53 protein-coding genes and 1 pseudogene (1 of these 54 cut by a window edge) are annotated in these 55945 nt (G+C 61.1%); 17 read left to right on the top strand and 37 right to left on the bottom strand.

Translation table 11 applies throughout. The annotated features are described in order from the left end of the window. From ppa to exaC, 7 genes are all read right to left on the bottom strand, one after another. Window positions 1–254, bottom strand: partial view of an inorganic diphosphatase gene (gene ppa, locus ABJ99_RS01645; protein ID WP_054084339.1) — the 5' end (the start) only. 274 nt of this gene lie to the left of the window's left edge; 254 of the gene's 528 nt are visible here — the first part of the coding sequence; the start codon lies at window positions 252–254; its stop codon lies beyond the left edge, outside the window. Window positions 255–363: 109 nt separating this feature from the next. Next, the gene (locus ABJ99_RS01640; protein WP_054084338.1) at window positions 364–1173 is read right to left on the bottom strand and encodes a M90 family metallopeptidase; all 810 of its coding nucleotides are present in this window, start codon (window positions 1171–1173) and stop codon (window positions 364–366) included. Between the two features lie 3 nt (window positions 1174–1176). After that, window positions 1177–1824 (bottom strand): DedA family protein, encoded by a 648-nt coding sequence (locus ABJ99_RS01635; RefSeq protein ID WP_054084337.1) that lies wholly within the window; start codon window positions 1822–1824, stop codon window positions 1177–1179. Between the two features lie 161 nt (window positions 1825–1985). Beyond that, on the bottom strand, window positions 1986–2444 hold the full coding sequence (locus tag ABJ99_RS01630) for a GNAT family N-acetyltransferase (protein WP_054084336.1): 459 nt from the start codon (window positions 2442–2444) through the stop codon (window positions 1986–1988). A gap of 84 nt (window positions 2445–2528) precedes the next feature. Further along, on the bottom strand, window positions 2529–3392 hold the full coding sequence (eutC, locus tag ABJ99_RS01625) for an ethanolamine ammonia-lyase subunit EutC (RefSeq protein ID WP_054084335.1): 864 nt from the start codon (window positions 3390–3392) through the stop codon (window positions 2529–2531). Next, window positions 3389–4783: an ethanolamine ammonia-lyase subunit EutB gene (locus tag ABJ99_RS01620; protein ID WP_054084334.1), complete on the bottom strand. Its 1395-nt coding sequence runs from the start codon at window positions 4781–4783 to the stop codon at window positions 3389–3391. The genes eutC and ABJ99_RS01620 overlap by 4 nt, the downstream gene beginning before the upstream one ends. Before the next feature lie 428 nt (window positions 4784–5211). Next, complete coding sequence (exaC, locus tag ABJ99_RS01615) at window positions 5212–6732, bottom strand: acetaldehyde dehydrogenase ExaC (protein WP_054084333.1); 1521 nt, start codon at window positions 6730–6732, stop codon at window positions 5212–5214. 223 nt (window positions 6733–6955) lie between these two features. Here exaC and mpl point away from each other — a divergent pair, with 223 nt between their 5' ends. The 3 genes from mpl to ABJ99_RS01600 are packed head-to-tail and all read left to right on the top strand — an operon-like array spanning window position 6956 to window position 9208. Continuing rightward, window positions 6956–8305, top strand: coding sequence for a UDP-N-acetylmuramate:L-alanyl-gamma-D-glutamyl-meso-diaminopimelate ligase (mpl, locus tag ABJ99_RS01610; RefSeq protein WP_054084672.1), 1350 nt, complete (start codon window positions 6956–6958; stop codon window positions 8303–8305). Next, window positions 8302–8931 (top strand): flavin prenyltransferase UbiX, encoded by a 630-nt coding sequence (gene ubiX, locus ABJ99_RS01605; RefSeq protein WP_054084332.1) that lies wholly within the window; start codon window positions 8302–8304, stop codon window positions 8929–8931. Before mpl ends, ubiX begins: the two co-directional genes overlap by 4 nt. Then, window positions 8924–9208 (top strand): YceK/YidQ family lipoprotein, encoded by a 285-nt coding sequence (locus tag ABJ99_RS01600; RefSeq protein WP_054080204.1) that lies wholly within the window; start codon window positions 8924–8926, stop codon window positions 9206–9208. Before ubiX ends, ABJ99_RS01600 begins: the two co-directional genes overlap by 8 nt. Window positions 9209–9495: 287 nt before the next feature. Here ABJ99_RS01600 and ABJ99_RS01595 read toward each other — a convergent pair whose 3' ends face one another. The 3 genes from ABJ99_RS01595 to ABJ99_RS01585 form a co-directional block, all read right to left on the bottom strand. Beyond that, a complete protein-coding gene (locus ABJ99_RS01595) occupies window positions 9496–10137 on the bottom strand; it encodes an oxidoreductase (RefSeq protein ID WP_054084331.1) in 642 nt (213 codons plus the stop codon). A 27-nt stretch (window positions 10138–10164) separates the two neighbouring features. Further along, window positions 10165–11892 (bottom strand): C13 family peptidase, encoded by a 1728-nt coding sequence (locus ABJ99_RS01590; RefSeq protein WP_054084330.1) that lies wholly within the window; start codon window positions 11890–11892, stop codon window positions 10165–10167. A gap of 139 nt (window positions 11893–12031) precedes the next feature. Next, a complete protein-coding gene (locus tag ABJ99_RS01585) occupies window positions 12032–12487 on the bottom strand; it encodes a MaoC family dehydratase (protein ID WP_054084329.1) in 456 nt (151 codons plus the stop codon). Between the two features lie 215 nt (window positions 12488–12702). Between ABJ99_RS01585 and ABJ99_RS01580 the strand changes: the two genes are divergently transcribed. Genes ABJ99_RS01580 through ABJ99_RS01570 form a run of 3 tightly spaced genes read left to right on the top strand, consistent with a single transcriptional unit; the run spans window position 12703 to window position 14384 of the window. Continuing rightward, the gene (locus tag ABJ99_RS01580) at window positions 12703–13065 is read left to right on the top strand and encodes a CidA/LrgA family protein (RefSeq protein ID WP_007250835.1); all 363 of its coding nucleotides are present in this window, start codon (window positions 12703–12705) and stop codon (window positions 13063–13065) included. Further along, window positions 13062–13778, top strand: coding sequence for an LrgB family protein (locus tag ABJ99_RS01575; RefSeq protein ID WP_007250834.1), 717 nt, complete (start codon window positions 13062–13064; stop codon window positions 13776–13778). The genes ABJ99_RS01580 and ABJ99_RS01575 overlap by 4 nt, the downstream gene beginning before the upstream one ends. A gap of 15 nt (window positions 13779–13793) precedes the next feature. Further along, complete coding sequence (locus tag ABJ99_RS01570; protein ID WP_054084328.1) at window positions 13794–14384, top strand: LON peptidase substrate-binding domain-containing protein; 591 nt, start codon at window positions 13794–13796, stop codon at window positions 14382–14384. 185 nt (window positions 14385–14569) lie between these two features. On the opposite strand, the gene ABJ99_RS01565 is transcribed toward ABJ99_RS01570, so the two are convergent. The 6 genes and pseudogenes from ABJ99_RS01565 to ABJ99_RS01540 form a co-directional block, all read right to left on the bottom strand. After that, the gene (locus ABJ99_RS01565) at window positions 14570–15136 is read right to left on the bottom strand and encodes a DUF4136 domain-containing protein (protein WP_054084327.1); all 567 of its coding nucleotides are present in this window, start codon (window positions 15134–15136) and stop codon (window positions 14570–14572) included. Between the two features lie 18 nt (window positions 15137–15154). Then, window positions 15155–15777, bottom strand: a pseudogene (locus ABJ99_RS01560) (DUF4136 domain-containing protein). Between the two features lie 19 nt (window positions 15778–15796). After that, window positions 15797–16546 carry a methyltransferase domain-containing protein gene (locus ABJ99_RS01555; RefSeq protein ID WP_054084326.1) on the bottom strand — a complete coding sequence of 250 codons (750 nt, stop codon included), beginning with the start codon at window positions 16544–16546 and terminating at the stop codon, window positions 15797–15799. Continuing rightward, window positions 16539–16847: a MazG-like family protein gene (locus ABJ99_RS01550; protein WP_054084325.1), complete on the bottom strand. Its 309-nt coding sequence runs from the start codon at window positions 16845–16847 to the stop codon at window positions 16539–16541. Before ABJ99_RS01550 ends, ABJ99_RS01555 begins: the two co-directional genes overlap by 8 nt. A gap of 145 nt (window positions 16848–16992) precedes the next feature. Further along, on the bottom strand, window positions 16993–17853 hold the full coding sequence (locus ABJ99_RS01545; protein WP_054084324.1) for a MaoC family dehydratase: 861 nt from the start codon (window positions 17851–17853) through the stop codon (window positions 16993–16995). Between the two features lie 30 nt (window positions 17854–17883). Then, a complete protein-coding gene (locus ABJ99_RS01540; RefSeq protein WP_054084323.1) occupies window positions 17884–19239 on the bottom strand; it encodes a 3-oxoacyl-ACP reductase in 1356 nt (451 codons plus the stop codon). A gap of 108 nt (window positions 19240–19347) precedes the next feature. On the opposite strand from ABJ99_RS01540, the gene ABJ99_RS01535 reads away from it, so the two are divergent. The 3 genes from ABJ99_RS01535 (at window position 19348) to ABJ99_RS01525 (ending at window position 22575) form a co-directional block, all read left to right on the top strand. Beyond that, on the top strand, window positions 19348–20625 hold the full coding sequence (locus tag ABJ99_RS01535) for an acetyl-CoA C-acetyltransferase (protein ID WP_054084322.1): 1278 nt from the start codon (window positions 19348–19350) through the stop codon (window positions 20623–20625). A 224-nt stretch (window positions 20626–20849) separates the two neighbouring features. Further along, the gene (locus ABJ99_RS01530; RefSeq protein ID WP_054084321.1) at window positions 20850–21128 is read left to right on the top strand and encodes a hypothetical protein; all 279 of its coding nucleotides are present in this window, start codon (window positions 20850–20852) and stop codon (window positions 21126–21128) included. Window positions 21129–21159: 31 nt separating this feature from the next. Then, the gene (locus tag ABJ99_RS01525) at window positions 21160–22575 is read left to right on the top strand and encodes a DUF726 domain-containing protein (protein ID WP_054084320.1); all 1416 of its coding nucleotides are present in this window, start codon (window positions 21160–21162) and stop codon (window positions 22573–22575) included. A gap of 6 nt (window positions 22576–22581) precedes the next feature. On the opposite strand, the gene ABJ99_RS01520 is transcribed toward ABJ99_RS01525, so the two are convergent. Continuing rightward, on the bottom strand, window positions 22582–23610 hold the full coding sequence (locus ABJ99_RS01520; RefSeq protein ID WP_054084671.1) for a bile acid:sodium symporter family protein: 1029 nt from the start codon (window positions 23608–23610) through the stop codon (window positions 22582–22584). Between the two features lie 425 nt (window positions 23611–24035). Between ABJ99_RS01520 and ABJ99_RS01515 the strand changes: the two genes are divergently transcribed. Further along, a complete protein-coding gene (locus ABJ99_RS01515) occupies window positions 24036–24932 on the top strand; it encodes a PA4780 family RIO1-like protein kinase (RefSeq protein WP_024673563.1) in 897 nt (298 codons plus the stop codon). A 300-nt stretch (window positions 24933–25232) separates the two neighbouring features. Here the strand turns inward: ABJ99_RS01515 and cueR are convergent, their stop codons facing one another. From cueR to ABJ99_RS01500, 3 genes are all read right to left on the bottom strand, one after another. Then, complete coding sequence (cueR, locus tag ABJ99_RS01510; protein WP_054084319.1) at window positions 25233–25646, bottom strand: Cu(I)-responsive transcriptional regulator; 414 nt, start codon at window positions 25644–25646, stop codon at window positions 25233–25235. Beyond that, on the bottom strand, window positions 25643–27841 hold the full coding sequence (locus ABJ99_RS01505) for a heavy metal translocating P-type ATPase (protein WP_054084318.1): 2199 nt from the start codon (window positions 27839–27841) through the stop codon (window positions 25643–25645). The genes cueR and ABJ99_RS01505 overlap by 4 nt, the downstream gene beginning before the upstream one ends. A gap of 68 nt (window positions 27842–27909) precedes the next feature. Further along, window positions 27910–28290, bottom strand: coding sequence for a hypothetical protein (locus tag ABJ99_RS01500; protein WP_054084317.1), 381 nt, complete (start codon window positions 28288–28290; stop codon window positions 27910–27912). A 160-nt stretch (window positions 28291–28450) separates the two neighbouring features. Here ABJ99_RS01500 and ABJ99_RS01495 point away from each other — a divergent pair, with 160 nt between their 5' ends. Both ABJ99_RS01495 and ABJ99_RS01490 read left to right on the top strand, forming a co-directional pair. Further along, complete coding sequence (locus tag ABJ99_RS01495) at window positions 28451–28648, top strand: heavy-metal-associated domain-containing protein (RefSeq protein ID WP_054084316.1); 198 nt, start codon at window positions 28451–28453, stop codon at window positions 28646–28648. A gap of 145 nt (window positions 28649–28793) precedes the next feature. Next, window positions 28794–29990, top strand: coding sequence for a multidrug effflux MFS transporter (locus ABJ99_RS01490; RefSeq protein ID WP_054084315.1), 1197 nt, complete (start codon window positions 28794–28796; stop codon window positions 29988–29990). Window positions 29991–30043: 53 nt separating this feature from the next. Here the strand turns inward: ABJ99_RS01490 and ABJ99_RS01485 are convergent, their stop codons facing one another. Then, entirely contained in the window at window positions 30044–31057 is a 1014-nt protein-coding gene (locus tag ABJ99_RS01485; RefSeq protein ID WP_054084314.1) for a zinc-binding alcohol dehydrogenase family protein, read from the bottom strand. A 114-nt stretch (window positions 31058–31171) separates the two neighbouring features. Between ABJ99_RS01485 and ABJ99_RS01480 the strand changes: the two genes are divergently transcribed. Together ABJ99_RS01480 and ABJ99_RS01475 are read left to right on the top strand one after the other, a co-directional pair. Then, window positions 31172–32095, top strand: coding sequence for a LysR family transcriptional regulator (locus ABJ99_RS01480; RefSeq protein WP_054084313.1), 924 nt, complete (start codon window positions 31172–31174; stop codon window positions 32093–32095). Between the two features lie 435 nt (window positions 32096–32530). Then, window positions 32531–33223, top strand: a complete 693-nt coding sequence (locus tag ABJ99_RS01475; protein WP_054084312.1) for an ArsR/SmtB family transcription factor — start codon at window positions 32531–32533, stop codon at window positions 33221–33223. Between the two features lie 167 nt (window positions 33224–33390). Here the strand turns inward: ABJ99_RS01475 and ABJ99_RS01470 are convergent, their stop codons facing one another. The 7 genes from ABJ99_RS01470 to ABJ99_RS01440 form a co-directional block, all read right to left on the bottom strand. After that, window positions 33391–34344: an adenosine deaminase gene (locus tag ABJ99_RS01470; RefSeq protein ID WP_054084311.1), complete on the bottom strand. Its 954-nt coding sequence runs from the start codon at window positions 34342–34344 to the stop codon at window positions 33391–33393. 78 nt (window positions 34345–34422) lie between these two features. Beyond that, a complete protein-coding gene (locus ABJ99_RS01465; RefSeq protein WP_054084310.1) occupies window positions 34423–35388 on the bottom strand; it encodes a 2-oxoglutarate and iron-dependent oxygenase domain-containing protein in 966 nt (321 codons plus the stop codon). A 76-nt stretch (window positions 35389–35464) separates the two neighbouring features. Beyond that, the gene (locus ABJ99_RS01460) at window positions 35465–36559 is read right to left on the bottom strand and encodes a BMP family ABC transporter substrate-binding protein (protein ID WP_054084309.1); all 1095 of its coding nucleotides are present in this window, start codon (window positions 36557–36559) and stop codon (window positions 35465–35467) included. 323 nt (window positions 36560–36882) lie between these two features. Continuing rightward, on the bottom strand, window positions 36883–37674 hold the full coding sequence (gene fecE, locus ABJ99_RS01455) for a Fe(3+) dicitrate ABC transporter ATP-binding protein FecE (RefSeq protein ID WP_054084308.1): 792 nt from the start codon (window positions 37672–37674) through the stop codon (window positions 36883–36885). A gap of 4 nt (window positions 37675–37678) precedes the next feature. Then, complete coding sequence (locus ABJ99_RS01450; RefSeq protein ID WP_054084307.1) at window positions 37679–38647, bottom strand: iron chelate uptake ABC transporter family permease subunit; 969 nt, start codon at window positions 38645–38647, stop codon at window positions 37679–37681. Further along, the gene (fecC, locus tag ABJ99_RS01445) at window positions 38644–39633 is read right to left on the bottom strand and encodes an iron-dicitrate ABC transporter permease FecC (protein WP_054084306.1); all 990 of its coding nucleotides are present in this window, start codon (window positions 39631–39633) and stop codon (window positions 38644–38646) included. Before fecC ends, ABJ99_RS01450 begins: the two co-directional genes overlap by 4 nt. Continuing rightward, on the bottom strand, window positions 39634–40554 hold the full coding sequence (locus ABJ99_RS01440; RefSeq protein ID WP_054084670.1) for a Fe(3+) dicitrate ABC transporter substrate-binding protein FecB: 921 nt from the start codon (window positions 40552–40554) through the stop codon (window positions 39634–39636). It abuts the gene before it with no gap. 244 nt (window positions 40555–40798) lie between these two features. Between ABJ99_RS01440 and ABJ99_RS01435 the strand changes: the two genes are divergently transcribed. Next, window positions 40799–41887 carry a calcium:cation antiporter gene (locus ABJ99_RS01435; RefSeq protein ID WP_054084305.1) on the top strand — a complete coding sequence of 363 codons (1089 nt, stop codon included), beginning with the start codon at window positions 40799–40801 and terminating at the stop codon, window positions 41885–41887. Between the two features lie 415 nt (window positions 41888–42302). On the opposite strand, the gene ABJ99_RS01430 is transcribed toward ABJ99_RS01435, so the two are convergent. The 9 genes from ABJ99_RS01430 to ABJ99_RS01390 form a co-directional block, all read right to left on the bottom strand. Then, window positions 42303–43658 carry an 8-oxoguanine deaminase gene (locus tag ABJ99_RS01430; protein WP_054084304.1) on the bottom strand — a complete coding sequence of 452 codons (1356 nt, stop codon included), beginning with the start codon at window positions 43656–43658 and terminating at the stop codon, window positions 42303–42305. A gap of 122 nt (window positions 43659–43780) precedes the next feature. Then, the gene (locus tag ABJ99_RS01425; RefSeq protein ID WP_054084303.1) at window positions 43781–44470 is read right to left on the bottom strand and encodes an SDR family oxidoreductase; all 690 of its coding nucleotides are present in this window, start codon (window positions 44468–44470) and stop codon (window positions 43781–43783) included. A 182-nt stretch (window positions 44471–44652) separates the two neighbouring features. Then, window positions 44653–45579 (bottom strand): ABC transporter permease, encoded by a 927-nt coding sequence (locus ABJ99_RS01420; protein WP_024672244.1) that lies wholly within the window; start codon window positions 45577–45579, stop codon window positions 44653–44655. After that, a complete protein-coding gene (locus tag ABJ99_RS01415; RefSeq protein ID WP_054084302.1) occupies window positions 45579–46679 on the bottom strand; it encodes an ABC transporter permease in 1101 nt (366 codons plus the stop codon). The genes ABJ99_RS01420 and ABJ99_RS01415 overlap by 1 nt, the downstream gene beginning before the upstream one ends. A gap of 11 nt (window positions 46680–46690) precedes the next feature. Further along, the gene (locus tag ABJ99_RS01410; protein ID WP_054084301.1) at window positions 46691–48244 is read right to left on the bottom strand and encodes an ABC transporter ATP-binding protein; all 1554 of its coding nucleotides are present in this window, start codon (window positions 48242–48244) and stop codon (window positions 46691–46693) included. Window positions 48245–48758: 514 nt separating this feature from the next. Next, window positions 48759–49352, bottom strand: coding sequence for an IMPACT family protein (locus ABJ99_RS01405; protein ID WP_054084300.1), 594 nt, complete (start codon window positions 49350–49352; stop codon window positions 48759–48761). Window positions 49353–49385: 33 nt separating this feature from the next. Beyond that, complete coding sequence (locus ABJ99_RS01400) at window positions 49386–50048, bottom strand: TetR/AcrR family transcriptional regulator (protein ID WP_054084299.1); 663 nt, start codon at window positions 50046–50048, stop codon at window positions 49386–49388. A 90-nt stretch (window positions 50049–50138) separates the two neighbouring features. Next, complete coding sequence (locus tag ABJ99_RS01395) at window positions 50139–51554, bottom strand: uracil-xanthine permease family protein (protein WP_054084298.1); 1416 nt, start codon at window positions 51552–51554, stop codon at window positions 50139–50141. Between the two features lie 187 nt (window positions 51555–51741). Beyond that, window positions 51742–52662: a LysR family transcriptional regulator gene (locus tag ABJ99_RS01390; RefSeq protein WP_054084297.1), complete on the bottom strand. Its 921-nt coding sequence runs from the start codon at window positions 52660–52662 to the stop codon at window positions 51742–51744. Between the two features lie 117 nt (window positions 52663–52779). On the opposite strand from ABJ99_RS01390, the gene aptA reads away from it, so the two are divergent. Continuing rightward, on the top strand, window positions 52780–54120 hold the full coding sequence (gene aptA / locus ABJ99_RS01385; RefSeq protein WP_162491524.1) for an omega-aminotransferase AptA: 1341 nt from the start codon (window positions 52780–52782) through the stop codon (window positions 54118–54120). Window positions 54121–54226: 106 nt separating this feature from the next. Then, window positions 54227–55720, top strand: coding sequence for a CoA-acylating methylmalonate-semialdehyde dehydrogenase (locus ABJ99_RS01380; protein ID WP_054084295.1), 1494 nt, complete (start codon window positions 54227–54229; stop codon window positions 55718–55720). The last annotated feature ends 225 nt before the right edge of the window (window positions 55721–55945 follow it).

Raw genomic sequence — 55945 nt, 5'->3', positions numbered from 1 at the left:
ACCGAACCCGGGGTGACCGGGTAAGGGGTGACTACCAGCACGTCCAGCGGGTCACCGTCGTCCGCCAGGGTGTTGGGGATGAAACCGTAATTGGCCGGGTAGAACATCGGGGTGGCCATGAAACGGTCAACGAACAGGCAATCGGTGTCTTTGTCGATTTCGTACTTGATCGGCGCGTGGTTGGCCGGGATTTCGATTGCGACGTAGATGTCGTTCGGCAGGTCTTTACCTGCTGGAATCTTGCTGTAGCTCATGGGTCATTGTCCCCTGGTTAACCAGACAGATTGTGGCGCAAACCGCCATAAAGTGGTCCGGATTATAGGCATATTCTGTTTTGGTTGCTACGCATGGCCTCGGCAGCGGTCAGGTGTCCTGACAAGCCGGGTTTTGTTGGCGTAACTGATTCAGCCGCGCCAGGGTGTCCTGCCGGTAGAACGCTTTGAGCTGTTCGTAGACTGCCGGGTAACTGTCGTGCAGCAGGTCCGGGGCGCTGAAAAAGTACTCGCTGGTCACCGCGAAGAACTCGGCCGGGTCTTGTGCGGCGTAGGGATCGATGGCGGTTTCTGCGTCCGGGTCCTGATCCAGTTGCCGGTTGAGATCATCGAACGCGCTCTGCATGACAGCGGCCCATTCGGTCACCCGCATGTCGCTGTGCAGCGGCGGCAGGCCGTTGGCGTCGCCGTTGAGCATGTCGAGTTTGTGCGCCAGTTCGTGGATCACCAGGTTGTAGCCGTCCCAGTCGCCGCTGCTCAGCACGCCTGGCCAGGCTAGAATCACCGGGCCTTGCAGCCACGCTTCGCCACTGTGTTCGCCGTCCCACTCGTGCTCGACGCCGCTGGCATCGCGATGGCGTTGCGGGCTGACGAAGTCGTCGGGGTACAGCACGATTTCATGAAACCCCTGATACCAGTTCAGTTCGCCGAGGCTCAGCAGCGGCAGTTGTGCCTGAGCGGCGAGAAACAGCCGTTGCTCGTCATCCAGCTCGACGCCCGGTAGCGCACTGAGGTATTTGTCGTTCAGAAACAGCACGCAGGCGTCGCGCAATTGCGCGTCCTGCTCGGTGTTCAGGCCGTCAAGGATGGGCAGGCGCTCGCGCACTTTCTGCCATAGCTCGGCAGCAACCGGGTGTCGGGCGAGGGTTCGCCGCCTGCGCCAGTTGCTGAGTGACCACATGGCTTAGCGAGCGTCGACCGGCGGCGCGCTGCGGCTGCGCACCACGCCAATGATCATCGGCACCAGCGAGAGCAGGATGATGGCCAGCACCAGCAGCGTCAGGTTTTGCTTGATGAACGGCACGTTGCCGAAGAAGAAGCCCAGGGTCACCAGGCTGCCGACCCACAGCACCGAGCCCAGCACACTGAAGCCGACGAAACGCGGATAGGACATTCTGCCGACTCCGGCCACGAACGGCGCGAAGGTGCGGATGATCGGTAGAAAGCGCGCCAGTGTCACGGTTTTGCCGCCATGGCGAGCGTAGAAATCCTGAGTGCGCAACAGGTAGTCGCGGCGGAAGATGCGCGATTTGGGATTACTGAACAGTTTTTCGCCAACTGTGCGGCCGATCACGTAATTGGTGCTGTCACCGATGATCGCCGCGAGCATCAGCAGCCCGGCCAGTAAAACCGGGTCCATGCCGCCTCCGGCAGCCACAGCGCCAGCGATGAACAGCAGCGAATCGCCCGGCAGGAACGGCATCACCACCAGCCCGGTTTCGCAGAAAATCACCAGAAACAGGATCGCGTAGACCCAAGGGCCGTAGTTGGTTACCAGCAGGTCGAGGTAGACGTCGAGATGCAGGATAAGGTCGAGCGGGTTGAATTCCATTGAAATACCTGAGGCGAGCACCCTGTCCGGGGTCGCGTGCGGAAGAAGCGACTGCGCGGCATTATAGAAGCAGAATGCCTGAAAGAGGTTCCGTAATAATTCGCGAGGGAGTTTGCGGCATGGCCGGACCTTCCGACAGTGCCGCGGAGTGAGCAGTGTGGTCAGTCTGAACTGATGGGCAACACATAGTTCTTGAACTGAGTGTCTTCCTTGAAACCGATGGACTCATAGACCTTTTGCGCCACCTCGTTGTTGCTGCTGGTGGACACGCGCAGCCGGACGGCGTGGGTTCCCTTGGCCATCTTTTTCGCCTGTTTCATCAGGTGATCGGCGACCAGTTGGCGGCGGGCATCTTCGGCTACGTAAATATCGTTGAGAATCCACACCCGTTTCAGCGACAGCGACGAGTAGCTCGGATAAAGCTGGCAGAAACCCAGCAGCCTGCCTTCATCATCATTGGCCAGCGCCAGATAGATGACCGACTCGTCGCGACGCAAGCGCTTTTCGAGGAACTCTCGTGAAGAGTCCGGGAACGGGGATTCGCCGTAGAACTCCCGATATTTGATGAACAGCGGGCAGAGCAGGTCCAGGTGTTCAAGAGTCGCTTGGATGATCCGCATGTTATGGCCTCGACTTCCCTATGGGGCTGATGCAGTGCGCCGGTTTGTTACGCTATCCTGCCCGGCGGTGTTAGAGAGCACAATCTACTGCGGGTCTACCGGGCCGTCGAGCAGGAAGTTGCCGATGTGCTTGCCTGAATGATCAGCAGCGCTGTCGGATTCTATGCTGTTCAGCTCTGCCTCATCCTTCAGGCTGACCCCGGAAATCTGCCGGCGACAGGCTTCGCGCATCAGGTAAAGCAGGCGATGCGCGGCCATGGCGTAGCTCAAGCCTTCAAGGCGCACATTGGAAATACAATTGCGGTGTGCGTCATTCAGGCCGACTTTAGGGCCATAGGTGAAGTACAGGCCGAGGCTGTCCGGGGAGCTGAGACCGGGGCGTTCGCCGATCAGGATCACCACCATTTTTGCGCCGAGCAGCTCGCCGACTTCATCCGCCACGGCCACGCGGCCCTGTTCGACCATGATCACTGGCGACAGCGTCCAGCCGTCCGCGCTGGCCTGTTCTTCCAGCCGCGTCAGGAACGGCACGGCATGCCGATGGACGGCGAGCGCAGACAGCCCGTCAGCCACGACCACGGCCAGATCGAGCCCGCCCGGATGAGCGGCTGCGTAATCGCGTAATGCCTGCGCCGACTCTTCGTTCAGGCGCCTGCCCAGATCCGGGCGTTGCAAATAGCTGTGCCGGTCGGCTGCTGCACTGTGCAGCAGCAAGGTTTCGCGGCCTTTTTCAGCCAGTTGCGCGCTGATCGCGGCGTGATCGAATTCGAGGTGTACGGCGTCGCGCGCTTGGGCATGCGCCGCCTGGAAGTCGAGTTGCGCGGCGGTCGGCAGGCTGATGCCGGTACGCCCCAGTGCGATACGCGCGGACGTCAGGCGGCGCAGTTCCAGCCACGGATTGGCAGGCTGGGAGTTGTCCTGGATTTCATTCATCGGCTCGTCACTCATGCTAAGTGCGCCAGTGCCTGACGAAACGCGGGTGGCAGGCTGTCACCGAAGCGTACATGGCCGTCGGCCTGAGTGAAGATGCCCATTTTTTCCAGCCAGGCTTCGTATTCCGGTGCCGGGCGCAGGCCCAGGCTTTGTCGGGCGTACAGCGCGTCGTGGAACGACGTGGTCTGGTAATTGAGCATGATGTCGTCGGAACCGGGGATGCCCATAATGAAGTTGATCCCGGCGACGCCCAACAAGGTCAGCAGGGTGTCCATGTCGTCCTGGTCGGCTTCGGCATGGTTGGTGTAGCAGATGTCACAGCCCATCGGCACGCCGAGCAACTTGCCGCAGAAGTGATCCTCCAGGCCGGCGCGGATAATCTGCTTGCCGTTGTACAGGTACTCCGGGCCGATGAAGCCGACCACGGTGTTGACCAGAAACGGATTGAAATGCCGGGCGACGGCGTAAGCGCGGGTTTCGCAGGTCTGCTGGTCGACGCCGTGGTGCGCATTGGCCGACAGTGCGCTGCCTTGCCCGGTTTCGAAGTACATGAGGTTTTTCCCCAGCGTGCCCCGGTTCAGGCTCAGGCCTGCTTCGTAACCTTCCTGCAGCAACTTGAGGCTGATGCCGAAGCTGGCGTTGGCGGCTTCAGTGCCGGTAATCGACTGGAACACCAGATCGACCGGCACGCCACGATTGATCACTTCGATGGAGGTGGTGACGTGGGTCAGCACGCATGATTGGGTCGGGATTTCGTAGCGCTGGACGATGGCGTCGAGCATTTCCAACAGGGCGACGATACTTGAGGTGCTATCAGTGGCCGGGTTGATGCCGATCATGGCATCGCCGTTACCGTACAGCAGGCCATCGAGCACGCTGGCGGCGATGCCGGACGGGTCGTCGGTCGGGTGGTTGGGTTGCAGGCGGGTGGACAGCCGACCGCGCAGGCCCATGGTGTTACGGAAGCGAGTGACGACGCGAATCTTCTGCGCCACCAGGATCAGATCCTGTACGCGCATGATTTTTGAAACGCCAGCCACCATCTCCGGCGTCAGGCCGGGGGCCAGTGCGCGCAGTGTCGTTTCGTCGGCCCGATCGCTGAGCAGCCAGTCCCGGAAACCGCCGACGGTCAGGTGGCTGACCGGCGCGAAAGCCAGCTTGTCGTGGGTGTCGATGATCAGGCGGGTGACTTCGTCCTGTTCGTAGGGGATCAGCACCTCTTCGAGAAAGTGCTTGAGCGGAATATTCGCCAGCGCCATTTGCGCGGCAACCCGCTCCGCATCGTTTTGCGCCGCGACTTCGGCCAGATAATCGCCAGAGCGTGCAGGGCTGGCCTTGGCCATGACTTCTTTGAGGCTGTCGAAGCGGTACGTCTGCGCACCGACAGAATGGGAAAAGCTCGCCATACAGATTCTCCATGACGTCGCGCTGTGTGCGTCGGACGTAGTCTTTCGGCCAAACCGGTGACGTCCCGGTTCAAACGACTGTGGGAAGCGATGTAAGCAATTAATACTCCATCCCGGCCGTGAGTGCGAGTTTGTGGGTGTAAGCGGATGAGTACGGGGCGGGATGCATCACGCCAGAGCGCTGGGCCAAGGCGTGATGCACAGGGGTGGTGCGAGGGGTGTTTCTCGTGTGGGACGGTGCGACGCTTCGCTTGTCCGCGAAGACTGTGGTTCAAACTATGCATTTTCGGAGAATACACCTGCCTATTTCGCGAACAAGCGAAGCGTCGCCCGGTCCGCTCCCACGGCCTCTGGCCAGAATCAAAAGCAGAAGTGTGTATTACGCCGAGCGCAGGAGCGTGGTAACGATAGTTGGGCAATTAACTCGCTTAGAAAAAACCCAACGGATTCGTGTCGTAGCTCACCAGCAGGTTTTTGGTCTGCTGGTAATGCTCAAGCGCGATTTTGTGGGTTTCGCGGCCGACGCCGGATTTCTTGTAGCCACCGAACGCGGCATGCGCCGGGTACAGGTGGTAGCAGTTGGTCCAGACTCGCCCGGCCTTGATCGCCCGGCCCACGCGATAGGCGCGGTTGATGTCGCGTGTCCACAGGCCTGCGCCCAGGCCAAACTCGGTGTCATTGGCAATCGCCACCGCTTCCGCTTCGTCCTTGAAGGTCGTGACGCTGACCACCGGGCCGAAGATCTCTTCCTGGAACACGCGCATCTTGTTGTTGCCTTTGAGCAGCGTCGGCTGGATGTAGTAGCCCGTCGACAGATCGCCTTCCAGCTTCTCGACCTTGCCGCCGGTCAGCAGCTCGGCGCCTTCGCCCTTGGCGATCTCCAGGTAGGAGAGAATCTTGTCGAAATGTTGCTCGGATGCCTGAGCGCCGACCATGGTGTCGGTGTCGAGCGGGTCGCCGCGTTTGATCTTCTCGACCTTGCGCAGCACTGCTTCCATGAATTGTGGATAAATCGATTCCTGCACCAGTGCGCGGGACGGGCAGGTGCAGACTTCGCCCTGATTGAAGAATGCCAGCACCAGGCCTTCGGCGGCTTTGTCGATGAACTCCGGCTCGGCGCTCATGATGTCTTCGAAGAAGATATTCGGCGACTTGCCGCCCAGCTCCACGGTGGACGGAATGATGTTGTCCGCCGCCAGTTTCATGATGTGCGAGCCGACCGGCGTCGAGCCGGTGAAAGCGATTTTGGCGATGCGCTTGCTGCTGGCCAGTGCTTCACCGGCTTCGCGGCCGTAACCTTGCACGATGTTCAGCACGCCGGGAGGCAGCAGGTCGCCGATCAGTTCGATCAGCACGCTGATCCCCAGCGGCGTCTGCTCGGCAGGTTTGAGCACGATGCAGTTACCGGCAGCCAGCGCCGGTGCGAGTTTCCAGGCGGCCATCAGGATCGGGAAGTTCCACGGGATGATCTGCCCGACCACGCCCAGCGGCTCGTGAATGTGATACGCCACGGTGTTGCCGTCGATCTCGGCGGCGCTGCCTTCCTGGGCGCGCAACACGCCAGCGAAGTAGCGGAAGTGGTCAGCGGCCAGCGGAATGTCGGCGTTCAGGGTTTCGCGAATCGCCTTGCCGTTGTCCCAAGTCTCGGTGATGGCCAGCACTTCCAGATTGGCTTCGATGCGGTCGGCGATTTTCAGCAAGGCCAGCGAGCGCGCCTGCACCGAGGTCGAGCCCCAGGCAGCAGCGGCTGCGTGAGCAGCGTCGAGCGCTTTGTCGATGTCTTCGGCCGTGGAGCGGGGGAATTCGGTGATTGCCTTGCCGTTGACCGGCGAGGTGTTGGTGAAATACTGGCCTTTGACTGGAGCGACGAACTCGCCGCCAATATAGTTACCGTAGCGTTCCTTGAAGTTGACGATAGCGCCTTCGGTACCGGGATGAGCGTAACGCATGGTATGTCTCCTGGTTCTTGTTGTGAGGGAGTCTGTGTCGATTCTGCAGCGGGTATTGGCAGGAAGCTTTCAAGAGTAGGCTATTTGCAGCATGCCGTGGCTATGACTTTAGGCTTATCTGCCGGGCATTGAAATGATTCGCGCGCGCGATGTGTCGGACAAACTCAGGGTGCCATTTCAGCGTCCCTACGTTAACCTGCGTGGACGTTCTGAGAGGTTGGTCATGCACATTCATATCCTTGGTATCTGCGGCACGTTCATGGGTTCGCTGGCGGTGCTCGCCAAAGAGTTGGGGCACCGGGTCACGGGTTCTGACGCCAACGTCTATCCGCCGATGAGCACCCAACTGCAGGCGCAGGGCATCGAGCTGACCCAAGGCTACGACCCTGTGCAACTGATTCCGGCGCCGGATCTGATCGTGGTCGGCAACGCGTTGTCGCGTGGCAACCCGGCGGTTGAATATGTCCTGAACAATGGTTTGCCGTATGTGTCCGGCCCACAGTGGCTGGCAGACCACGTGCTGCAAGGTCGCTGGGTGCTGGCGGTGGCCGGTACGCACGGCAAGACCACCACCAGCAGCATGCTGGCCTGGGTACTGGAGCACGCGGGCATGAGCCCCGGTTTTCTGATCGGCGGCATTCCGCAGAATTTCGCGGTGTCGGCGCGTCTGGGCGACACCCCGTTCTTTGTGGTGGAAGCCGACGAATATGACAGCGCCTTCTTCGACAAACGCTCCAAGTTCGTCCACTACCGCCCGCGGACCGCGATCCTCAATAACCTTGAGTTCGATCACGCCGACATCTTCCCCGATCTGCCCGCCATCGAGCGCCAGTTTCACCATCTGGTGCGCACCATTCCTAGCGAGGGCCTGGTGATTCATCCGACCACCGAGCCGGCGCTCACGCGCGTCATCAAAATGGGCTGCTGGACGCCTGTGCAAACCACGGGCGAGGGCGGCCAATGGCAGGCGCGGTTGTTGAGTGAAGACGGTTCGCGCTTTGAAGTGCTGTTCGAGGGCGAACTGCAGGGCGCGGTCGAGTGGGGCATGACTGGCCTGCACAACGTTGCCAATGCGCTGGCCACTCTGGCTGCGGCCCGCCATGTGGGTGTTGTGCCGTTGCTGGGCGTGCAGGCACTAAGCGCGTTCAAAAGCGTCAAGCGCCGTATGGAAAAGGTCGCTGACGTGCGCGGCATTACTATTTATGACGATTTCGCTCATCACCCGACCGCGATTGCTACCACGCTGGATGGTCTGCGCAAAAAAGTCGGTGATGCGCCGATCATTGCCGTGATCGAGCCGCGTTCCAACTCCATGAAACTCGGCGCACACCGCGACGGTCTGCCGGAAAGCGTGCAGCAGGCTGATCAGGTGGTCTGGTATGCGCCCCCCAATCTGGGCTGGGATCTGTCGGCAACAGTGGCAGGAGGCGCGGTGCCTGCGCTGGTCTGTGATTCCCTTGAGGCAATCATCGCCCAGGTCAAACGCCAGGCGCAGCCCGGCACGCACATCGTCATCATGAGCAACGGCGGTTTCGGCGGTCTGCATGGCATGCTGGCGGAGGCGCTGAAATGAGTGGCCCGGATCGCGTTACGGTGGCCATGACCGGTGCGTCAGGCGCGCAATATGGCCTGAGGTTGCTGGATTGTCTGGTGCGTGAAGAGCGCGAGGTGCATTTTCTGATCTCCAAGGCCGCGCAACTGGTGATGGCCACCGAAACCGACGTGCGCCTGCCGCCCAAGTCGATGATGATGCAGGCGTTCCTGACGGAATACACTGGCGCGTCGGCCGGGCAGATTCGGGTCTACGGCCGCGACGACTGGATGTCGCCCGTGGCATCGGGCTCGGGCTCGCCCAGTGCGATGGTGGTGGTGCCGTGTTCCACCGGCTCGCTGTCGGCGATTGCTACCGGGGCTTGCAACAACCTGATCGAGCGCGCTGCCGACGTAACGCTGAAAGAGCGTCGGCAGTTGATTCTGGTGCCCCGCGAGGCACCGTATTCCAGTATTCATCTGGAACACATGCTCAAGCTGTCGAACATGGGCGCGGTGATTTTGCCGGCGTCTCCCGGCTTTTATCACCAGCCGCAGACCATCGATGATCTCGTGGATTTTGTAGTCGCGCGGATCCTCAATCTGCTGAACATCCCTCAGGACATGCTGCCGCGTTGGGGTGAGCATCACATCGGCGGCGATGAATAAGCTGATGGTGATAGCGCTGGCGCTGGTCATGACCGGCTGCGCCACCGCACGCACGCTTGACGCGGCCAAGCCCGGCGCGCCCGTTGTGTATGCTGGCACACGGCTGAATATGTACGCCTTGCAGGGCGGTTGTTGTGCCGCGGACCGGTTCGGCGCAGAAGCCCCGAGCTATCCTGGCCTTGATCTGCCGGGCAGCGCGTTGCTCGACACCTTGTTGCTGCCGCTGTCGTTGCTGACCGCGGCTGGGGTGGGCGTTCGGGCGACGGGCGGGCTTTAGAGAGACACCAGAGCTACCAGTCGATGCTCATCGTTATACACAAGTCAGCTTTTGATTCTGGCCGGAGGCCGTGGGAGCGAACTTGTTCGCGAAAGCGGCATTTCAGACGATATATTTTCGGCGTTTGCACCGGCCCTTTCGCGAACAAGCGAAGCGTCGCCCGGTTCGCTCCCACGCCCTGCGGGCAGAAGCTTGAAATCCCCGTCCACCGGACTCTTCAGGACTTGTGTATAGCGACGAGCGCGGAGCGTGGGGACTATCATAGTCTGAGCCCCAGCGACCATCGCCTATTTCCCCAACTTGCGCAACTCATCCGATTCGACGATCCGGTCGCCGTTTTGCTCTTCCAGTGCCAGGCGCCACAGGGCGCGGGCCAGTTGGCAGGCTTCGATGGCGCCGTATTTGCCGGGGATCAGCTTGGCGATGGGCGCGGCCAGTTGTTCGACCCAGCGGGTTTCAGTGCGGCTGCCGACCAGCAGGGAAGGGCGGGCGATGGTCAGTTGTGGCCAGCCTTGCGCACGCAGCGCCAGCTCCATTTCGCCCTTGATGCGGTTGTAGAAGGTACTGGACTTGGGGTCTGCGCCGATGGCGCTGATTACCAGCAAATGGCGAGCGCCCAGTTCACGGGCACGGCTGGCGAACGCGAGCACCATGTCCAGGTCGACGGCCTTGAAGGCGTCCTGTGAACCGGCCTGCTTGATCGTGGTGCCCAGGCAGCAGAATGCGATGTCCACCCGGCCCTCCAGCGTTGGCAGCAGGGTCAGCAAATCGCCAATCGGATTCTCAAGGTGCGGGTGTTCCGCCAGCGGCCTGCGGGTCGGCGCGAGCACGCGGCTGACGGTCGGCTCATTGAGCAGGCGATCAAGCAAATGCTCGCCCGTCAGGCCTGTGGCTCCTGCAAGCAGGATGTGTTGCGGCGTTAAATACATAATCCTTCTCCTTGATAGTTACTCAGCCTAGCGGCTAGTCGAGGTCTTCGCTTCCGTGCGAGTCAACGCCGTACTCAAAGCGCGTTCGGCCTGGCTTTTGCGCAATTGCTGCCAGCGCGCCAGGACTCCTTTCGGGGCCCATATCTGTGGTTCCGAAGCTTCGAAGTTATCCTCGTTCTCGCGTCGGGCCACGTAGTTCTTTGCATCATTGAAGGCTTGTTGCAGGTCATCGGTTTCGACCAGTGCCCTGGCAAACAGTGCATCACCGAAATAGGTGAAATCGGCTTCTTCCGAGCAGCCGAAGGATACCCTGTCCGCGCGGGAGGCGGTCATGATCAGGGTGCGCTCGTCTTTGAGATCCGGAATGAACCCCCCGGAATAGCAGGCTGAAATCACCACCACCTTGTCGCGGTTTTTCAGCGGGGCGAGGGCGGCAGCCAGCGCGTCGGCGGGCAGGTCGGCCAGCGACAGGCGTGGTTGATCGAGCACCAGTTCGTGATCCTGCGTGCCGTGGCTGGTCAGGTAGATGAATACCAGGTCTTCCGGGCCGGTGCGTTGGGCGAGTGTCTGCACCGCGCGGGTGATGGTTTCGCGGGTGGCCATCGGCCGGTCATCCATGTGGTCGCGATGGTTGACCAGGCTGACCTGCCCGACAGCGCCAAATCGTGACTTCAGCAGGTTGCTGACGTAGTCCGCCTCGCGCATGAACACGCTCTGCTTGCCATCGCCACCCACCACCAGCGTGTACAGCTCGGTAACGGGCGTGGAGGCCGGCACGGCGGCGAGTGCCTTGTCCAGCAGCGAACCCTGTGCGAGCAGCCCGGCTTCAAGTGTGTCGGGCAGCAATTTGCCCTTGGCGTCGCGCACGCGCTGGCCGTTGGCCCAGATACCGCGCTGTTCTTTGCCATCCGGGGCAATCAGCACGCCATTGCCCTGATAAGTGTCATCGGCAAACTGACCGACATAGCGGCTGCCGTCGGCCAGTTGCAACTGACCCTGGCCCATGAATCGCCAGTTATCGAAGTCGCCCTGATAGCGGCTGCCGTCCGAGCCGATCAGCTCGCCCTTGCCAGTCAGTGCGCCTTCCTTGAAATCGCCGCTCCAGACATCGCCATCGCTGTTTTCGTAGCGGCCTTTGCCGTCAATCTGGCTGTTGCGGAAATGTCCGACGTATTGGTCGCCATCAGCGCTGGTGAAGCTGCCGATGCCCTGCAACTGACCGTTGACGAAGTTGCCGCTGTATTGATTGCCGCTGGCGTCACTGCGCGAGCCTTCGCCGTTGGCCTTGCCTTTGGCGAACATGCCCTGATGCTGGCTGCCGTCTTCCAGTTCCAGGCGACCGGGGCCGTCGTACTGACCTGCTTTGAATTGGCCGCGATAGACGACGCCCTTGTCTTTCTGCGTACCTTCGCCCTCACGCAGGCCGAGTTTGAAATTGCCGACGTAGCTCGCGCCGTTGTGGCTGGTCAGCCGTCCCTGGCCATGAAACAGGCCCTGCTCGAAGCCGCCTTTGTAAACGTCGCCGTTAGCGGCGTGCCACTCGCCCTGGCCTTGCCACAGACCGTTGGCGAAATGCCCGGCGTACCAGCTGCCGTTGGGATAGTCGATCCGGCCTTCGCCCTGCAACACGCCATTGACCAGATCGCCGCGATAGCGTCCGCCGTCGGGCAGACGGCCGTCAGGTGGCAGCAGTGATTCGCCATCACCGCAGCCTGCGATCAGAAGTGTCAAAGCCAGTGGAGCGAGCGCGCGCATGAGAGATCCCGGAAGATTGGTTCAGTGGCGAGCCTGGCTCTGCTGAGCAGATGTTATAGGTCACGACCGCGTAGGAGTATGCCGCAGCCAGTAAGGGGGATGAAACAGTCTGTTACGACTGTTTCATATTTTAAACGTGTTACACGAAACACAGGGTCAACGGTTCGGCCACGAAAGCGGGTTTTTCCTGGCCTTCGATTTCCAGGGTGGCCGTGGCCTTGAGCAGCCACTGGCCAGGCTTCTTCTCGGTGGCGTCGGTCAGCTGGACCTTCAGGCGCACCCGCGAATTGACCAGCACCGGCTGCACGAAACGCACGCTGTCCATGCCGTAGTTGACTGCCATCTTGAGGCCTTCGGGCAGTACCATGATGCCTTCCATGAGTTTGGGGATCAGCGACAGCGAAAGAAAGCCATGGGCGATGGTCGCCCCGAACGGGGTTTGCGCCGCTTTGACCGGGTCGACGTGGATGAACTGAAAATCCCCGGTCGCTTCGGCGAACAGGTTGATACGCTCCTGGTCAATGGTCAGCCAGTCCGAACATTCCGGCTCCTTGCCTACGTGATTCTTGAGTTCTGTCACAGGAACAAAAGGCATGTCGCTTTCCTTGTCTGGTAGTGGGTGTGGTTGCTCGTCGCCGCGCCTGGCAATCAGGGCGCAATCAGGGCCTGCGCGCAAACCACAAGATCAGCAGAGGGTTGGCAGTTGGTCAAGCCACCGCCTTGATGCGAATACCCGCTGATAGCCTTTGTCACAGCATGTTTATAATGGCGCTGTGAATTCGCCGGATTCTTTTCTTTGCTGGAGTTCTCATGTTGTTACGGGGTTTGACGTGGCTGGTGCTGTTCCAATTGCTCGGGACTGCGCTCAACCACCTGTTTCTGTCGATATTGCCCGGCCCGATCATCGGGCTGGTGTTGCTGATGGCTTATCTGATGACGCGCGGTGAAGTCAGCGAACCGCTCAGCGTCGCCGCCAGCAGCCTGCTGCGCTATCTGCCTCTGTTGCTGGTGCCGCCTGCTGTCGGGGTGATGGTCTACGCGGCGGCGATTGCCGAGGATTTCTGGGCGATCTTCGGCACGTTGACCCTGTCGTTGATGATTTCGCTGACCTTCGCTGGCTGGCTGATGCAGCAACTGATCAGGCGCCAGACGCGCCGTCAGGAACGGCCATGAGCCTGGACTGGCATGGCGCGTGGCTGTCAGTGATTCACCACCCGCTGTTCGGTATCGCCATCACGTTGGGCGCCTATCAACTGGCGATGGCGGCCTACGAGAAAACCCGCTGGCTGTTTCTGCAACCGGTGCTGGTCTCGATGGTGGTGGTGATCGGTATCGTGCTGTTCTGTGACCTGCAATACGCGGAGTACCGCAAAAGCACCGAGATACTGGGGATTCTGCTCGGCCCGGCAACGGTTGCCCTGGCCGTGCCGCTTTATCTGAATATGCGGCGTATCCGGCAGTTGCTCTGGCCGACCTTGACTACGCTGGTGGTTGGCGGGGTCTTTGCCACCGGGCTGTGTGTCGGGCTGGGCGTATTGTTCGGTGCCGACCACATGATCCTGATGACCATGGCGCCCAAGTCGGTGACCTCGCCCATCGCCATGCTGGTCGCTGAACAGATCGGCGGAGTTGCGGCGCTGGCGGCGGTTTTTGTGTTGATTACCGGCGTGTTCGGTGCCATTTTCGGCCCGGGCCTTTTGACGCTGGCCGGGGTCGATAACCCGGCGGCGCGCGGCATGGCCCTGGGGCTGGCGGCACATGCGGTAGGAACATCCGTGGCATTGCAGGAAAGTGAAGAAGCAGGGGCTTTTGCTGCGTTGGCAATGAGTCTGATGGGCGTTGCAACGGCACTGTTCCTGCCGCTGGCAATGTCGCTGGCTATTTAAGGGGGAAGGGTTTTCATGACATTGCCATTATTTCCGCTGAACGCCGTGTTGTTTCCGGGGTGCATTCTTGATCTGCAGCTGTTTGAAGCGCGCTATCTGGACATGATCGGTCGCTGCATGAAGCAGGGCGAAGGGTTCGGGGTGGTGTGCATCACCGAGGGTAGCGAGACCGGCCCGGTGCCGGGCGGTTATTCACTGATCGGCTGCGAGGCGCTGGTTCAGGATTTTCAGCAGCAGGACAACGGCCTGCTGGGCATCCGCGTGGTCGGCGCGCGTCGCTTCCGCGTGGTGGCGGCCGAGGTGCAGCGTGATCAGTTGCTGGTGGCCGAGGTGGAATGGCTGGACGAGCCCGAGGAGCGCCCTTTGCAGGAAGAAGACGCCGATCTGGTTGCGCTGCTTGAAGCTTTGGCAGAACACCCGATGGTCGCGTCGTTGAACATGGGCGTTTCTGCCGAGGGCCAGTATTCGCTGTCCAATCAGCTCGCCTACCTGCTGCCGTTCACCGAGCAGGACAAAGTCGAGCTACTGGAAATCGACGACCCCGAAGAACGCCTCGACGCGATCCAGGAATTGCTCGATGAAATGCAGGGCGATATGCAGGTTTGAGCTTTGGAAAGTCACTTCGCTCAGCACTGATATCAAGGGTTTTTGCCCGGAGGGCGTAGGAGCGGACCGGGCGACGCTTCGCTTGTCCGCGATGGGCTGCGANCAGTTCGCGGACAAGTCCGCTCCCACATTCACATTCCACACAAGCGAAGCGTCGCCCGGTCCGCTCCCTCATTCAGACTGAATCAACGTGGCGGGTATTGTTCCAGAATCTTTGCGACGGTGGTGCGGATGGCCTGGTCGCGTTCGGGCGGGTTGCCGGCGTTGTCGTTGAGGATGCGCTCGGTGCTGCCGCGCCAGACCAGTTTGCCGTCCTTGCCGTCGAACAGGTCGATCTGCAACGTGCTGACTTTGTAGTCCACGCTACGCGTCTCGGTGTTCATCGGGCCGTTCCAGTAGCCATAGCCGCCCCAAGGGTTCCAGCCGCCACCGTAGTTGCTGCTCACCGTCTGTTGACGGTTTTCGACGATCAGCCAGGCCTGCACTTTCACATCCGCACGCGCCCCGGCGGCTGCCATGCGCAAGCCGCGCTGGTCCAGTTGGTCGCTGATGGACTGGCGGATGCGCTGCTCGGTCAGGTCGCTCTTGAGCCGAGGGTCGTTATCCGGCTGATACTGAACGGCGGGCTCTTTCCAGCTCCAGCTGCGATAGCCGGCAAAATCCCGCTGGGCATCGAAATCGCGGTTGATCGAGTTGCTCTGGCAGGCGGCCAGCAGCAGGGCGCAGGACAGCAGGGCAGTACGGCGGAACATGGCAGTTCTCCGAAACGATTACGAAGGCGGATAGGCCGTCAGTGCCTGTTGCACGGCCTGACGTAGAGCTTTGCTGCGGTCTGCCAGATTGTTGCTGCTGCGCGCATCTGCACTGGCGCTCCAGACCGGCTGGCCGGTGCGGGCGTCGAACAGGTTGATCTGCACCACCATGACTTTTTCCTGATACGTGCGGACCACCGGCACGCTGGCATAGCCGCCATAACCGGGCCGATACCCGCTGTAAGGACCATAACCCGCGCCGCCACCGTAATACGGATCGACATCCCGCGCACCTGCCGCAGCCGGACTTCCTGACGCGTCGTCGTGCTGACATACAGGTCCGCAGGCTGATTGTTGCGCGCCGGGCGCAAGCCGCGCTGGTCAAGACCGTTGCTCAAGGCCTCGACCACCTGCGCGGAATCGACCCATGCCGTACCGGGCGGCAACTGGCCGTTGAGCCAGCCCCAGGTCCGATAGCGCCCGTAGTCGCGCGGCGGCGCGGGGTAAGCGCTCAGGTCCAGGGTGTTTTTTGCTTGCGGCGGCGCAGGCGGCATGGGCAGCGAACTGGCTACGTACGGATTGTCGCTCTGGCAGGCGCTGATCCCGAAAAACAAAGCCAGCAAGGCAAGACGGTGTTTCATGGTGGTCTCCGCAGTGGTATCAGACCGGACGGCACATCCAGTGCAGGTATCGCCCCAAGCCTGCAAACGCTGGATGGCGCCGATGCGCCAGCTCCATTTCCAGCAAATCCGTCAGATCGGCCCGCGCCTGAAATTCAACCGGCATGTAATCGTGGAACACTCGCACGCCGCTACGGGTTTGGACTTGCCACAGGCCTTCAAGTTGCGTCTCCAGCTCACGAGGGTCGAGAGGTTGCTGGGGCGTCAGGCTCTGTTTTTCTCCGGCCATGTCGTTCTTGCGCATCTTGCGAAAATGGCCCTTCAGCAGGTTGCGGTAAATCAGCGCGTCGCGGTTATAAAACGCTAGCGACAGCCAGCCATCGGCCTTGGTGAGCTGGCGCAGCACGGGCAGAATCGTGTGCGGCTCGGCCAACCATTCCAGCACGGCGTGGCACAGCACCAGATCATAAGTGTCGCTCAGTAACTCGGGCAGCGCTTGCCAGGGGGCCTGAATAAACGTTGCCGTTTGTCCGGCATCGGTGAAACGCTGGCGGGCGCCTTCAAGCATCGGCTCGGCGGGTTCGGCCAATGTGACCTCGTGCCCTTGCTCGGCCAGCCACAGCGCCATGTGACCCAACCCCGCGCCGATATCCAGCACGCGCAGTGGCCGCTGCGGCAACGTCTCGGTCAGGTCGGCTTGCAGCACGGTCAGGCGGATGGCCCCTTTGGCGCCGCCATAGATCTTTTCCGCGAACCGGGTCGCCAACTGGTCGAAATGACGATCACTCACGAGCAAATCTCCGCTCGCTGTCTGCCAGCTTGCTGCGCACCACGGCTTCCATGTCCAGCCCCAGTTCGCTGCACAACAGCAACAGGTACAGGATAATGTCGCCCACTTCCTGGCCTGCATGTTCCAGTTGATCGGCAGGCAGCTCGCGGGACTGGTCCTCGCGCAGCCACTGGAATATCTCCACCAGCTCGGCCATCTCCACACTGGCTGCCATGGCCAGGTTCTTGGGGCTGTGAAAGGGCTTCCAGTCGTTCTGGTCGCGAATACGGTGCAGGCGTTGGGTCAACTCGTCGAGGTTCATCATGCTCTCCTGAAGACGCATAGCTTCAGGCGGAACGACTCGTCAGGCAAGTGGACGTTGCGCTTTGTTCAGCCGCCGCTCAGCCGTGACCCAGGCCCTCACCAAGCCCTCACAAGGGAGCGAGGCTCCCGGATCAGGGAAAAACCTACTGAGTGACGGGTTGCCAGCCGCCGGTCATGTGCAGCAGCTTGTCATCGTCGTCGATCTGGAACTGACCATGCGACCCTGCGGCGGTGGCCGACAGCATCACATCCGCCGGCAGGCGCACGGGCTTGTGGAACTGCACGCTGATTTCAACGTTGGAGGCAGGCAGATGCTCGTCCAGCGCAGCCAGCGCACGTGCCTTCAGCCACATGCCGTGCGCAATGGCGCGCGGGAAGCCGAACATCTTGGCACTTGGAGCGCTCAGGTGAATCGGGTTGTAGTCGCCGGACACTTTGGCGTAATCGCGGCCAATCTGTGGCGGGGCCCGCCAGCTTTCCACTTGCAGCAGTGGCAGCGATACAGGCTCTTCCTGCTCGGCAGACGAGCTGTCCGGCTGCGCGGCAGTGCAGAGCATGGTGCTTTCTTCTTCCCAGAGCAGGCCCAGACCGTCTTCGGCCTGCGTCACAAGCGTGAACACCGCGCCTTTGCGGTGCGGACGCAGGTTGGTGGCCTGCACGCTGATGTACAGCTGGCTCACGCCGCCCAACGGGCGATGAATGCGGATGCAGTTGCCGACATGAATCAGCCCCAGCAACGGGAACGGAAACTCCGGCGAGGTCATCAACTGCATCTGTAACTGAAACGCCATGACGTGCGGATAGGTCGGCGGCAGCAGGCTGCTGTCTTCGAATCCGCAGACCTTGCGGTAAGCCTCAAGTTTTTCGCTGTCCACTGCGATCCAGCTGCGCAGGCCGAGATCCGGCAACTGCGAGCCTGTCACCTTGCGGCGCCGCAGTGCCGCCTGAAGGAACAGGTTGGAGAGGGGTTGCAGGGAATCCAGGTAGCGCCAGTGAGCCGTCATTATCCATCTCCTTGAATTCAGTACAGGGCCTCAGGCCCCGATTACACTTTGACCACATACGCGCAACACCTGACCGCTCACTGCGCCGCTGCCGGGCTGGCTGAACCACGCCACGGCTTCGGCGACGTCCTGAGGTGAACCGCCCTGACCCAGCGTGCTCATGCGTCGACCTGCTTCGCGCAGGGTGAACGGCATCTTCGCGGTCATCTTCGTTTCGATAAAACCAGGCGCGACGGCGTTGATGCTGATCCCGCGTGCCTTGAGCGCCGGGGCCATGGCGCGGGCGAATCCGATCAGCCCGGCCTTGCTGGTGGTGTAGTTGGTCTGCCCGCGATTACCGGCGATGCCGCTGATCGACGCCATCAGCACGATTCGCGCGTTGTCATTCAGCGCGCCGCCGTCGAGCAGGGCTTGGGTCAGCACTTGCGGGGCATTGAGATTGACGGCCAGCACCGAGTCCCAGAAGTCCTCCGGCATGTTGGCCAGGGTCTTGTCGCGCGTGATCCCAGCGTTATGGACCAGAATGTCGACGCCACCCGGCAAATGCTCAAGCAATTGCGCAGGCGCATCTTCGGCGCAGATATCCAGCGCCAAGGCCTGCCCGCCGAGCCGTGAGGCCAGCGCTTCCAGCTCGTTTCGGCTTTGTGGCACATCCAGCAGAACGACGTGTGCGCCATCGCGGGTCAGGGTTTCGGCAATCGACGCGCCAATGCCCCGCGCTGCGCCGGTGACCACGGCTTTGCGCCCGGCCAGCGGGCGAGTCCAGTCCTGAACCTGGCTCGGGCAGGCGCTCAAGTGCACGAGTTGACCGGTGATGAACGCGGCCTTGGGCGTCAGGAAAAAGCGCAGCGCGCCTTCCAGCTGGTCCTGCGCGTTTTCATCCACCTGCAACAGCTTGACCGTCGCGCCGTTGCGCATCTCTTTGGCCAGCGAGCGGCTGAAGCCCTCGATAGCTTGCTGAGTACTGGCTGCCAGCGGGTCTTCCACGGTCGCGGGCGCTCTGGCCAGAATCACCACGTGCGCGCAGGGGTCAAGGTTACGTAGCAAAGGCTGAAAGAAATCGCGCAACTGTTTGAGTTGTTCCGTGCGCAAAATCTGGCTGGCGTCGAAGACCACCGCTTTCAGCCGGGGCCCCTGATTGGCGACCCAGGTGCTTGCGCCGGGGATGTCGCTGCCGAAGCTGTACAGCGAGTCGGTCAGGCGGCTGGCGAATTGCCGAACCCGGTCGCCCAGTGGCCCGGCGCTGATCAGCAGCGTGCCTTCGACAGGGCGCAGACGCCCGGCCTGCCAGCGCTCCAGGTGCGCGGGGGCTGGCAGACCGGCGGCGTTCACCAGACGCCGACCCATGTCGGAATTGGCGAAATCGATATAGCGATCTGACGGCATGGAACACTCTCCTGAAGTCGGGGTTCAAAGGAATGGACCACGGTGGCACGACGTTCGTTCTTGCGATCGACAAGGCTCATTCATTCGTTTGAAGAAAGGGAGTTTTCCATGACGCATCCACGTCGGGTCGCCATCGTTGGCGGTAACCGCATTCCGTTCGCCCGCGCCAATGGCCCTTACGCAACGGCCAGCAATCAGGACATGCTCACGGCTGCCCTCGAAGGCCTGATCGAGCGTTTCAATCTGCACGGTTTGCGCATGGGCGAAGTGGCGGCGGGTGCTGTGCTCAAGCATTCCAGAGACTTCAATCTGACCCGCGAATGCGTCTTGGGCTCGCGGTTGTCTGCGCAGACCCCGGCCTACGATATTCAGCAGGCCTGCGGCACCGGGCTGGAGGCGGCGCTGCTGGTGGCCAACAAGATTGCGCTGGGGCAGATCGAGTGCGGCATTGCCGGAGGCGTGGACACCGCCTCGGATGCGCCTATCGGTGTCAATGAAGGGCTGCGCAATATCCTGTTGCAGATTAATCGGGCCAAGACACCGGGCGACAAGCTGAAGACGCTGCTGCAATTGCGTCCGCACCACCTCAAACCGGAACTGCCACGCAATGGCGAGCCGCGCACGGGTTTGTCGATGGGTCAGCATTGCGAGCTGATGGCGCAGACCTGGGGCATCGAGCGTTCGGCGCAGGATCAACTGGCGCTGGAAAGCCACCTGAACATGGCGGCCGCCTATGTCGAAGGCTGGCAGGATGATCTGATGACGCCGTATCTTGGGCTGATGCGCGACAACAACCTGCGCCCCGACCTGAGCCTGGAAAAACTGGCAAGCCTCAAGCCTGCGTTCGAGCGCAGCGCCAAAGGCACGCTGTCGGCGGGCAACTCGACGCCGTTGACCGATGGCGCATCGGTGGTGCTGCTGGCCAGCGAAGACTGGGCCCGCGAACGGGGCTTGCCGGTGCTGGCTTACTGGCGTGACGGCGAGGCGGCGGCGGTGGACTTCGTCAAGGGCGCAGAAGGGCTGTTGATGGCACCGGTCTACGCCGTCCCGCGTTTGCTGGCACGCAACGGCCTGACGCTGCAGGATTTTGATTACTACGAGATTCACGAAGCCTTTGCCGCACAAGTGCTGTGCACCCTCAAGGCTTGGGAAGACGCCGATTACTGCAACACCCGCCTGGGCCTCAACGCACCGCTGGGGCCGATCGATCGCAGCAAGCTGAACGTCAAAGGCAGCTCACTGGCGGCAGGGCACCCGTTCGCAGCGACCGGAGGCCGGATTGTCGCCAACCTGGCCAAACTGCTCGACGCAGCAGGCAGCGGGCGTGGTTTGATCTCGATCTGTGCCGCAGGCGGGCAGGGCGTTACGGCGATTCTGGAGCGTTAGGCAAATGGCGGAGGGCATGGGCATAATCCGCTGCCGCGTTGCGCTACACAGTCAAGATCGGACGCAGAGCGTCCAGAATGGCATGCCGACGCAGAGCGTCGCACGATAGTCGAGATCATCGTTCCGCACGCTCCAGCGTGGGAATGCCTGTCGTGACGCTCCGCGTCACACCCGTGTGTGGGATGTTCAATCAGCATTATTGGCCGGTAACGTCGAGGTAAAACATGGGGCTCATTATTGGCATATCGGTACTGGTGATCCTGATCGGCACCGTGTTTTATCTGTTCGATAAAGGCTCGCGGACTCGCTGGTTGCGGCCCTACGTCGGCCTTGCGCTGATCGGTCTGCTGGTCGGCGGGATGGGGCTGTTGGTGGGGCTGGTTTCCGATGACATCGAAGGTTATTTTCTGCTGGTCGCCAAATGGGTGATCGCTGTGACCGGTATCATGTTCTGCCTGCGTCTGATCATGTTGATCGCCAAACGCTTCATCGTTAAAAATTGAGCGCGCACCCGCCCATGCGTAACAGGACAACGTGGACAATCATTTCAAGTTTCTGACTTTGCCCAAGACCTCGGGTGAGGTCGCCAACGTCTTCATTCACGGCTATTCGTCCGGCCACGATCTGGATGACCGGCGCATGCTGGCCAACAGCATCCCCGGTGCCTTGCGCCACAGCGTGAACATCCTGGCCTTCTGGCCGTCGAGCCATTTCACGCAAATGGATAATCGCTCGCGCGGCCTGTTGATGGCGGCTGCCCGCGTGCATCCGCTGGCCGGTGCGGCGGCGCTGGCCGGGGACCGGGTGGTTCATTTCGCGCGTATTCGTAACCGGGCCCGTGACATGGGCAAAGTGTTGCTGGCGCAACTGGACCGCTACCTGTTCGAACATCATCCGCAGGTAAAACGCGTCAACCTGATCGGCCACTCACTGGGCGGGCGGCTGTTGGTCAGTGCGCTCAAAAACTTCGAACATCCCCTCGAACACGGCCTGGTGATCGTCGACGTACTGCTAATGGCCGCTGCGGTGCGCATCGATGCTGCCGAGGCGCAGGTGCTCAAGCGCAGAATCAGTGGGCGGCTGATCAACGCGTATTCCACTGAAGACCATGTGCTGTTACTGAACCTGGGTGAAAAAAGTCTGGGGCGCACGCCGGTCGAGCATTTTGAAAACGTGCGCATGCCGGGCTATCGCCATCACCATTACTGGCGGCGTTTGCAGGAAGTGCTGATTGCGACCGGATTCAGCGGCTGCGAAGGGCTGGAAACCGGCGTAGCGGTGTTGCCGACTACAAGCCGCGATCCGGTGTTGCAGGACACTTGGTTGCATGACGTTCTGGCGCGCTCGCCGGATTACGTGCTCGATGCGGCGATCAAACATTTAAGCAGCAGCCGCTGGACGCGTCTCAAGGAAACCGAAGCGGACCTCACTTACGCATTCGTGCGCGAATTCCAGCTGGTCGCCGGGCACTTTCTGATCAACGCCGCCCGACGTCGTGGCGTGCCCTACACGCGAGTGCTCGGCATGCTGGCTCGGCAATATGGTCTGGACGATGCGCTGCATCACTGTGCGACGGTGGTCGAGGTCGAGGAACTGCTGCTCAAGACCTTCTTCCGCCAGGCGTTCAACAGCGCGCACCCGCTGGTGCAGATGCCACGCGCCAGTGTCCGGGCGTTGAGTTGGGAGGTGTACGCCGCGCATGTCGACGCGCTGGCCGAGCGCCTGACCGTGACGGCGTTTTTCAAGCCTGCGCTGGCTGATCAGCCCGCGCAACTCGCCAAAGCTCCCGGCTCGATCAAGGGTTTGCTCGGTGCCATTCGCCAAGCCCCGGTGCAGCGCCTGCTGACGCACTTTGGCACCGCGCTGCGGCCTGGTTATTCGGCGCTGATTCCGACAGTGGCGATCATCTTCTACGCACGGGTGACGCTGAATGATGACGCGCTGATGTAGCGTCCGTCAGGCGGCGCGCGCTTCTTCCAGCGCAGCCTGCGAAAGTTGTTGGCGATGGCGACTGGCGTAGCTTTCGGCGATCACCGAGCAAACGATCAACTGCATTGGGTGATAGATCATGATCGGCAGCAGAATCAGCCCCAGCCCCGGATTGCTGCCGAAGATCAACGCCGCCATGGGCGCACCGGCTGCCAGCGATTTCTTGGTGGCGCAAAACACCGCCGCGACCTTGTCGGCATGGTCGAACTTGAGCGCCCGCGCCGTGCGAGTGGTCAGCAGCAGAATCACCGCCAACAGCAATGCGGTGCCGACGAACGCGGTCAGGATCACGCTGTCGCCCTGGCTCTGCCACATGCCGGAGATCATCGAATTGCAGAACGCCGCGTAGACCAGCAGCAGGATCACCATCTTGTCGATCAGGTTGGTGAATTTCTTGTGCCGCGCGAAGAACTTGCCCAGCAGCGGTCGCAGCAACTGCCCCAGAACCAGTGGTAGCAGGAGCAGGGCGCAGAGGCTCAACAGCGTGTCGCCCAGATCGATGCCGCCAGCGCCAGTGCCGACCATCAGGCTCACCAGCCAGGGGGTGATGAAAATCCCGATGACGCTGGACATGCTGGCATTGAGAATCGCCGCCGGAACGTTACCGCCGGCGCTGCCGGTCAGTGCCACCGAAGACGAAATGGTCGAGGGCAGGGCGCACAGGTAGAAGAAGCCCAGCATCAGCAGCGCGGGCACATGCGAGCCCAGCAGTTGGTCGCAGGCCAGCCAGATCAGCGGGAACACTACAAAGGTGAACGTCTGGATCATCACGTGCAGCCGCCAGTTGCTCAAACCTCGTTTGATCTGCTCGCTGGACAGGTTCACACCGTGCAGAAAGAACACCACGAACACGCCGGTATTAATGACGTATTCGGCGTGCATGGTGCCGCCGGTGGCCCCGAAGCGCGGGAAGAAATAGGCGAGGACCGTCGCCAGAACCATGCCCCACAGGAACCAGTCGGTGGCGACGCGCTTGAAGTGTTTGAGTGATTTCATGGCGGACCCGGACAGCTTTTCAGTCAGGAAGGTTGCAGGCTGGTGACCCTGCTTAACGGTTGTGTTCACGTTCTGCACTGGAACAGGGCGTCAGTGTAACCAATACCGCGCAAATATGGGGTTGTGGGGTTGCGGGGTTCGAGGACGTGTTCGGTCATTGGCCGGCGATTCGTGCAAGTCTGGGGGCCGGTTGCGCAGGCACCAAGCAAGCATCAATGGCGGTCTTTTCCTGAATCCGTACATTTTGTCCCGGAATATCTTTCACCCCTTGTGCGGCACGAAAGGTGCTTGAACCGGGGCGTTGCGCGGTTTTTGGTGAAAAAACCCTTCAATCCGTAAGGCCCTACCCCTACTCGCTAGCGGAAGATTGCCGTATAACGGCAACAATCGCGTATCTGGCAACAAAGGACCCACAATAAAAGCTGATGAAAACTCCTAAACGCATTGAACCCCTGATCGAAGACGGTCTGGTCGACGAGGTGCTGCGCCCGCTCATGAGTGGTAAAGAGGCAGCTGTTTATGTGGTGCGCTGTGGCAATGAGCTGCGGTGCGCCAAGGTTTACAAGGAGGCCAACAAACGCAGTTTCCGGCAGGCGGCCGAGTATCAGGAAGGTCGCAAGGTCCGCAACAGCCGTCAGGCCCGGGCCATGGCCAAGGGGTCCAAGTTCGGACGCAAGGAAACCGAAGACGCCTGGCAGAATGCCGAGGTGGCTGCACTGTTTCGTCTGGCTAGCGCCGGGGTCCGCGTACCCAAGCCGTATGACTTCCTTGAAGGCGTATTGCTGATGGAACTGGTCGCCGACGAGTACGGCGACGCCGCCCCGCGCCTGAACGACGTGGTACTGGAGCCTGATCAGGCGCGCGAGTATCACGCGTTCCTGATCGAGCAGATCGTGCTGATGTTGTGTGCCGGCCTGGTGCACGGTGACCTTTCCGAGTTCAACGTGCTGTTGGCGCCGTCCGGCCCGGTGATCATCGACCTGCCGCAAGCGGTCGATGCTGCGGGCAACAATCACGCGTTCAGCATGCTCGAGCGCGACGTCGGCAACATGGCGCTGTACTTCGGACGCTTTGCGCCGGAACTCCGGAGCACCAAGTACGCCAAGGAAATGTGGTCGTACTACGAGGCGGGCACGCTGTCGCCAACCACGGTGTTGACCGGTGAATTCGACGAGCCTGAGGACGAAGCCGATGTAGGCGGCGTACTGCGCGAAATCGAAGCTGCCCGCCTCGACGAAGCCCGCCGCCAGGCCGCCCGCGCCGCAGACGACGCACCACCGAGCAAATCCACCGAAGAGCCACCGCCGCCGTGGATGCAGTAGGGCCTGACGCAAGGCGGCCCCACTGGCGCGTGCGATAATCTCAACTATCGTGCGACGCTCCGCGTCGCTATACACAAGTCCGCTTTTGATTCTGGCNTCGCAGCCCATCGCAGCCCATCGCAGCCGTCGTAACCTCCTGAAGCTCCCACGCCCTCCGGGCAGAAGCCCAATATACGGGCATTTCGGAACTTATGTATAACGCTGAGCGTTGGAGCGTAGGGAACGATAATCTCAACTATCGTGCGACGCTCTGCGTCGGCATGCGGTTCCGGACGCTCCGCGTCCTCGTGCGTCGCCGCGTTAGCGGCACACCGATGAACAACACCCACCCGACGCCAGGTCCTTGAGGATCGGACAGTCGGGGCGGTCGTTGCCCTGACAGTGGTCGACAAGTTCCTGAAGTGTGTCGCGCAGGCTGGCCAGCTCCTCGATCTTGCGGTTCAGGTCGCTGATGTGCTGACGGGCCAGCGCCTTGACGTCGGCGCTGGCGCGTTGCCGGTCTTGCCAGAGGGTCAGCAGTTTGCCGACTTCCTCCAGTGAAAACCCCAAGTCCCGCGAACGCTTGATGAAGGCCAGCGTGTGCAGGTCTTCCGCGCTGTACAGGCGATAGCCGCTGTCGCTGCGATGTGCGGCTTTGAGCAGGCCGATGGATTCATAATAGCGAATCATCTTCGCGCTCAAGCCGCTGCTCTTCGCTGCCTGACCGATGTTCATGGCCTGTCCTCCAGATCACGGGGTTTCCAGGTTTTCAGCAGCAAAGCGTTACCCACCACGCTGACGCTGGACAGCGCCATGGCTGCGCCGGCGAGGACCGGGTTGAGATAGCCCAGCGCCGCAAGCGGGATGCCGATCAGGTTATAGACGAACGCCCAGAACAGGTTCTGGCGGATCTTGGCATAGGTCCGTCGGCTAATGTCCAGTGCCGCCGGCACCAGTCGCGGATCGCCGCGCATCAGCGTGATGCCCGCCGCATGCATCGCAACATCAGTCCCGCCGCCCATCGCGATACCGACGTCAGCCGCCGCCAGCGCCGGTGCATCGTTGATGCCGTCGCCGACCATCGCCACCACATGGCTGTTTTTCAACTGATTGACCGTGGCCGCCTTGTCGGCAGGCAGCACCTCGGCGTGCACATCGTGTATGCCCAGCGCCCTGGCAACCATCTGCGCGCTGCCGCGGTTATCGCCGGTCAGCAAATGGCTGGTGATGCCGCGCGCGTTCAGGGCCCTGATCGCCTGATCCGTTCCGGGTTTCAGCGTGTCACCAAAGGCGAACATGCCGATGACTTTTGGCTCCGGAGCCTGCTCGATCAGCCAGGACAGCGTTCGCCCGTCGGCTTCCCAGATGCGTGCCGACTCGGCCAGTTCACCCATCGGCAGGCCACTTTCGTCCAGCAAGCGCCGATTGCCCAGCGCCAGTTCGCGACCCTGCACCGTTCCGGCGATCCCCCGGCCGCTCAGGGCGTGGCTGTTTTCAACCGCGTCGAGTCCGAGCTGCCATTCGTGACAGACATCCAGCACGGCCTTGGCCAACGGATGTTCGCTGCCGCGCTGCAATGCGCCCGCCAATTGCAACAGATGCTCTTCATTGCCCAGCACCGCGCTCATGTTGGTGATGCGCGGTGTGCCGGAGGTCAGCGTGCCAGTCTTGTCGAACACCACCGCATCGACGTCATGGGCGCGCTCCAGAGCCTCAGCGTCCTTGATCAGAATGCCGTAGCGCGCCGCCACGCCGGTCCCGGCCATGATCGCCGTCGGCGTCGCCAAGCCCAGCGAGCAGGGGCAGGCGATAACCAGCACGGCGACGGCATTGATCAGCGCCACTTCGAGCGCTGCACCGACCAGCAGCCAGCCTGCCAGGGTCAGGAAGGCGATCACCAGCACGGTCGGCACGAACACCTGGCTGACTTTATCCACCAGCCTCTGAATCGGCGCTTTGCCTGCCTGTGCGTCTTCGACCAGGCGAATGATGCGCGCCAGCACCGTTTCGGCACCCAGCGCTGCAGTACGAATCAGCAAGCGACCTTCGCCATTGATAGCACCACCGGTGACCCGGTCGCCCGGCTGCTTGGCCACTGGCAGGCTTTCACCGGTGATCAGCGCTTCATCGGCATGGCTGCGGCCCTCGAGCACTTCGCCGTCCACTGGAAAACGTTCGCCGGGCTTGACCAACACTGCGTCGCCAAGGCGCAGCTGGCTGATCGCCACGTCCTGCTCGATGCCGTCGATCACCCGTAAAGCGCGGTCCGGGCGCAAGGCTTCAAGCGCTCGAATGGCGCTGGCGGTCTGGCGTTTGGCGCGGCTTTCCAGGTATTTGCCTAGCAACACCAGCGCGATGACCACCGCAGAAGCTTCGAAGTACAGATGCGGCGTTGTGCCAGGCGCGGCGCTCAGCCATTGGTAAACGCTCAGGCCGTAACCGGCGCTGGTGCCGATGGCCACCAGCAGGTCCATGTTGCCCGCGCCTGCCCGCACGGTTTTCCAGGCGGCCACATAAAAGCGCGCGCCCAGCAGGAATTGCACCGGTGTCGCCAGCGCGAACTGCACCCAGGCGGGCAACATCCAGTGCACGCCCAGCGGCGTCAGCAGCATCGGCATGATCAACGGCAGCGCCAATGCGATGGCCAGCAGCAAGGCCCAGCGCTCACGGTGTAGATGGCGAAGCTTTTTATCGACTTCAGCGTGACGGTCCTGAACCAGCGTCGCGCCATAGCCTGCACGGCTGACGGCGTCGAGCAGGGTCTGCGGATCGGTGTGCGGCGCGGTCGTCACATGGGCGCGCTCGTTGGCCAGATTGACCGTCACGCTATTGACCCCCGGCACTTTCGCCAGGGCACGCTCGACCCGACCGGCGCAACTGGCGCAGGTCATGCCGCTGATCGGCAGGTCGAAGGTGGTGGTGTCTTGCATGTCTGTCACTCCCTGAGGCTGATACCTGCAAGGATCAACCTTGCCACATGGGCAAGGTCAAGCGCGATTCAATAATTGAGGTCGGCTTTCTTGAGGTACAGCCCGGTCAGGTCGGTGGCGATGCGGTATTTGAGAATGTCCCCGGCGTGCAACTGGATTTTGATGCTGCGCTGCGCTTCCATGCCTCCCTCACAGCCTCCGACGTTGCCGCGCAGGGTGGTCAGGCGCACAGACACTTCGCCGGGAGGCAGGTTGAACGACACCGAATCTTCCTGGAACAGTCTGCCGGCCAGACGGTTCTGAACGTAGATGCCGATCTCGCACGAGGTCGCCACTTCCAGACGCTCTCGGGAAATGATCAGGATGCCGTAATCCTGAGCCGCCTGCGTGGCGGGGGCGATGGCCAAGAAACCGAGAATGCTGAAGAGGCCTACTGCTGACCAGCGCATCGCTGATACTCCTGAGGTAAACGTCGATGACGATATAGCGTTGGGATCAGCTTGGCCCACGATGACCGCGAATACCAGCCCGGCAGGAACAACAGAAACTTGACCTTGCCACGATGACAAGGTTGAAGATGCGCTCATCCATCATCAAGGGAGAGACCCCATGCAGTTATTCAATGTGCAAGGCATGACCTGCGGGCACTGTGTTCGCGCCGTGACCGAGGCGATCAAGCATGCAGATGCGGACGCCGAGGTGCAGGTTGAACTGGCCAGCAAGCAGGTGAAGGTACAGAGCAGCCTGTCGCCGGAACAGATTATCGGGCTGATCAGCGAAGAGGGTTATCAGGCGCAATTGGCGTGACTTGAAAAGGGGAGATCAGTCGATCTCTCCATCTTTTTATCAATCATCATGCTGAAAAATTTTGAATTAATTCTCCCTTTCGTCGTTCTCTGCAAGGTAAGCCGTTAAACTAGCCCGTTGCTCTGCATCCGATAATGGACACCCGATGAATCTACGAACCATCCTTATCCTTGGCTCATTGAGCGCCTTTGGCCCTCTGGCCATCGACTTCTATCTTCCTGGCTTTCCAGCCATGGCCTCGTACTTCGGGACCGATGAAAAACATATTCAGCTGACCCTGGCGGCTTATTTTCTGGGGCTTTCCCTGGGCCAACTGGCCTACGGTCCGGTGGCTGACCGGTTTGGTCGGCGCATGCCGATGCTGGTCGGCGTCACGCTGTTCATGCTGGCGTCAGTGGCCTGCGCGTTTGCGCCGAGTCTCGAATGGCTGATCGCTGCGCGCTTCGTTCAGGCGCTGGGAGGCTGCGCCGGAATGGTGCTGTCGCGGGCGATTGTCAGCGACAAATGCAACGCGGTCGAGTCGGCCAAGGTCTTTTCGCAATTGATGCTGGTGATGGGCCTGGCGCCGATTCTGGCACCCATGCTGGGCGGTGTGTTGGTCAGCACCTTCGGCTGGCAGTCGATCTTCGCCAGCCTCGCCGTGTTCAGCGGGGCCTGCCTGACGGCGGTCGCGTTGGGTCTGCCGGAAAGCATGCCAGCCAGCACGCCGCGTCAACCGTTGAGGGGCGCTTTTCGGCAGTACGCCAATCTGTTCAAGGACGGTGTGTTCATCGGCCATGCGCTGACAGGCGGCATTGCCATGGCCGGGATGTTCGCTTATGTCGCCGGATCGCCGTTTGTCTTCATCAAACTGTACGGCGTGCCGGCCGAGCATTACGGCTGGCTGTTCGGGATGAATGCGGCGGGCTTCATTCTGGTTGCGCAGATCAACGCGCGGATTCTGCGCAAGACCTGCCCGGCGTTTCTGCTGTCGCGCACGGTCTGGATCTACCTGACGGCGGCGCTGGTCTTGCTGGCCGTCACGTTCCTGCGCACCGAAGCGCTCTGGCCGTTGCTGGTGCCGCTGTTCATTTGCGTGGCGAGCCTGGGTTGCATCATTCCCAATGCGTCAGCCTGTGCCATGAACGGCCAGTGGGCGCGGGCGGGCAGTGCGTCGGCGTTGCTGGGCTGCCTGCAATTCAGCGTCGCCGCCGTTGCTGCGAGTCTGGTGGGCGTGCTGCATGACGGCACTGCCACCCCGATGGCGCTGGTCATCAGCTTGTGCGGCGTGCTGACAGTGGGTATTTCGGTACTGACACGTCGTGCGCAAGGCCAACGGGATGGTCAGGCGCAGACCGCCTGATCAGCTGCGCAGGTTGTGTCGGTGGAGTGATGCACCGACACAGCCGTAGCGCTTCAGAAGCCTTCAAGCACAACCTTGCCTTTGGCCTTGCCGCTTTCCAGCAACGCATGAGCGCGACGCAGGTTCTCGGCGTTGATGCGGCCGAAGTGTTCACCGAACGTGGTTTTCAGCGTGCCGGCGTCGATCAGTTCTGCCACCCGGTTGAGCAGGTTGTGCTGTTCGATCATGTCTTCGGTTTCGAACATCGACCGGGTGTACATGAACTCCCAGTGCAGCGAGAGGCTCTTGCGCTTGAGCTTCGACACATCCAGCGCTTTGGGGTCATCGATCAGCCCCAGCTTGCCTTGTGGCTTGAGCGCCTCGACCAGTTGATCCAGATGCTGTTCGGTCTGCGTCAGGCTGGCCACATGGGTCACCTGATGCAGGCCAACGCGCTTCAACTCTTCGCTCAACGGCTTGCTGTGGTCCAGCACTTCGTGTGCGCCCAGCTCGCGAACCCAGCGTTCGGTTTCCGGGCGCGAGGCTGTGCCGATGACTTTCAATGAAGTCAGCTGCCGCGCCAATTGGGTCAGGATCGAACCGACGCCACCCGCCGCGCCCACGATCAACAGGCTTTGCGAGCCTTCGCCCTTCTGTTGAGCCACTTCCAGACGCTCGAACAGCAACTCCCAGGCCGTGATTGCCGTCAATGGCAACGCCGCCGCGTGAGCGAAGCTCAGGGTTTTGGGCATGTGACCGACGATGCGCTCATCGACCACATGCAGTTCGCTGTTGGCGCCCGGCCGAGTCAGTGAACCGGCATAAAAGACCTGGTCGCCCGGTTTGAACAGCGTGACCTGGCTGCCGACGGCCTTCACCACACCGGCCACATCCCAGCCCAGTACCTTGGCGGCGCCGTCTTCGGGCTGGACGTTCTGACGAATCTTGGTGTCCACCGGGTTGACCGAGATGGCTTTCACCTCGACGAGCAGGTCGCGCGCGCCGGCGACCGGTTCTGGCAGCTCGATGTCTTGCAATGAGTGGGCGTCGCTGATTGGCAGGGACTGGTAGTACGCAATGGCTTTCATGACAGGGGCCTCCATAGAGAAAGTGATGAGGGGATCATTGGCTATTTCCAGTAAAGATAAAACCCGCTAAAACGGCAGTCTCTTTCAATTTTATTTTGATAATCCGAGGGTTTGATGCTGCGTTTTGATGACTTGCAGTTGTTCGTGCGCGCTGCCGATCTGGGCAGTCTGTCTGCCGCCGCGCGGGTCATGGATCTGTCTGCAGCGGTCGCCAGCGCGGCACTCAAGCGCATCGAGCAGCAATTGGGCGCGCGCTTGCTGGCCCGCTCGACCCGCAGCCTGCGCCTGACCGCCGAAGGGGAAGGCTTTCTGGAATACGCGCGCGCCGCGCTTGGCAGCCTGGAAGAAGGGCGACGTTTGCTGGCCAGCAGTCAGGATCGCTGCGAAGGCGTGCTGCAACTCTCGGCGCCTTCGGACCTGGGGCGCAACCTGCTGTTGCCGTGGCTGGACGCGTTTCAGGAACAACACCCGCACCTGACCGTGCGGCTGTTGCTGGGCGACCGTATCGCGGACCTGTTTCGTCAGCCGGTGGATGTCGCGCTGCGCTACGGCGAGCCCGACGATTCCAGCCTGGTCGCTTTGCCGGTGCTGCCCGACAACCGGCGCGTGTTGTGCGCAGCGCCGAGTTACTTGCAGCGGCATGGTGAACCGCAGCAGGTGGAGCAACTGGCGCAGCATAACTGCCTGTTGTTCATGCTCGGCGATCGCGTGCACGACCGCTGGACATTTCACGACGGCAAGCGCGAGATCAGTCTGACCGTCAGCGGCAACCGTTTCAGCGATGACGCCGACGTCGTGCGTCGCTGGGCGGTGGCAGGTGAGGGCGTGGCGTACAAGTCATGGCTGGATGTCGCGGCTGATGTGCGGGCCGGGCGCCTCAAGGTGCTGATGGCGGATTTGCAGGGCGAGCGCGCACCGCTGAACGTGTTGTGCGCGCATCGTGCGCAACTCAGCAAGCCGGTCAATCTGTTACTGGATATGCTCAGGTCGCGCTGTAAGCAACATGCTGTAGGGCAGTCGCCTGTTGGTTTGTTTTAACCGCTACGCCTCAGAGAGAAACAGCCTACGGAAACGTCGGAAAATAGAGTATTTAAATGCATTTCAAAAGTGCAAGTTTCTTGTGGCGGAACAAAGTGCGCACTGACTGTTGTTGAGCGCTTTTGGCATTTTTGTCATAGGTGTTGCACTTGTCTTTTCCAACGATGCTTTGGGCCACGACCGAAAGCCCTTGGATAGAGCTGTTTCGTCATCAAATACCAGACTTTTCAAGTGCGCGGAATACGAAAACTTTCAACTGTTTTGCACATGCTTGTGCGACAACAGTTGGTACGAATAGTGTTTTACCCGATTTGGCCAAAGGGCATAGAGTTTATACTTGTCATTTCAGGTTGAAGCCGCGTTCAACTGTATCTCGGCGTCATTGCTTTCATTAAGTCATCGCGGCGGATGAATGTTTCAACAGGGAGTGGACACATGGAATATGCACCTTGCATCAGCCAGATTGCGGCATTGCTGGCCGATCCCAAGCGTAGCTCAATGATATGGGCCTTGATGGACGGGACTGCTCGCTCTGCCGATGAACTGGCCATTCTGGCCGGGCTCTCTACGTCCTCGGCAGGCGCTCATCTTGCGCGTCTGACCAGTGGCGGTCTGTTGAAGCAGGAAGTCCGCGGGCGCAAGCGTTTCTTCCGCCTGGCTGCGCCGGAAGTGGGCGCTGCTATCGAAGCGCTGGCCAGTGCGTCGATAGCCAGTGCGGATCAGATCAGCCGCCGTGTCGCCCAGTCCATCCCGCCATTACCGTTGCGTCGTGCAAGAATCTGTTCCGACCATCTGGGTGGCGAAATCGCCGCCGAGCTTTACCAACGCCTGTTGGGGGCAGGCTGGATAGAGCAGCAAGAGCAACGAATCGAGGTGACCAGCAAGGGCGTGGCCCGATTTGCCGAACGGGGCATTTACATACCGGCGCTCGCCCAGCGCAAACGCGAAACGGTCTGCGCCTGTCCGAAATGGAGTGAATTCAGCCCGCACCTGGGCGGCGCACTGGGCGCGGGACTGTTGCAGCTGTTCATCCAGATGGGCTGGCTGCGCGCCACCGAAGAGTCCTGCACCTTGCAGGTCTCATCGAACGGGCAGCGGGAAATCAGCAAGATAGCAGCGGCGGCGTGAATGGGTCCTGTGGGACGAGGCTGAAGCGTCTTCTGACTATCTCTGCGTCGGCATGCCGTTCTGGACGCTCAGCGTCCTGTCTTGAGGGCGTGGCGCAGACCTGCGACGCAGAGCGTCGCGAACGGCATTAAGTGAGGAACGATAATCTCGGCTCCAGCGCGGTCGCCTCAGGGCTTGACCAGTCGTGCGTCCAGGCTGTTTTGCGCCAGGCGGGCGGCCTGGTCCTGGGTCATGCCCAAGTGCATATACAGCGCATTGAAGTTCTCGGTCACGTAGCCGCCGAAGTAGGCCGGGTCGTCCGAGTTCACGGTGACTTTCACGCCGCGCTCAAGCATGTCGAGGATGTTGTGCTGGGCCATGTCGTCGAACACGCACAGTTTGGTGTTGGACAACGGGCAGACGGTCAGCGGGATCTGTTCGTCGATGATGCGCTGCATCAACCGCTCGTCTTCGATGGCACGCACGCCATGGTCGATACGCTGGATTTTCAGCAGGTCCAGTGCTTCCCAGATGTATTCCGGCGGGCCTTCTTCGCCAGCATGCGCCACGGTCAGGAAACCTTCGTTGCGCGCCCGGTCGAACACACGCTGAAACTTGCTCGGAGGGTGGCCCATCTCGGAACTGTCGAGGCCGACGGCGACGAACGCATCGCGAAACGGCAGCGCCTGGTCGAGGGTCTTTTCAGCTTCTTCCTGGGACAAGTGGCGCAGGAAGCTCAAAATCAGACCGCTGTCGACGCCCAGCTTCGATTTGCCGTCTTTCAGCGCGCCGGTAATCCCCGCCAGCACCACTTCAAACGCAATGCCACGGTCAGTGTGGGTTTGCGGGTCGAAGAACGGTTCAGTGTGGATAACGTTCTGTTCCTTGCAACGCAGCAAGTACGCCCAGGTCAGGTCGTAGAAGTCCTGCTCGGTGCGCAACACGTCTGCGCCGCGGTAATACAGGTCGAGGAACTCCTGCAGGTTGTTGAAGGCATAAGCCTTGCGCAGCGCGTCGACGTCATTCCACGGCAGGGCAATCTTGTTGCGCTCGGCCAGGACGAACAGCAGTTCGGGCTCCAGCGAGCCTTCGAGGTGCAGATGCAGTTCTGCCTTGGGCAGGGCGTTCAACCAGTCGTACATATTCTTTTCTCATCAGGTGCAGATCGCGTGCATTCTACAGATGCACGCCGCTGCGCAGGGTAAAACCTGACCGAGCGTTCAACTCGCTTCCTGTTCGCGACGGTACGCGTAGGTGTCAGCGAAGCGCGAAAGCAGAAATTCGGCACAGGTCGTCACAGGATAGCGGGCCGGATGAGTTGCGCTTTGACAGCCGGGCAGGCACTCGATGCGCGTGTCCGGGTGGGGTTCGGCGAAGAACGGCATCGAATAGCGATCGACGCCCAGCGGGCTGATCACCCGGTGCGGCGTGGACAGGTAACGGTCATTGCTCCAGCGCGCCATCATGTCGCCGAGGTTGACCACGAAGGTGCCGTCGATGGGCGGCGCGTCGATCCATTCGCCGCGCACGTCGCGAACCTGCAGACCGCCGGCTGTGTCCTGATACAACAACGTTATGCAGCCATAATCGGTGTGCGCGCCTGCGCCCTGTTGCTCGCTTGACGTCGCCGTGTGGCGCGGCGGGTAGTGAATCATGCGCAGCACGCTGACCGGGTCTTTGAAGCGCTGATCGAAAAAATCGCGCTCGATGCCCAATGCCAGGGTCATGGCGCGCAGCAGGGTTTGCGCCAGCGCCTGCATGTCCAGGTAATGCTGTTCCATCAGGTCTTCCCAGCCGGGAATGTCCGGGTGCCGATTGGGGCCGCGCAGCGGTTTGCCGGCCAGCACGTCGGGATGATTGGCATCCAGATGCAGGCCCATGTCGAAGGTTTCTTTCAGGTCGCTCGGCAGGCTGGGGTCCAGTTGCTCGGTGGCGATGGCGCCGTAGCCGCGATGGTGCGTGCTTTGTGTAATGTCGATGCGCAGCTTTTCGGCAGCATCGCGGGCGAAGAAGTCCTTGGCGGCGGATTGCACCTGTTCAATGCGCTCGGCGCTGATCGGGTGGCCTTTGATGTAGAAAAAGCCCCATTCCCGGCAAGCACTGTCGATCTGCGTGGCGACCGCCTGCCAGGCCTGAGTGTCTGTGCCGTAAAGCGGGCTGATGTCGATGACGGGAAGCTGGTCCATTAACCGGTCCTGAAAAGCAGGTGATGTTCAGTCTCAATGATCGTGCCCGCCGAAGCGGGCACGAGACGCCAACCTGTTATTTAGGCAGTTCGGCCTTGATGCCTTCAACGTAGTAGTTCATCGACGCCAGCTCGGCGTTGGTCGCGACCACTCCATCAGCAATCTTGACTGTGCCGTTCTGGTCCTTGATCGGGCCGGTGAACGGGTGGAATTCGCCACTTTCGATGCTGGCGATGATTTTCTGCGCCTCGGCCTTCACGTCAGCAGGCACCACATCGCTGATCGGCAACTCGACTGTGCCTTCTTTCAGACCACCCCAGTAGTCCTGAGGCTTCCATGTTCCTGCGATGGCGCCCTCGGCGGCCTGAATGTAATGCGGGCCCCAGTTGTTGACGATCGAAGCCAGTACCGCTTTCGGCCCGAAGTGCGCCATGTCTGAAGCGTAGCCCACGGCATACACGCCACGACGCTCGGCGGTCTGGATCGGTGCCGGGCTGTCGGTGTGCTGGAAGACCACGTCGACGCCCTGATCGATCAGCGCGTTGGCGGCGTCGGCTTCCTTGCCCGGATCGAACCACGAGTTGACCCACACCACTTTGATCTCGGTGCCGGGGTTGTATTTGTTCAGCGCCAGCTGGATGGCGTCGATGTCGCGCAGCACCTCAGGGATCGGGAAGGAGGCGACATAACCGATCTTCTTGGTTTTGGTCATCTTCGCCGCGATGTAGCCGCTGACGTAGCGGCCTTCATACGTGCGGGCCAGATAGGTGCCCATGTTCTTGTCCTGCTTGTAGCCGGTCGCGTGCTCGAACTTCACTTTCGGAAATTGCCTGGCCACTTTCAGGGTCGGGTTCATGTAGCCGAAGGAGGTGCTGAAGATCAGGTCATAACCGCCTTTGGCCATGTTGCGAATCACCCGCTCGGCGTCCGCGCCCTCCGGCACGTTTTCCACGTAGCTGCTGATGACCTTGTCACCCAGCGCCTTGACCATCGCCTGACGGCCCTGCTCATGCTGATAGGTCCAGCCGTGGTCGCCGATAGGGCCGATGTAGACGAAGCCGACCTTCAGCGGATCGGCTGCCGAGGCGAGCAGGCTGGAGCCGATGCCAACGACAGCGGCCATGGTACACAGCAGTTTTTTCAGGGGACGACGTGGGTTGGTCAGGTGCATCGGGTCTAGCTCCTTGCGGTCTTGTTGGAGGGCATGCTCCAGCAATGCAAATAACTGACCAACAGGACAACTATGCTGCCAGCGCGCCTTTGATTCTGCCCAAAGGGCGTGGGAGCGGACTTGTCCGCGAAAAAGGCGGCATATTTCCCGAAAATGAATCGTCTGAACTATGGTCTTCGCGGACAAGTCCGCTCCTACACAGTGCTGCTCTTGATTCTGGCCGGAGGCCGTGGGAGCGACCGCGGCCTTCGGCCAGAATCAAGAGCAGCGCTGTGGACAACGCGAAATGCAGCGCGACGGTGCAGGTGCGAGCGCCAGCGCTGTCAACTGGTGCAGCGGGTGCTGCGTTCGACGATGCACATCGGCGTGCCGGCCACGGGCTCGCGCATGATCTGCACCTGTACATCGAACACCTGGCAGACCAGCTCGGCGGTCAACACGTCGCCCGGTGCGCCGCAGGTCACCAGACGTCCGCCCTGCATCACCGCCAGATGGTCGGCATAGCGGCAGGCCTGATTGATATCGTGCAGCACGGTAATCACCGTTTTGCCTTCGGCGCTGAGCTCACGCATCAGGTCCAGCAGCTCGACCTGATGGCTGATGTCCAGGTAGGTGGTCGGCTCGTCGAGCAGGACGATGGCCGCGTCCTGCGCAAGAATCATCGCCAGCCATGCGCGCTGGCGCTGCCCGCCAGACAGATCCGAGAGCGGGCGTTCGGCCAGCGTCTCCAGTTCCATGCGCTGCATGGCCTGATCGACACTGCGCTGATCGGCTCCGCTCAAGCGCCCCCACAAACTGTTGTGCGGGCTACGGCCGTAAGCGACCAGTTGGCGCACGCTGACGCCTTCGGGAATCGGCAGCACTTGCGGCAGAAACGCCACCTTGCAGGCCAGATCCCGGGCAGATAACTGACTATAGGCTTTGCCGTCCAGGCTCAGGCTACCCGACTGCGGGGTGAGGATGCGCGCAAAGGCTTTGAGCAGCGTGGACTTGCCGCAGCCGTTGGGGCCGATCAGCGCCGTAACCTGCCCCGCGGGCGGGCTGAACGACAGGTCCTGCACGATGCGGGTTGCGCCGTAGCCGATGTCGAGGTGCTGCGCCTTCAGAATGCTCATGGGATCAACCTTTGAATCGGGCCAGCAGCCAGAGAAAATACGGAGCGCCGATCACCGCGGTGAGAATCCCGGCCGGAATTTCGCTGGGGGCGATCAGCGTGCGGCCCAGGGTATCGGCCAGCACCAGCAGCAAGGCGCCCAGCACCATCGACGCGGGCAACAGGTATTGATGATGGCCGCCCACCAGCCGACGAGCCATGTGTGGCGCGACCAGACCGACAAAACTCACCGGTCCGATGATACCGACGCCAAGACTGGTCAGCAGCACGGCACTGCCCATTGCCAGCCAGCGAGTACGTTTCAGGCCGGTGCCCAGGCTCTGCGCGGCCTCATCGCCAAGGCCGATCAGGTTCAGTGGCTTGGCCAGCAGCAGGCTGAGCGGGATTAACAGCAGAAGCGGCGTGGCCAGCAACACGTGGTGCCAGTTGCGGCTCCACAAACTGCCGGTCAGCGCCAGCAGGGCGGTGTTGATGTCCAGCGGATTGGCCAGGATCAGGAATTCAGTGATGCTCGACAGCGTGACCGCAATCGCTACCCCGGACAGCGCGAAGCGGACTCCGGAAAACTGTACGCCGGTGTTGTACAGCGCCAGCAGCAGAGCGCCCGCCGCGCCGCCCAGGCAGGCTACGAACGGCAGCGCTGCCACCGGCAAGTTCGGCAGGCCGATGATGGCGATGGTCAGCGCCAGCCCTGCGCCCTGCGTCACGCCCAGAATTTCCGGCGAGGCCAGCGGGTTGCGAATCACACCTTGCACGATGGCGCCCGCCAGACCGAGCGCGCAGCCGGTCATGATCGCAATCAGGCCGCGTGGCAGGCGATGATTCCACACTTCGAAGTCCTTGCTGTCGTGGGCGATCAGGTGATCGAGCACCGCGTCGGGTGTCAGCCAGACTGTGCCGGCACTGAGACTCAACAGCAGCGCCAGCGCGAGCAGCATGATCAGCAAGGACAGGCGTGCGCGGGGCTGGGTCATAGCGCGCGCCTCGCCAGAATCAGGAAGAACGGCGCGCCGATCAAGGCGGTCACTACCCCGGCCGGCGTTTCGACCGGAAACGCCACGGCGCGGCTGATCAGGTCAGAGGCCAGCACGATGGTAGCGCCCAGCCCGGCACTGATCGGGATCAGCCAGCGGTAGTCGTTGCCCAGCCATTGGCGGGCGATGTTGGGTGCGATCAGGCCGACAAAGCCAATCGGCCCGACCGCACACACGCTGGCCCCGACCAGCAGCAGGCTGACCACGAACACCAGCAGCCGCAGCGCGCCAATACGCACGCCCAGCGAGCGCGCTGCATCTTCACCGAGGTTGATCAGGTTCAAGCGCGGCGCACAGGCAATCGCCAGCACCAGACCGATCAGCGTACAAGGCCAGAGCAGTTGCAATTGATCGGCACCGACATTGGCCAGAGAACCGGCCAGCCAGTTGAGGACGCTTTGCGCCTGGGCTTCGACGAGAATGACCGTGAGGCGGGTCAATGCCGCGCAAAGTGCCGCGACCGCAACGCCTGCCAGCACCAGACGCCCTTGCGCGGTGGCAGGCGACCATGCGCCGCCAAGGCTGAACACGGTAATCCACGCCAGCGCGCCGCCGAGGCAAGTCATCAGCAGCGCGCCGCCGGGGAAGGGCAGGGCGACCAGGCCGGTGGAAAACAGCGCCAGCCCCAACGCTGCTCCAGCAGTAACGCCGAACAGGGACGGAGAAGCCAGACGATTACGGGTGATGCCTTGCATCAACGCCCCGGCGACCCCGAGACACGCGCCGACCAGCGCGGCGCACAGGGCGCGCGGCACCCGCAGTTGCGCGACGATATAGGCAATGTTGCCGCCCTCGCGACCTTGGGTGAACAGCCCGTTCCAGGCGTCGACCTGCCGAATGCTGAACGACGACAGGGCGAACAGCGACACCCAGAACAATCCCAGGCAGGTCGCGGTGATCACGCCTGCCATCAGCCAGCGGCGCATTTACGGGTTCAGCACGGCCTTGCCGCCCTTGAGCACGGCAAGCGCATCGTCGGCAATCTGCTCGGACGCCATGATCCCGCGATTGCGTGCCCAGCTGTCGCCATCGACTTCAGCCACCTGTTTATTGCGCACTGCGCCGAGCACCTGCCAGAGCGGCTGCTTGCTCCAGCTGTCGACAATGCTCGGACGACGATAATGACCGACCAGCAGCCAGGCGGGGTCCAGCGCCAGCAGTTGCTCCAGGCTGACGAACTCGGTGGGTGCCGCATCTTTACGTACTTCCGGCACCTGCAAGCCAATCGCTTGCAGCACGCTGCCTGCATAAGAGTGCGGACCATGCACCGAGAAGCTGTCTTCGCGGGCAACACCGAACAGCACCTTGGTGTTGGCCGGAATCTGCGCGGCGACGGTTTTGAGGTGCTGTCTGTTTTCCGCGATGCGGGCCTGCATTTGCGGCCCCTTGCCCAGCGCCACGCCGATCAGCTCGGCGGATTTCAGGCTGCCTTCATAGTCTTCGCCACGCGAGGGCAGCATCAGGGTCGGCGCGAGGCTGGCCAGGTCGTTGTACAGCGCCTGATGACGGCCGAGGTCGGCGATGATCAGGTCCGGCTTGAGCCGCGCGATCACTTCGATACTGGGTTGCGAGCGCAGCCCCACCGACTGCCATTCGCCTACCGCCTTGCGCACTTTTGGCAGCACGCGATTGGCATCGCCATCGTCTGCGGCACCAACTGGCGTCACGCCGACCGAAGCCAGCCCGTCGAGAAACGAAAACTCCAGTACCACCACGCGCTTGGGGGGGGCTGGCAGATGGACTTTGTGCTGGCCGTCATCGAGATCGATGGGCGCTGCCTGTGCGGCGCTTGCCAGCAGGCTCAGCAGGCCGCAAGCCACCAGATGCGGAAGTCGAGAAGCACGCATGGCGAATGTCCTTTCTAGCAGAAGCAGAATCGTGAAAAACAGACGCGTCACAAAGGCCGCGACCAAAACGGCGGGCACTATTTCACATCGTGGCGACGGGATCAAAAGTCATTTACGTGTGGGTGCAATTCTCATTCGGGCTATTTTATGAAACCTTTTGACACACACGCTACTCTGAGACGCTTCACTGTCGGCCACCTTCATGTACATCCGCGGCGATGTCGCAAGGTTTGGGGAATAAAAAATGGGCGCATTGCTCAAGCAAGAAAAGTTTCTGCTGCTGGCGATCATCGCCATGTTCGTCGCCTATCCACTGGAGCACGTGCTGCTGGGCAATGGCCAGGTCGTTGCGTTGGTGTCCGGGCTGGCGCTGGTCGGCTTCATCGTCTGCGCGTCGATGCGCGTTGCCCATCACGCCGAGATGCTCGCGGAAAAAGTCGGTGATCCCTACGGCACCATGATCCTCACGCTGTCAGCGGTGCTGGTCGAAGTGGTGATCCTGGCGATCATGATGAGCAACGAGCCATCGCCGACACTGGTGCGTGACACGATTTACTCCGCCGTGATGCTCGACATCAACGGCATTCTTGGTCTGGCCGCATTGATGGGCGGGATCAAGCACGGCGAGCAGTCGTACAACGACGATTCGGCGCGCACCTACAGCGTGATGATTCTGACCGCGATGGGCGTGTCCATGGTCGTGCCCGAGTTCATTCCCAAGGGCGACTGGAAGATCTATTCGGCGTTTACCATCGGCGCGATGGTGCTGCTCTACACGTTGTTCCTGCGTATGCAGGTCGGCCCGCACAGTTACTTTTTCAGCTACAGCTACCCGGAAAAGAAGAAGCGCCAGGGCCAGGCCGAAGAGCATGAGCCGGTCAATCTGACTCGCTCAATTGCCACACTGATTGTCGGCGTGGTGGTGATCGGCGCGCTGGCCGAAGTAATGTCGAAAACAGTCGATCTGGGCCTGGAAGGCACGGGCGCGCCGCCGGTCATGACGGCGATTCTGGTTGCCGCCATTTCCGCCGCGCCGGAGATCCTCACCGCCTTGCGCGCAGCACTTGCCAACCGCATGCAGTCGGTGGTCAACATCGCGCTGGGAGCCTCGCTGTCTACCGTGATTCTCACCGTTCCGGTCATGGAAGCCATGGCTCTTTACAGCGGCCAGCCGTTCCAGATGGCCATGACCCCGGTACAGACCGTGATGATCTTCATCACCCTGCTGGTGTCCGCCATCAACCTTAATGACGGCGAAACCAACGCCATCGAAGGCATGACCCACTTCGTGCTGTTCGCGACGTTCATCATGCTGTCGTGTCTGGGGCTTTAGGGTCTGTTCCCGTTTCATCGCGAGGCTGCGTTACTCGACACTCATTTGGAACAACCAGACTTCGTGTCTCCNTCGTGTCTCCTGCCTTGCCTCGCGGCAAAACAGACTCCGACGCGGCCGCGATGAAACGGGAACAGACCCTAGGGCTTCAGGTGAAATTCTGGAAGCTCATCGTTATATACAAATCTCGTGGGAGCGAGCCGGGCGACGTTTCGCTTGCTCGCGAAGAGGCCAGTACAGTCCCCGGAAATGGAGTGTTTGAACCACCGCCTTCGTGAGCAAGCTCACTCCCACAAAGGTCTATGTCTAGCCTTCCAATGCGGTTCTTTAGCCCCGTTTTCCGGACTAGTCAGGACTTGTGTATAACGATGAGCGCGGTGCATGGGCACGATCGTCGAGATATCGCTCCGCACGCTCAACCCTGAATCAACTCCCGCGCTGCCTGGCGGTGATCGGCGATCAGCTGCTTGATATCCAGCCCTTCGACCTGCCCCTCGATCACTCGCCACTGCCCGGCAATCATCACCCGGTCCGCACGATCTGCGCCGCACAGCAGCAGCGCGGACAGCGGATCGTGGCTGCCGGAAAAACGCAGTTCGTCCAGCTTGAACAACGCCAGATCCGCCTGTTTTCCGACCGCCAGCTCTCCGATATCCGTCCGGCCCAGCAGTTGCGCCGAGCCCTTGGTCGCCCAGCCGAGCACCAACTGCGGGGTGATTTTTTCCGCGCCATAGCGCAGGCGTTGCAGGTACAGCGCCTGACGGGTTTCGAGGATCATATTCGAGGCATCGTTGGACGCCGAGCCGTCCACGCCAAGGCCAAGCGGCGCGCCCGCAGCGATAAGGTCCAGGGTCGGGCAAATGCCGGAAGCCAGGCGCATGTTCGAGCTGGGGCAGTGGCAGACGCCGGTGCCCGCTGCGCCAAGGCGGGCGATTTCATCGGGGTTGAAGTGGATACCGTGGGCCAGCCAGGTGCGGGGGCCGAGCCAGCCGACGCTGTCCAGATAATCCACGGTACGCAGACCGAAACGTTGCAGGCAGAAGTCTTCTTCATCGAGGGTTTCGGCCAAGTGCGTGTGCAGGCGTACATCAAGTTTTTCTGCCAGGGCCGCGCTCTCTGCCATGATCTGTGGCGTGACCGAGAAGGGCGAGCAGGGCGCCAGAGCGATCTGAATCTGCGCCCCGTCGCCGCGCTCATGGTAAGTCTCGATCAGGCGCTGACTGTCGGCCAGAATCACCTCACCCTGTTGCACGGTCTGTTGCGGCGGCAAACCACCGTCTGCCTCGCCCAGGCTCATGGAGCCGCGTGTCAGCATCGCGCGCATGCCGAGTTCGCGCACGCTCTGCACCTGCACATCGATGGCGTGCTCCAGCCCGTCGGGAAACAGATAGTGATGGTCGGCAGCCGTCGTGCAGCCCGACAGCAACAGTTCCGCCAGCGCCACTTTGCTGGCGACGGCGAGCTTCTCCGGCGTGAGACGCGCCCACACCGGGTACAGCGTCTTGAGCCACGGGAACAGCGGCTGGTTGACCACCGGTGCCCAGGCGCGGGTCAGGGTCTGATAGAAGTGGTGATGGGTGTTGATCAACCCCGGCAGCAACACATGCTCACGGGCATCGAACGTTTGATTGCAGTGCTTTGACGGGAGCTGCCCGGCGGCCAGCACTTCAGTGATGACGCCGCCTTCGATCACCAGACCGCCACGGGCGTCCAGCTCATTGGCAGTAAACACGGCGAGGGGATTTTTCAACCAGATACGGATCGCGGGCATGGGCCGGCTCCTCTGAAAAGGGTTCAGGGTTAGCCAGCTCAGTGATGCCCTGTCTGCTGATCCAGGGTTGCCGGGGTTTTGTGCGCCCCGGCGAAGGACAACGATTCTAGTTGAGCAGCCTGTTACCAGGCAATCGTCTTGCCCTGGTAATCGATGAAGTGATGGCCGCCTTTGCCGGCGTAGGCATTGAGCTGTTCGACAAGACCGGTGGTGCTGGTCAATACGTCGATGGCTGCATTTTCACCGCCCATGTCAGTCTTGACCCAGCCCGGGTGCATCGACAGTACGGTCGGGCGGTTTTCGCCGAGTTCGGTGACGAAGGTGTTAGTCATCGAATTGAGCGCGGCCTTGCTGGCCTTGTACAGCGCAAGGTTTGCGCCATCCGGGCAGGTGACGCTGCCCAGCCACGAACTCATGAACGCGATGACACCGGTTTGCGGACGGACCTGCGCGACAAAGCGCTCGGCCAGCCGAATCGGTGCGACCGCGTTGGTCAGGAACAACTGGCCCAGCTCGGCAGCGGTCGACTTCGCGGCGCTTTGATGCTCTGCACCCGAGATCCCGGCATTGACGAACAGCACGTCGAACACTTCGCCGCGCAGCTTCTGGACCAGCACTTCCAGCGAAGCGGTTTCGTCGAGGTCGACGGCTTCGATGCGTACGTCTTTAACCTTTCTCAGGTTTTCGGCGTTTTGCGGATCACGCACAGTCGCGGTGACTTTCCAGCCTTGTTCAGTCAAACGCTGAACCAGCCCGAGCCCCAAACCACGCGAGGCACCGATAATGAGGGCGGTTTTCTGGGTAGTGGTCATGAATGATTCCTTGGCAGATTGAGAGACAGATTCCATGGCAGCGCCAGCAAGATCTCTCGAAAGTTTCGACCTTGCAGCGTACTCCTGCCTATGCAGCGTTGGAATCTCTGTTAGCCAGAAACGTTCAAGGCAGATGCTTGACGCCGAGCATTGGCACGCTAGTCACCTTCCAGCCCCGCCCCTCAATGCCCCGCCCGCCAAGGTTGCCCCAGCGAAACCGGCGCATACAGCCGGGTGCGCAGGGCGTCGCGGGAGAGCAGGACGAGGACGATGATGGTGGCCACATAAGGCAGCATCGCCAGCAGGTTGGACGGGATCGCCAGGCCGATGCCCTGCGCGACCAGATGCAGAATGCTGGCGAGACCGAACAGGTAGGCACCGAGCAGCAGGCGCCAGACGCGCCAGCTGGCAAACACCACCAGTGCCAAGGCAATCCAGCCGCGTCCGGCGCTCATGTTTTCGGCCCACATCGGCGTGTAGGCCAGCGACAGGTAAGCACCGGCCAGGCCGGCCATCGCGCCGCCGAACAGCACCGCCAGGGTCCGCACCCGCAACACCGGCAAACCCATGGCGCTGGCGGCGTCCGGGTTTTCGCCGACGGCCTGGATGATCAGCCCGACGCGGCTTTTCAGCAGCGCCCAAGCCACCAGCGCGAACAGCGCAAACGATAGGTAGACCAGCAGATCCTGGGCAAACAGCATGCGGCCGATCAGCGGTATATCGCTGAGAAACGGAATCGCCACCGGCTCGAAACCGCTAAGCGGCTTGCCGACCCAAGCCGCGCCGACGAAGCTGGACAGGCCGACACCGAAAATAGTCAGTGCCAGGCCTGTCGCCACCTGATTGGCATTGAACACCAGTGCCACCACGGCAAATAGCGCCGACAGCAGCATGCCCGCCAGCATGGCCAGCAACACGCCCAGCCAGAGGTTGCCGGTGCTCAGTGCGATGATAAAACCGATCACCGCACCAAACAGCATCATGCCTTCCTGACCCAGGTTGATGACGCCGCTCTTCTCGCAGATCAGTTCGCCCAGCGCGACCAGCAGCAGAGGCGTGCCGCAACGCACCATGGCGTAGAAAATATTGCTCAGCAGGTCGATGTCCATCATGCAGCTCCTGTGACGGGGGTCATCTGGCGCTTGGCCCAGCGTTGTTTCAAGCGTGGGCGGTAGAGAATCAGCACGTCACAGGCGAGCAGGAAGAACAGCATCATGCCCTGAAACAACTGAGTGATTGCGAGGGGCAGGTTCAAGGTCATTTGCGCGCTTTCTCCGCCCAGATAAAGCAGGGCGATCAGCAGGCTGGAGAACAGAATGCCGATCGGATTCAGGCGGCCGAGAAAAGCCACGGTAATCGCGGCGTAGCCATACCCCGGCGAAACCTGCGGCACCAGTTGACCAATAGGACCGGTGACTTCCGAAACGCCGGCCAGCCCGGCCAGCCCGCCGCTGATCACCAGCGCCAGCCACACCAGTTGTTTTTCACGAAAGCCGACGAACCCGGCTGCACGCTTGTCCAGCCCCAGCACTTTGATCTGGAAGCCGATGAAGCTGCGTTGCAGCAACACCCAGACCGCGACCAGCGCGAACAGGGCGAAATACACCCCGATATGCGCACGGCCATCTTCCATCAACAGCGGCAGACGGCTGGCATCGCCAAAGGTCGCGGATTCCGGGAAGTTCATGCCTGCCGGGTCCTTGAGCGGGCCATGCACGAAGTACAGCAGCAGGTTCAGCGCGATGTAATTGAGCATGATGCTGGTGAGGATTTCGTTGGCGTTGAAGTGAGTGCGCAGCCAGGCCGTCACGCCCGCCCATGCCGCGCCCGCCAGAGTCCCGGCCAGTAGCACCATGACCAGCGCCCAGCGGCTTTCCATCTCGATGATGTTCACCGCCACGGCACTGCCCGCCAGCGCGCCGAGCAGCAACTGGCCCTCAGCGCCGATGTTCCAGATGCGCGCCTGATAGGCGACCGCCAGGCCCAGCGCGCAGAGCAGGATCGGCAAGGTTTTGACCATCAGTTCCGACAGGCCGTACATGTCGCTGACCGGTGCGATCAACAGCGTGTGCAGCGTCACCCACGGGTCAAGACCCAGGCCGATGAACAGCAGCGAGCCGCAGACCAGTGTCAGCACGGCGGCCAGTAACGGGGAGCACCACAACATGGCGCGCGATTGCTGGCCGCGCGGTTCCAGAGAAAGCAACATGTTTTGCTCCGTTAACCAGGCGTGTGTGCCTGGGTTTGAGAATGATCGAACTGGCCCGCCATCCAGCCGCCGATCTGCACGGTGCTGGTCTGTTCAGTGGGGATCAGGTTGGAAAGCTGGCCGCCGCTGAGGGCGGCAAGTCGGTCGCTGATCTGGAACAGTTCGTCCAGATCTTCGGAAATCACCAGAATCGCTGCGCCCGCATCACGCAAGGCGATCAGCGCGCGGTGAATCGCTGCGGCGGCACCGACATCTACGCCCCAGGTCGGGTGCGCGGCGATCAGCAGTTTCGGCTTTTGCAGGATTTCCCGACCCAGAATGAATTTCTGCAGGTTGCCGCCCGACAGGCTGCGCGCCGCGGCCTGCGCATCGGGTGTCTTGACCGCAAAGCGGCGAATGATTTCGTCGGCCAGCGCACGCACCTTGCCACGCTGAATCAGGCCGTTGCTCACCAGCCCTTGCTGGAAGGCGGTGAGCAAGGCGTTGTCGGCCAGGCTCAATTCCGGTACGGCGCCATGCCCGAGGCGCTCGGCCGGGACAAACGCCAGGCCGCGCTTGCGCCGGGCATCAGGCCGCAAATGCCCGACCGGCGTGTCTGCGAAACGCAGGGTTGCCGCCTGCGCGTGCGTCAGCGTTTGTTCACCGCTCAGCAGCGCAAGCAATTCATCCTGGCCGTTGCCCGCCACGCCTGCGATACCGACGATTTCGCCGCTGCGCACGTCCAGGCTCAGATTTTTCAGCGAGCAGCCAAACGGATCGGGGTTGTGCCAGGACAGCCGTTCAACGCGCAGAAACGCCTCGCTGCCGCTGGCTTTCGCATAATGCGCGGTCAGGCCCTCGGCATCGCCGACCATCATCCGCGCCAATGCCAGGTCGGAGCACTCAGCCGGAATGCAGTGCCCAGAGACTTTGCCGTTGCGCAGTACGGTCGCGCTGTGACACAAGGCCCGCACTTCGCCAAGCTTGTGGCTGATGAACAGGATGCTGCAGCCTTCTTCGGCCAGGTGCCGGAGGGTGACGAACAGCTCTTCGGCCTCTTGGGGCGTGAGTACCGAGGTGGGTTCATCGAGAATCAGCAGGCGAATGTCCTGCATCAGGCAGCGGATGATTTCGACTTTCTGCCGCTCGCCAATCGACAGGCTGTGGACCAGACGCTGAGGTTCCACGGCCATGCCATAGCGCTGCGACACTTCACGAATGCGCGGTTCAAGTTGTTTCGGCGTGCCCGCCGCCGCGCCCATCGCCAAGGCGATGTTCTGCGCGACACTCAAGGTTTCGAACAGGGAAAAATGCTGGAACACCATGCCGATACCCAGGCTGCGTGCCTGGGCCGGGTTGCGCATGACCTGCGCCTGGCCTTGCCAGATGATCGACCCGGCATCCGGCTGGGTAACGCCGTAGATGATTTTCATCAGCGTGCTTTTGCCCGCGCCGTTCTCGCCCAGCAAGGCGTGAATCTCGCCGGGCTGGATCGTCAGATCGACCGCATCGTTGGCCAGGCAGCCAGGATACTGCTTGGTGATATGGCGCAGCTGGAGGCGCGCAGGTATCGCGTGGTTTGACATGAAAGGCTCTAAGGCAGAAGTGGTTCTGCCTGTGCATAAAGCAAAATCCTGGCCAAGGAGTCAGGATTCAGGCGGGTTGCACCGAATCAGGCGCTGATCAGGATTTTTTGAGAATCTCGGCCTCCAGATGCAGCCGGTTCAGCACCAGTTCGGGGCAGACAGGCCGATCAGTGCGCCGATTATGGCTCATTGTCCTGAGCAAAAAACGTACAGCAGCCGTCGACGGCGGTACATCCAGCGGATACGCGAGCCTTGCACCTGTTATCCACAGGTTCTTCCACAGTTAATGTGCGCAAGCCTGTGCGTTGAGAATAATGCCGTGCGGGCTAGCTTCCAATGGTGCTAAAGCGCCCTAACAGACTGTTTTAACGCCGTTTTCGACGCATCCACTACGGATTGTACAAAAAGTGATCATTTGCCGGAAACGCCCGCACGGTAAGGCGTGCAGTGGAGTGTGCTCAGCTTATCCACAACCGGGTGCACAGTAGATGTGGGCAATTGTGGAAGGGACTTTTCAGGCGTCTGCCACGCCTTGCAACAGGATACGTCCACGACTCAGGTCTGCTAACTGGCGTTGTAGTGCGCCCAGATGCTCGAGGCCGATGGCAATCCTCATCTGTACGCCATTGGCGGTGAACGCCTCGCTTTCCAGCACGCCGTTCAGCTCGGCCAGACGCACTTTGACCAGAGCCAGCTCACTGAAGCTGCATGCCAGATCGAACGATGACCGTTGAATCAACGGCAGGCGTTCGGCCTGCTGCAAACACTTGTTGGCACCACCGCCATACGCCCGCGCCAGGCCGCCCGTGCCCAGTTGAATGCCGCCATACCAGCGAATCACCAACACCACGACCTGATCGAATTCCTGCGCTTCGATGGCTGCCAGAATCGGTCTGCCTGCGGTGCCGCCCGGTTCACCGTCGTCATTGCTACGGTATTGGTCGTCCAGTTTCCAGGCCCAGCAATTGTGGGTCGCGTTCAGGTCGCTGTGCTGTTCGATGAACGCCTGTGCGTCAGCCGGGCTGGCGATGGGGGCGGCGAGCGTGATGAAGCGGCTCTTGCGAATTTCTTCACGAAACTCGCAAGGGCCGACGAGGGTAAAAGGCATTCAGGTGTCCTTGCTGGCGGCAAGGCACCAATTCTACAAGGCTGGCGGCGTCAGCCCACAACCTTTGAGGATGATCCGTATCAGATTGTCGCTGGCCTGATCCATATCCTGCCGGGTCAGGCGGCTGCGTCCGGTCACGCGGCAGATCTGGGTCGCGAAGTCGGCGTAATGCTGGGTGCTGCCCCACAACAGGAAGATTAAGTGAACCGGGTCGACCGGGTCCATTTTGCCTGCATCGATCCACGCTTGAAAAACCGCTGCTCGCCCCTGAAACCACAGGCGGTAATCCTGACTGAAATATTCGCTCATGCATTCGCCGCCGCTGATGATCTCCATGGCGAATATCCGCGAAGCCTGTGGCTGACGCCGTGAGAACTCCATCTTGGCGCGAATATAGCGCGCCAGCGCCTCGGCCGGATCGTCGTCGACGCTGAGGTGATTGAAGGTGCTGTCCCACAGATCGATGATGTTGCTCAGCACCGCGACATACAGGCCAAGCTTGTTGGTGAAGTAGTAATGCAGGTTGGCTTTCGGCAGTCCGGCTTTCAGGGCGATGGTGTTCATGCTGGTGCCCTTGAAACCGTGGCGGGCAAATTCATCTTCGGCTGCCTGGATAATCGCTACCTCGTTTTTCTGACGAATACGGCTTGCGGGCTTGGGGACGTGAGCGCCGTGCGCTGGGACTTCAAGGGTCATGGGCAATTCCGGGCAGGTCGTGGGGGCACAACAAGTGAACAGATAACGCACCAGCGGCAATCCGGCAAGCGCTGGTGTGGCTGTCGACAGTTATCGTGGTTGCTCAAGGGGATCGGGTTCCATAACAGGCTCGCTCTGGGTGACGGTAACAGTGCTTTCCGGGATCAACAGGCACAGGACGATGGCCGTGAGGCCGCCGCTGGTGATGGCCGAGTCAAACAGGTTCTGTACCAGTTTGGGCATGAGATGCAGCAGTGCTGGCTGCGCTGCGATACCCAGACCGACGCCGAACGAGGTGGCGATAATCAGCATGCTGCGTCGGTCCAGAGGCGACTGCGCCAGAATCCGCACGCCTGCCGCCGCGACGCTGCCGAACATCACCAGCGTTGCGCCGCCCAATACCGGTTTGGGGATTTGCTGGACAATGGCCCCGACATGCGGGAACAGGCCGAGGATGAACAGCACCGCGCCGATGTACAGACCGACATAGCGGCTGGCGACACCGGTCAGCTGAATCACGCCATTGTTCTGCGCAAACGTGGTGTTGGGAAACGCACTGAACGTGGCGGCAATCATGCAGCTCACGCCATCGCCCAGCACGCCGCCCTTGAGACGTGCCACATAGCTCGGGCCGCTGATGGGCTGGCGCGCCAGCATGCAATTGGCGGTGAGGTCGCCGACGGTTTCGATACTGCTGATCAGATAAATCAGCGCGACCGGCAGGAATGCGGTCCAGTCAAAACTGAAACCGAACCTGAACGGCACCGGCACGCTGATCAATGGCAGATCGTGAATGGGCTGTGGCACCAGTTTGCCGCTGAACCACGCGGCCAGACTGCCGACGGCCAGGCCGATAATGATCGCCGACAGGCGCACCCAGGGCGTGTTGGAGCGGTTGAGTACAATGATCACCGCCAGTACGAACACGCCCAGCGCAAGATTCAACGGCGCGCCGAAATCTGGGGCGTTGAAGCCGCCACCCAGATCGGTCACGCCAACCTTGATCAGGCTCACACCGATCAGCGTGATCACGATGCCGGTCACCAGCGGCGTGATGACCCGCCGCAACTGGCCGATGCAGCGACTCAGAACGATCTGTACCAGCGCACCGAAAAAACACACGCCGAAGATCATCGCCATGATGTCTTCCGGGCTTCCCCCACGCTGCTTGACCAGAAAACCCGCGGACAGCACCGCGCCGAGGAATGCAAAGCTGGTGCCTTGCAGGCAGATCATGCCGGCGCCGATACCGAACGGCCGGCGTGCCTGAATGAAGGTGCCGGTACCCGACACCATCAGGGCCATGCTGATCAGGTACGGCAAGTATTCGGTCAGGCCGAGCGTCGAGCCGATAATCAGTGGCGGGGTGATGATGCCGACGAAACTGGCGAGAACGTGTTGCAGCGCTGCCAGTGTGGCCGTCAACGGTTTCGGTCGGTCGTCGAGGCCGTAGATCAGGTCGCTGTTCTCGTCGTTGTTAAAGCTTTCAGCGTTTTCAGGCTGCATGGCGAAGTCTCGGATTGGGCAGTGCCATGTGCTGGCGTGTCGTTATCAGGAACGCGTGCAAAAAACTGTCCACTTGCTCAGGTTATCTCGCCGTGAGCTTATTTATTGCCAGATATATCAGCTTGATAGCACCTTTGGGACTCTCCATGAAATGGTGCCCGTTGAGCATTTTCCGCACAGCAGTGTGTCAGCGGGTAGCAGCGAGTGCTTCCAGAAAGCTTTCCAGCACCAAATGAGGGCGTCGACCTTTGCGTGTGACGGTGACCAGATTGAGGTCATAGAATTTCGATTCAGGTTTCAGCGCGCGCAATCGGCCTTCCTGTACCCAGGCGTTGGCGTAGTGGTCCGGCAGGTAACCAATGTAGCGTCCGGTCAGAATCAGAAACGCAATGCCTTCCCGGTCGGACGCGCTGGCGGTACAGGCGAGCCCCTGATAGAGATCCTGAATATCGTGGGGCAGGCGAAAAGTCGGAGCGATAGCGTCTTGTTGCGCCAGACGCTCGTCGTCCAGCGCGGCGTTTTCTGCGTAAAACAGCGGGTGACCGACAGCGCAGTAAAGCAGCGAGCGCTCGCTGTACAGCGCGTGATATTCCAGGCCCGGCAAGGCGCTCGCCTGCGGTACAACGCCGACATGCAGCCCGCCATCCAGCACGCCTCGCTCGACTTCGGCGGGCGCGCTCATGCGGATATTGATGTGTACGCCGGGGCCGCGCTCCTTCAGGCGCGACAGCGCATGGGTGATGCGCATGTGGGGGAGGGTGACGAGGTTGTCGGTCAGGCCGATGTTCAACTCGCCACGCAGGTTCTGGTGCAGACCGTTGACCTCGGTTCTGAAGCTTTCCAGGGCGCTGAGCAACTGCAGCGATGACTGATAAACCTCGCGCCCTTCATCGGTCAGCGAGAACCCGGCCCTGCCTCGTTGACAGAGGCGCAAGCCAAGGCGCTGTTCCAGGTCGCTCATCTGCTGACTGATGGCGGACCGGCCTATGCCAAGCACGCTTTCTGCCGCCGAGAAACCGCCAGCCTCGACGACGCTTTTGAAAATACGCAGCAAGCGAATATCAAAGTCACTGACCTGCGCCAAGGGATCGGGACGGCGGATGCTCATTGTTTAGTCATTACCTAACTAAAGATCAGGAAAATCAGGTTTTATGAACTTTAGTCGCGTGGCACCTTGGTTGCAATCACTGTTCGTTCAAGCGCCTGCGAGGCCTGCCCCATGAATATGTTCGAAGCGACCAACGTGCCTGTCACCCGCCAGCTGAAACTCGATGCGCACTGGATGCCCTACACGGCGAACCGCAATTTCCAGCGTGATCCGCGCATGATCGTCGCGGCCAGCGGCTGCTACCTGACAGACGACAAGGGGCGCAAGATTTACGATGGGCTTTCCGGTCTGTGGACCTGTGGGGCAGGGCATACGCGCACGGAGATTCAAGAGGCTGTTTCGCGACAGTTAGGCGTGCTGGATTACTCACCGGGCTTTCAGTTCGGCCATCCAGCGTCCTTTCAACTGGCGGAGAAAATCACTGACCTGACACCGGGCAACCTCAATCACGTCTTTTATACCAACTCCGGCTCCGAATGCGCGGACACGGCAGTGAAGATGGTGCGCGCCTATTGGCGGCTGAAGGGGCAGGCGACCAAAACCAAGATGATCGGTCGTGCGCGTGGTTATCACGGCGTGAATGTGGCCGGCACCAGCCTGGGCGGAGTGAATGGCAACCGCAAGATGTTCGGCCAGTTGATGGATGTCGATCATCTGCCGCACACCCTGCTGGCCAGCAATGCATTCTCCAAAGGCATGCCCGAGGCCGGCGGTATCGCGCTAGCCGACGAAATGCTCAAGCTGATCGAGCTGCATGATGCGTCGAATATCGCGGCAGTCATTGTCGAGCCGATGGCGGGCTCGGCTGGTGTAATCGTTCCTCCACAGGGCTACCTCAAGCGTCTGCGTGAAATCTGCGACCAGCACAACATCCTGCTGATCTTTGACGAAGTGATTACCGGGTTTGGCCGTACAGGTTCGATGTTCGGCGCCGACAGTTTTGGCGTGACGCCGGACCTGATGTGCATCGCCAAGCAGATCACCAATGGCGCGATCCCCATGGGCGCGGTGATTGCCAGCAGCGAGATCTATCAGACCTTCATGAATCAACCGACGCCGGAATACGCCGTCGAATTTCCGCACGGCTACACCTACTCGGCGCATCCGGTCGCCTGCGCAGCGGGGCTGGCAGCGTTGGAGCTGTTACAGCGTGAGAATCTGGTGCAGCAAGCGGCGGAAATCGCCCCGCATTTTGAAAGCGTGCTGCACGGTATCAAGGGGGCGAAGAACGTCGTCGATATCCGCAATTACGGATTGGCCGGTGCCATCCAGCTCGCTCCGCGTGATGGCGATGCCATCGTGCGTCCGTTTGAAGCCGGTATGAAGCTGTGGAAGGCTGGTTTCTATGTGCGCTTTGGCGGCGATACCTTGCAGTTTGGCCCGATGTTCAATAGCCAGGCGCAGGATCTGGACCGCTTGTTCGATGCAGTTGGCGAGACGCTGAACCTGATCGACTGATTCTGCGCGCAGGTCTTCTTCTTTTATAGGTAACTTTTCATATAGGTAACTTTTCAGCCTCGGGCGCAGCGTCATTCGCGCCTGATGCCGTCTTTTGGAGCTTTTCATGAGCAGCATTCAGCACCTGATCCATGGCGAATTCGTTGCCGGTAACGGTCGCACAGCCGACGTGTTCAATCCTTCGACCGGGCAGGTCATTCACCAGGTAGCACTTGCCAGCCGCGAAACCGTTCAGCAAGCCATCGACTCCGCCAAGGCTGCCTTCCCGGCCTGGCGTAACACGCCACCGGCCAAGCGCGCGCAGGTGATGTTTCGTTTCAAGCAGTTGCTGGAACATAACGAGGCGCGTATCGCTCGACTGATCAGTGAAGAGCACGGCAAGACGCTCGAAGATGCGGCGGGTGAACTGAAGCGTGGTATCGAAAACGTGGAGTACGCGTGCGCTGCGCCGGAGGTGCTCAAAGGTGAGTACAGCCGTAACGTAGGGCCGAACATCGATGCATGGTCTGACTTCCAGCCGTTGGGCATTGTTGCCGGTATCACGCCGTTCAACTTCCCGGCCATGGTGCCGTTGTGGATGTACCCGTTGGCCATCGCGTGCGGCAACTGCTTCATCCTCAAGCCATCGGAGCGGGATCCGAGCTCAACCCTGTTGATCGCCGAGTTGCTGCACGAAGCCGGATTGCCGAAGGGTGTCCTCAACGTGGTGCATGGCGACAAGGTGGCGGTTGATGCGCTGATCGAAGCGCCGGAGGTGAAAGCGCTGAGTTTCGTGGGTTCGACACCGATTGCCGAGTACATCTATAAAGAAGGCGCGGCGCGAGGCAAGCGGGTCCAGGCGCTCGGTGGTGCCAAGAACCATGCGGTGCTGATGCCGGATGCGGATCTGGATAACGCGGTCAGTGCGTTGATGGGCGCCGCCTATGGTTCGTGCGGTGAGCGCTGCATGGCGATTTCGGTTGCGGTCTGCGTGGGTGATCAGGTTGCCGATGCGCTGGTAGCCAAACTGGTTCCGCAAATCCAGAACCTGAAGATCGGTGCCGGTACGACTTGCGGCCTGGACATGGGGCCGTTGGTTACCGGGCAGCATCGCGATAAAGTCAGCGACTATATAGAAGATGGGGTGCAGTCGGGCGCGACCCTTATTGTGGATGGCCGGAATCTTCAGGTTGCCGGGCATGAAGCGGGCTTCTTCATGGGTGGCTGTCTGTTCGATCGCGTGACGCCAGCGATGCGCATCTATAAAGAAGAGATCTTCGGGCCTGTGTTGTGCATCGTACGCGTGGACAGCCTGGAGCAGGCCATGCAACTGATCAATGATCACGAGTACGGCAACGGCACGTGCATCTTTACCCGTGATGGCGAGGCGGCGCGACTGTTCTGTGATGAGATCGAAGTGGGCATGGTCGGGGTCAACGTCCCGCTGCCGGTGCCGGTTGCCTACCACAGCTTTGGCGGCTGGAAGCGCTCGCTGTTCGGCGATCTGCATGCATACGGGCCGGATGGCGTGCGCTTTTATACGCGTCGCAAGGCGATTACCCAGCGCTGGCCGCAACGCGCCAGTCATGAAGCGTCGCAGTTTGCGTTTCCTAGCCTGTAAATTCTCCGGAGGGGAGATCGTCTTTATAGAGCGATTTCCCCTGTTTACCGGGTGTTGAGGAAGTGGAGGGCAGATTTCTGAAAATAACGGTTGACGCCCTCTGTGATGTGTCTATAATTCGCACCACTTCCGGCGCAGACGGAAACGAAAAAGTCTTGTAGATCAATGGTTTACGAGGGTTTGGAGTGGCAGGTCGGCGAGGAAGGAGGTCGAGTCTGGAGTGAT

Origin of the sequence: Pseudomonas syringae pv. cilantro (assembly GCF_001293775.1) — a bacterium.
Classification (GTDB): domain Bacteria; phylum Pseudomonadota; class Gammaproteobacteria; order Pseudomonadales; family Pseudomonadaceae; genus Aquipseudomonas; species Aquipseudomonas syringae_P.
The sequence above is the reverse complement of the archived record's forward strand: the minus strand, read 5'-3'. Positions and strand labels throughout refer to the sequence as shown.

Coding starts and splice junctions, on each gene's coding strand:
- ABJ99_RS01480 (WP_054084313.1), top strand. CDS start 31,172: ATGCTGCGTTTTGATGACTTGCAGTTGTTCGTGCGCGCTGCCGATCTG.
- ABJ99_RS01505 (WP_054084318.1), bottom strand. CDS start 27,841: ATGCAAGACACCACCACCTTCGACCTGCCGATCAGCGGCATGACCTGC.
- ABJ99_RS01415 (WP_054084302.1), bottom strand. CDS start 46,679: ATGTTGCTTTCTCTGGAACCGCGCGGCCAGCAATCGCGCGCCATGTTG.
- ABJ99_RS01590 (WP_054084330.1), bottom strand. CDS start 11,892: ATGCGCGCGCTCGCTCCACTGGCTTTGACACTTCTGATCGCAGGCTGC.
- ABJ99_RS01450 (WP_054084307.1), bottom strand. CDS start 38,647: ATGACCCAGCCCCGCGCACGCCTGTCCTTGCTGATCATGCTGCTCGCG.
- fecC (WP_054084306.1), bottom strand. CDS start 39,633: ATGCGCCGCTGGCTGATGGCAGGCGTGATCACCGCGACCTGCCTGGGA.
- ABJ99_RS01485 (WP_054084314.1), bottom strand. CDS start 31,057: ATGAAAGCCATTGCGTACTACCAGTCCCTGCCAATCAGCGACGCCCAC.
- ubiX (WP_054084332.1), top strand. CDS start 8,302: ATGAGTGGCCCGGATCGCGTTACGGTGGCCATGACCGGTGCGTCAGGC.
- fecE (WP_054084308.1), bottom strand. CDS start 37,674: ATGAGCATTCTGAAGGCGCAGCACCTCGACATCGGCTACGGCGCAACC.
- aptA (WP_162491524.1), top strand. CDS start 52,780: ATGTTCGAAGCGACCAACGTGCCTGTCACCCGCCAGCTGAAACTCGAT.
- ABJ99_RS01380 (WP_054084295.1), top strand. CDS start 54,227: ATGAGCAGCATTCAGCACCTGATCCATGGCGAATTCGTTGCCGGTAAC.
- ABJ99_RS01535 (WP_054084322.1), top strand. CDS start 19,348: ATGACGCATCCACGTCGGGTCGCCATCGTTGGCGGTAACCGCATTCCG.
- ABJ99_RS01475 (WP_054084312.1), top strand. CDS start 32,531: ATGGAATATGCACCTTGCATCAGCCAGATTGCGGCATTGCTGGCCGAT.
- exaC (WP_054084333.1), bottom strand. CDS start 6,732: ATGCGTTACGCTCATCCCGGTACCGAAGGCGCTATCGTCAACTTCAAG.
- ABJ99_RS01400 (WP_054084299.1), bottom strand. CDS start 50,048: ATGACCCTTGAAGTCCCAGCGCACGGCGCTCACGTCCCCAAGCCCGCA.
- cueR (WP_054084319.1), bottom strand. CDS start 25,646: ATGAACATCGGTCAGGCAGCGAAGAGCAGCGGCTTGAGCGCGAAGATG.
- ABJ99_RS01585 (WP_054084329.1), bottom strand. CDS start 12,487: ATGCCTTTTGTTCCTGTGACAGAACTCAAGAATCACGTAGGCAAGGAG.
- ABJ99_RS01540 (WP_054084323.1), bottom strand. CDS start 19,239: ATGCCGTCAGATCGCTATATCGATTTCGCCAATTCCGACATGGGTCGG.
- ABJ99_RS01410 (WP_054084301.1), bottom strand. CDS start 48,244: ATGTCAAACCACGCGATACCTGCGCGCCTCCAGCTGCGCCATATCACC.
- ABJ99_RS01435 (WP_054084305.1), top strand. CDS start 40,799: ATGGGCGCATTGCTCAAGCAAGAAAAGTTTCTGCTGCTGGCGATCATC.
- ABJ99_RS01500 (WP_054084317.1), bottom strand. CDS start 28,290: ATGCGCTGGTCAGCAGTAGGCCTCTTCAGCATTCTCGGTTTCTTGGCC.
- ABJ99_RS01620 (WP_054084334.1), bottom strand. CDS start 4,783: ATGGCGAGCTTTTCCCATTCTGTCGGTGCGCAGACGTACCGCTTCGAC.
- ABJ99_RS01520 (WP_054084671.1), bottom strand. CDS start 23,610: ATGAAATCACTCAAACACTTCAAGCGCGTCGCCACCGACTGGTTCCTG.
- ABJ99_RS01635 (WP_054084337.1), bottom strand. CDS start 1,824: ATGGAATTCAACCCGCTCGACCTTATCCTGCATCTCGACGTCTACCTC.
- ABJ99_RS01470 (WP_054084311.1), bottom strand. CDS start 34,344: ATGTACGACTGGTTGAACGCCCTGCCCAAGGCAGAACTGCATCTGCAC.
- eutC (WP_054084335.1), bottom strand. CDS start 3,392: ATGAGTGACGAGCCGATGAATGAAATCCAGGACAACTCCCAGCCTGCC.
- ABJ99_RS01565 (WP_054084327.1), bottom strand. CDS start 15,136: ATGTTCCGCCGTACTGCCCTGCTGTCCTGCGCCCTGCTGCTGGCCGCC.
- ABJ99_RS01575 (WP_007250834.1), top strand. CDS start 13,062: ATGAGCCTGGACTGGCATGGCGCGTGGCTGTCAGTGATTCACCACCCG.
- ABJ99_RS01390 (WP_054084297.1), bottom strand. CDS start 52,662: ATGAGCATCCGCCGTCCCGATCCCTTGGCGCAGGTCAGTGACTTTGAT.
- ABJ99_RS01515 (WP_024673563.1), top strand. CDS start 24,036: ATGAAAACTCCTAAACGCATTGAACCCCTGATCGAAGACGGTCTGGTC.
- ABJ99_RS01545 (WP_054084324.1), bottom strand. CDS start 17,853: ATGACGGCTCACTGGCGCTACCTGGATTCCCTGCAACCCCTCTCCAAC.
- ABJ99_RS01395 (WP_054084298.1), bottom strand. CDS start 51,554: ATGCAGCCTGAAAACGCTGAAAGCTTTAACAACGACGAGAACAGCGAC.
- ABJ99_RS01530 (WP_054084321.1), top strand. CDS start 20,850: ATGGGGCTCATTATTGGCATATCGGTACTGGTGATCCTGATCGGCACC.
- ABJ99_RS01490 (WP_054084315.1), top strand. CDS start 28,794: ATGAATCTACGAACCATCCTTATCCTTGGCTCATTGAGCGCCTTTGGC.
- mpl (WP_054084672.1), top strand. CDS start 6,956: ATGCACATTCATATCCTTGGTATCTGCGGCACGTTCATGGGTTCGCTG.
- ABJ99_RS01420 (WP_024672244.1), bottom strand. CDS start 45,579: ATGGACATCGACCTGCTGAGCAATATTTTCTACGCCATGGTGCGTTGC.
- ABJ99_RS01430 (WP_054084304.1), bottom strand. CDS start 43,658: ATGCCCGCGATCCGTATCTGGTTGAAAAATCCCCTCGCCGTGTTTACT.
- ABJ99_RS01440 (WP_054084670.1), bottom strand. CDS start 40,554: ATGCGTGCTTCTCGACTTCCGCATCTGGTGGCTTGCGGCCTGCTGAGC.
- ABJ99_RS01600 (WP_054080204.1), top strand. CDS start 8,924: ATGAATAAGCTGATGGTGATAGCGCTGGCGCTGGTCATGACCGGCTGC.
- ABJ99_RS01580 (WP_007250835.1), top strand. CDS start 12,703: ATGTTGTTACGGGGTTTGACGTGGCTGGTGCTGTTCCAATTGCTCGGG.
- ABJ99_RS01630 (WP_054084336.1), bottom strand. CDS start 2,444: ATGCGGATCATCCAAGCGACTCTTGAACACCTGGACCTGCTCTGCCCG.
- ABJ99_RS01595 (WP_054084331.1), bottom strand. CDS start 10,137: ATGTATTTAACGCCGCAACACATCCTGCTTGCAGGAGCCACAGGCCTG.
- ABJ99_RS01495 (WP_054084316.1), top strand. CDS start 28,451: ATGCAGTTATTCAATGTGCAAGGCATGACCTGCGGGCACTGTGTTCGC.
- ABJ99_RS01465 (WP_054084310.1), bottom strand. CDS start 35,388: ATGGACCAGCTTCCCGTCATCGACATCAGCCCGCTTTACGGCACAGAC.
- ABJ99_RS01405 (WP_054084300.1), bottom strand. CDS start 49,352: ATGCCTTTTACCCTCGTCGGCCCTTGCGAGTTTCGTGAAGAAATTCGC.
- ABJ99_RS01460 (WP_054084309.1), bottom strand. CDS start 36,559: ATGCACCTGACCAACCCACGTCGTCCCCTGAAAAAACTGCTGTGTACC.
- ABJ99_RS01425 (WP_054084303.1), bottom strand. CDS start 44,470: ATGACCACTACCCAGAAAACCGCCCTCATTATCGGTGCCTCGCGTGGT.
- ABJ99_RS01640 (WP_054084338.1), bottom strand. CDS start 1,173: ATGTGGTCACTCAGCAACTGGCGCAGGCGGCGAACCCTCGCCCGACAC.
- ABJ99_RS01570 (WP_054084328.1), top strand. CDS start 13,794: ATGACATTGCCATTATTTCCGCTGAACGCCGTGTTGTTTCCGGGGTGC.
- ABJ99_RS01550 (WP_054084325.1), bottom strand. CDS start 16,847: ATGAACCTCGACGAGTTGACCCAACGCCTGCACCGTATTCGCGACCAG.